Raw genomic sequence first — 57,671 nt, forward strand, 5'->3', positions numbered from 1 at the left:
CTCGCGCTCTTTCACGCCTGCGGCGTTGACGTGTTTGGCGACGATGGCGCGAACATCATCAGGCAGCCGCTCCCATGCGCGCCGGTTCGCCAGGAACCAGAACCCGTCCCACATATGGTTCGTCAAGGAGCAGTATTTCTGGACTTCGTTAAGCTTCGCCGTGGAGATGATGGCGAGGGGATTTTCCTGACCGTCCACTACCTTCGTCTGGAGCGCCGTATAGACCTCATTGAAGTTGATCGATGTCGGAGCCGAGTCGAAGGCCTTGTACATGGACGTCCAGAGCGGAGAGACCGGCACCCGGATCTTGAAGCCCTTCAGGTCGTCAGGCGCACTGATCGGCTTCGTCGAGGACGTCGTCTGCCGGAAGCCATTATCCCAGATCTTGTCCATCGCCACGAGGTTCGCCTTGGCGATCTGCTGACGGACATAAGCGCCGAGTTCACCATCCATCGCTTTCCAGACCGTCGCATAGTCCGGAAAGGCAAAGCCGATTCCATTGATGGATGCGGCCGGTACGAGCGTGGATAGGATCAGGCCCGAAAGCGTGAAGAACTCCACGCCGCCCGAGCGCACTTGGCTAAGCGTATCCGTATCCGATCCCAACTGGCTGCTCGGGAAGATCTGGAGATCGAACCGACCATTCGTCTCGGCCTTGATCGCGGCGGCCATCTCGCGCGCCCGCGCATTCATCGGGTGTGAGTCAGGCAGGTTGTTCGCATATTTGTAGGTAAACTCAGCCTGCTGGGCCCGCACTATAAATGGCGCTCCGACAACGGCACCGGCAAAAGCGGTCGAACCGACAGTGAGCAGCCGGCGGCGAGACAAGATCATTTAACCCTCCTGGTTAGAGACCCTCGGGATCCCCATGCTTCCTCAAGAATCAGGTCCATATGTCGGACCTCTGTTATTGCTGGCACGCCACATGCCAGGCGTTTTCGTTGGCTCCTAAGCTCGACTTTGGCCAATCAAGCGGCGTGACAGAGTGCGTAAACCAAGCATTGCTGAAGGGCCCGTGAGGGTTTCGGCGTTTTGTGCCGGTGCCGGGATGTAAACAAACCTGTCTCGCGCCAAATCTGCCGTCGTACGGTTGCGAGCGCATCCGCAAAAGTCGGATGCGACTTGCGGTACCAGCTGTCGATGAGCACAGCTGTTCGGGTGCGCTGGTTGAGTTGGGCAGCCAGCAGGGTCACGATGGAGAACAGCCCGAACAGGCAAGGGGTGGTGCGGGCCACGGCACGATCCGACCATTGCCGTTGCGTCTCAACACCCAGATGGGCGCGGGCCTCCTGGAACGTGACCTCGACCTGCCAGCGCAGGATGAACCAGCGGATGATCTGCAAGGGAGCCTGCCTGGGATTGGTGCACAGCAAGGCCTGCGGCGAGAAGCGTCCAAGGGGATCGCGCAGCAACACCCAGCGGATTGGTACCACCGGCATGCCGCCGTGGCGCCACACGGCCGTTGCCGAGCAGAACTCGATCAGCCGATCCCCTTCGCCATACCAGCCCGGCACCGTAACGCGTTGCCAGCGCGTACTTGTCCGCGTCAGCACATCAGAAAGGGTTGGCAGGCGAGCTCCTTTGGTGCGGGGACGGCCGCATGTCCCTGGTTGACGCGGTGGAGCCGGCTCATAGAGGGCAGCATCCAGCCGAAGCCGGGTGATGCAGATCACATTCTGACGGGACAGGGCTGCGAGCAGTTCCAGGGCGGCAAAGCCCATGTCAGCCACCAGGATCAACTCGCGCGCGGGCAGCCAACGCCGCACCTGCAGCACCAGCTGGCGGGCCCAGTCGGTCAGCTTCTTATGCCGGTGTCCGCGCTCACGGCAGTAGCGCTCCGAGGGCGCCAAGGCGGTGAGGAACGGCAAGGCCCAGGTCCGGGCGGCCCACGGGATGGGCGCCAGGAGCATGAGACTGATCCAGCGCAGGCCTGATGCCTTGACGAAGTGAGCATCGGAGGAGCGCACCGGATCGCGATAAATGCCCTTGGCTTTGATGCGCCGGCCGCGCCGACGCTCGATGGTGTCATCAAGGCCGAGGATGATCGGACCAGTTGGTGCGAAGGCGTGGATGAGCAAACAAAGCAGCAGACGGGCGGCCTCACGTCCGCTCCAGCGAGCCCGGCTCAATACGCGATGGTAGTTGACGAAGTGAGCCTCGCGACTGAGGCCGGTGATGCGTAAGATGCTGGTCACAGTGCGCTTGCCGGGTGCCAGAATGGCCCCGACGAGCAGGACCTCGGCATGGCGCCAAGTTCGGTAGCGAAAGAGCGGGGCAAAGGCTAAAATGATCGCGGCGAAGCGGGCGGGCAGGTCTGGCATGGCCGTGTCTCTTGGCGGGGACACACCAACTTACCGCATCGTTCGCTTCGCCGCCTCTGCACTCCCAAACCACCTGCCAGAAATGGCCAAAGTCGAGCTAAGGAGGCACTCTGATACTCTTCATTGTCAATTGAAAATTGTTCTTTGGAAGAATTCCTCAATTTTCCGCCATTGAAGGTCCATATGTTGGAATACCAGAAGACGATTTCGGCCAGGATTGCCGTCCAGGGTATCGACGGAGCGGCCTCCAACGGAGCACAGTCAATCGAGAGAGCAGCAACACTGCTGTTACTCGTCGGGCGGGCAGGACCTTCAGGTGCTCGGTTGTCCGACCTGGTTGAGCAATGCGGTATTCCGAAGCCGACCGTCAGGCGCATGCTTCTCGCGCTCGTACGGGCGGGCCTGCTCGACCAAGACCTGGAGACGAGACGCTATTATCTAGGCCCGGAAATTCATGTTCTTGGAACGCTGGCGAGCGCGCGTTTTGGTATTCATTCGATCTCCCTCCGCTCCCTTGTACGACTAAGCCAGCAGACCGGCGATACCGCCTTTCTTTCCGTGCCCCGGGATGTCTATTCCATCTGTGTGCATCGCGAGGAAGGACCTTATCCAATCCGGATTCATGCCCTTCATGCCGGAGACCGGCATCCACTCGGCGTTGGAGCGGGAGGCTTGGCTTTGCTCGCCGCCTTGCCTGACGGGGATGTGGAAGAAGTATTGGCGGCCAATGCAGACGTTCTCGCCGACAAGTATCCGCCGTTCTCGCCTTCGGCACTTCGAGGTCTCGTTCAGGACACGCGGGCAAGAGGCTATGCTCTCAACCCTGGCATGCTTCTCTCGGACTCGTGGGCCATCGGTGTTCCGATCCGTGGATCGGACGGCAGACCGGTCGGTGCCCTCTCCATCGCAGCGACGGAAAGTCGTTTGAGTCCCGAGCGTCAACTCGAGATCGCCCCTCTCCTCAAAAAGGAGGCTTGTTGGATCGAGACACGCTTGAACGAGACTGATATCGGCGAGAAACCGGCGCGAGTTCGGCGAAACCATCCATGACGGCATCCCTCGGTCTTGCCGGCACAGGATCTTCGGAAATCCTGTAAGGTCTCGTAGGACTCATCCGAGCCTCAGTCGAGCGCCGGCTCCCTGTCAGGCCCTTTCTATGATTTCACGGATCCGGACGGCCAAATCTTCGATGGCGAAGGGCTTCGTGATCATCTCCATGCCGGGTGCCAGGAAACCGGATGCGATTGCTGCCTGCTCGGCGTAGCCGGTGATGAAGAGCACTTTCAGATGAGGGCGCACAAGACGTGCGTGATCGGCGAGTTGGCGACCGTTGAGCCCTGGCAGCCCCACATCGCTGACAAGCAGATCGATCCGTTGCTTCGACTCTAGAACTTTGAGACCGGACGGACCATCCACTGCCTCCAGGGCTTGATAACCGAGATCCGCCAAAACCTCGAGGATGAGAGACCGAACGACCGGCTCGTCCTCGACCACCAGAACCGTCTCGCCCGCCTCAGCCCGATGGATCTCGCCTAAGCCTGAAGCGGCAACTTCCCCTTCCAGTTCACCTGTGTAGTGCGGCAGGTAAATCTTCACGGTGGTGCCTCTGCCAAGCTCACTGTAGATCCTGACATGCCCTTCGGATTGTTTGGCAAAGCCATAGACCATGGACAAGCCGAGGCCTGTCCCCTCGCCAATCGGCTTGGTCGTGAAGAACGGATCGAAAGCTTGAGCCAGAACATCGGCAGGCATGCCGGTCCCCGTGTCGGACACGCAGATCGTCACATACTGGCCGGGAGAAACATCTTGCGGGGAGGCCGTATAGATACGATCCAGGTTAGAGACCGACGTCTCGATGGTGAGTGCGCCTCCCTCAGGCATGGCATCCCGGGCGTTGATCGCGAGATTGAGAATGGCGCTTTCCAGCTGGTTCGGATCGCAAAGCGTCAATGGAAGGTCATCGGATGCAACGATCCTGAGTTGGATCGCTTCGGACATGGTTCTCCGAAGTAGATCTTCCATGGACAGGACAAGTCGATTGGCATCGACCGGCCTCGGGTCGAGAGGCTGCCGTCGCGCGAAGGCGAGAAGGCGGTGCGTCAGTGCGGCGGCACGATTAGCCGATGTGATCGCGGATTTGATGTAGCGATCAATCCTGTCGAGGCGCCCTTGCGCCATACGTGACTGAAGGAGATCGAGCGAACCGACGATTCCTGTCAGCAGATTGTTGAAGTCGTGTGCAATACCGCCTGTCAGCTGGCCGACTGCCTCCATCTTTTGGCTTTGCCGAAGCTGCTCCTCGAGTTGTTTGCGCTGCGTCACATCGCGCCCGACACTGTAGAACACGTCCTCCGCCGGAGCGAAGGTCCAGTTGATCCACCGATGGGACCCATCCTTAGCCTGGACGCGGACGTCGATGTCGTTGATCGCCTTCCCACCTTGCAGGGTCTGAAGAAGGGTGTTGCTTAACGCCCGATCCTCTTCGTGGATCCAGGCATCGATCCGGGTTCCGACGATCTCATCCTCTCGGTAGCCCAGCAGTTCCGACCAGGCCGGATTGACGGCACTGAGATAACCATCGGTGTCGCAAACACTGAACAAATCGCTTGATAGGCTCCAGAGCCGGTCGCGCTCGCGGGTACGCTCCTCGACACGACCTTCCAGCTTCTCGTTGAGGTCTCGAAGTCTCGCTTCAGACTGCTTGGCCGCCGTGATGTCATAGATCACGCCGATAAACCGCAATCCTGCCGTTTCCGTGTCGCGCACATACTCGCCTCTCCGGGCAAGCCAGCGAAGTTCTTTGTCATCGGCGCGCCGGATCCGGAACTCGACATAGGAGGCAGCTTCACCGGAGCTCTGTTCCACGATGGCGCGATCGCCCGGCTCGATGAGAGAGTTGACAGTCCGAACCGGGAGAACATTGCTTGGATGAAGCCCGAGCAAACGGCAGAACTCGTCCGAAACGTTGACGGTGGCATAGCCATCGAGATATTCGAATGTTCCGATCCCGCCGGCGCTCTGCGCGATCCGAAGACGCTCCTCGACGTGCTTCTGTTCGGTAATGTCGATGACGACGCCCGTAAATCGTACCGGCCGATCATCTTCATCAAAATGACAGCGTCCCCGCGCAAGAGCCCACCGGGCCGAGCCGTCGGCGGCGAGAAGACGGTATTCCTTCGAGAAGATCTCCGCTCCGTTGAGAATGCCGCCAACGGCAAGACGGATCCTCCGACGATCATCCGGATGAATGGCTTTGAAGAAATCCCCAGTGGGCAGCCCCTTGGCTGCCTCTGCGGGATCAAGTTCATGAAGTGCTGCGAACCGTGCATCCGCGGCAAAGCGTCGGCTGGGAATGTCCCAATCCCAGGAGCCGCCAGTTCCGGCAACAGTCAGTGTGAGGCGAAGCCGCTCGTTCGTCTGGCCCAGTTCTCTTTGGCTCGCCTCAAACGCGGCCTGCATCGTCCTTGACTGATGTGCCTGAGTGATATCGACCTGTGTTGAGAGGAAGAATTGCGGCTCTCCGCTTCCATCGCAGATGGGTGTGATGAAGAGATGGTTCCAAAACTGTGAACCATCCTTGCGACGATTGAGCAGTTCGGCTGAGATCGCCCGACCAGCTGTGATCGCTTCCCGTATCTGCGCGACAGCGCCCTGGTCCGTGTCAGGAGTCTGCAAGAAGCGGCAGTTTCTGCCAATCGCCTCCTCGGGAGAATAGCCTGTGACTCTGGAGAAGGCTTCGTTCACGTAAACGATCGGGTTGTCAGAGGTTCGCGGATCCGTTGCAACCATAGGCAACCCCGACTTCTCGAAAGCCGAAAAGATCGGACCCGCAATGCGCCGCAGTTCACTGACGGCGATATCGATCGTCCGCTTCGCTTCGCCCTGTGACAAGACTTGGGCCGTCATATCTGGTAAGACTTGGTTAAGGGAGGCCTGAATATCATCGTTCAAGCCTCGTCGCCAATAACCCGCTCGATGAAGCCCGCGATCAGTTCTTTCAACGCGGCAAGCGACGGCAGATCCATCAGCATGGCGATATAGCCCCGAATATTACGATTCCGGATCGAGAAATTGATGTAGAGAAAGAGAACCAGCCCCTCGTCCGGCTGCTCGTGCGGGAGAGTGAAGAGTCTCGCGCCATCTCCGCGGATCACTTCCGGCAAGGAGATGTTGAGGGAGCGTTTCAGCATGTTCGCCATGGTTGCGAGGCAGCCGTTCAGGATGATGTTTCCCGTTTCGGCAAGAGCCTCGTGCTCCATATCGGCAATCTGGTCGAACGGCACATCGCTCCCAATGATCGCCCTGACGAGATCGAGACTCGTTGCTTCGGGAAAGATCAACAGAGCCCGACCCGAGAACGCACCCTCGAATTGCTGCTGAACGGCAACGAGTTCGTCGGTCTCACGCTCCCCGATCAGCCGAGCCGCATTATGAGGAGCCATGAGCTCGATGGAGGGAACCGACAGAAGGACTTCCTCGCCGATCATCTTGCGCAGGCTCGAGGCAGCACGACTGACGCCGATGTTGACGAGCTCTGTCAGAGCATCATGTTCGAGATCGGTCAGAGCAATGTCATCGTTCATCATGCTCACGCGCCGCCTGAACGCAGGCGGAGCGCCGCTCCGGAGACGAATCCTCTAAGGCCATCCTCAGTCAGGGGCTTGCTGACGAAGGTGGCATTCACCTCTCTTGCCCGGGCAATCACCTCGTCCTGGATATTGGCGGTGATCACCGCGATGGGCATGGTCGGGTGAATGGCCCGCAACTCGGCCGCCAATTCCAGACCGTCCTTATCCGGCATATTGAAGTCGATCATCGCCACATCGATCTTCCTCTCGCGCAGGATCTCAAGGGCATCCTGCGCATTACCGGCCTCGATACGTTCCCATTCTGGCTGCAAAGCAGCCAAGGTCTTGCCCGCGACAATACGCGCCAGTTTGCTATCGTCGACGATCAGAACAGTTGTAGCCACTCAGATGCTCCGCCAGGGGGATTAAGACTGCCGGGACCAGCCGGTTTCGCTTGAGAGAAAAAGGATATTTGTTCTTTTAGAGTATCCGGGAATAATGACAACCGCTCAGCTCTCCGGCTACCCTGCGTCGGAGGATTTTGCCACTCTCAGAATGGGTATCAGCCAGTCCTGGACGAAGGCATCCTTTTCTCCTTCCCTGATAGGAGGCCTCAGGGCCATGAGAATCTGAAAAACCGCCGCATGGAGGTGCTCGGCGTCCGTCAAGTCCACAACGCGGCTGCTGTCCGCCTGAAGCCATCCGAGCAGCGGCTCGGCATCTTCCACCCGACACTGCCCTTCTAGCAGGATGATATTGCCATCCAGTCGCGCACTCATCCGATCAGCTCCGGAATATCGAGAATCATGAGGACGCTGCCGTCTCCGAGAAGGGTTGTCCCCATCACGCCGGGCATACCGGCTAGGATGCCGGCCATGGGCCGCATCAGAACGTCCATGCGCTCGGCAAATCCGTCGACTGCAACCCCGACCCGTTCATCCCCCGCCGACATGATCAGAACTTTCGCCCCCCTTCCTGGATCCGAGACGCGGGAGATCCCCAGGAGATCGACGAGCCTGACCAGGGGGAGCGTCCGGTCGCGCAGCACAAAGGCCTCGCCTTCCTGAATGGGGAGGATGCGTGAGGCCGCCACGAAGGCCGTTTCCAGGACACCGTCGATGGGGATGCCGTAGGTCTCGCCACCCACCCGGACTGCCATCACCTTCGTCATGACGATGGTGAGCGGCAGGGAAAAGCGAATTGTCGTTCCGCGTCCCAGCAGGCTCTGCACACCGACTTGGCCGCCTAGCCTTTCGATTGCCGAGCGCACGGCATCCATGCCAACCCCTCGACCCGACAGATCGGTGATCTCCGACGCGGTAGAGAAGCCCGGAGCAAAGATCAGCTCTATGGCCTCGGCATCGCTCATGCGCTCGATCCGATCCCCTGGAGCGACGCCACGCTCCTGGGCAGCCCGCCGGATGGACGCAGGATCGATGCCCCTCCCATCATCGCTCACTTCGACGATGATCCGATCACCATCCCGGCGAGCTCGCAGGACAATCCTCGTTCCGGTCGACTTTCCTGCCTCCAGGCGAATATTCTCTGGTTCTGCGCCATGGGCGACGGCATTGCGCAACACATGGAGCAGAGGCTCGAACAGGCCTTCCACGACGGACTTGTCCGCCTCGACATCCTCACCCTCCATGGAAAAATCGATGAGCTTGCCCAATTGCCCCGCAGTATCGCGGACAGCGCGCGGAAAGCGCCGAAAAATATCGCGCATGGGCATCATGCGAACATCCATGACGGCTCTGTGCATGTCCGCGACGAGTCGGTCTATGGCTGCCTGACTCGCCTGGATGCCTTGGACAAGGTCCTTTCGATCCGTCCCTTCGCCGCTCAAGGCTGCCAGATGCGCCAACGAATTCTTGGCAACGACCATTTCGCCGACAAGATCCGCCAAACGATCAATCCGTGCCGCATCGATACGCAGCATCCGCGAGGCGGCCGCACCGACTGCACTCGTCTCACGGCTCGGAGAGCCGTCAGATCCGACTTCATGAGTACCGGCCGTATCCCGCCACGCTACTTCATGAATCGTCACCTGATCCGGAACAAAGCGGAAAACCGTCTTCACCGCGTCGAACTCGGCGCAGGACAGAGCCTCGATCCGAAGATTGCAGGAGAAAGGATCGATCTCGGCGGCAGGAGGCCACGGCTCCCTGTTTGTCGTCCGAACAGCGACAAGATCCGGAACCGAGCGCAGGAGCGCGAGAGGATCGTCGCCGGCGAAAAAGCAGTCGGCTCGCGGTGTGTACCGGATAGCAACGAGACCGACACTATGCGCCTTCAAATCTGCTCGATCGGATCCTGCCGCCAACAGATCATCGATCCAGCCGACGTCCGCCTCCGGGATCATAGGAGCAGCTTGTGCCGCTCCTTCATCGAGCTGTGAGCGCAGAGCCCGTGCGAGGCGATATCCTTCCTCACCGGCATCGGGCGGCAGTTGCCCGGTTTGTTCGATCGCGCCAACCCAGCGCTCCGCCTGGCCGATGCATTCGAGGAGGATGTCGATCACATCACTATCGATCCTTGCTTCTGCGCCTTTGAGAGCGCCGAGGAGATCCTCGGCGGCGTGAAGCGCCAGTCCCATAGGCGCGAAATCGAACAGGCCGACGGACCCCTTGAGCGTGTGGACGGCTCGGAAGGCACCGTCCAGGTGGGCGGCGATAGCGGGTTCGCGCTCCAGAGCCAGAAGGTCATCGGTTGCCTGCTGAACCAATTCTCGCGCCTCGACAGTGAAATGCCGGAGAAGATCGTCCATCACGCACCCTCCCCCGGCCTTTGATAGACGATTGCGTCCTCGAAGCGGCGGAGACTGAACTGCTTCGAAATGCGGTTCATCGACTCGGTATGGCCGAGACAGATATAGCCGCCTGGATTCAAGGCATCGTAGAGATTGTTCGCGGCGAGGAGACGGGAGGCGTCGTCGAAATAGATCAAAACATTGCGGCAGAAGACGATGTCGAACCGGCCTTGGGCGGCAACGGAGGCCCTGTCCACCAGATTAACGGATGTGAATTTCACCGATTCCCGCAGATCCTGAATAAGCCTGCGTTGACCCTCATGAGGAGGCTCGAAATAACCCTCGATCATGCCCGGCGGCAGGCGCGACAGGGCGCGCTCCCCATAAATGCCTGCTTCCGCCTCGACCAGAACCCGCGTGTCGATATCCGACCCGACAATCTCGATGTGATAGGCATCGACCATAGGCCAATTCTCAAGGAGCCAGATGGCGATGGAATATGGCTCCTCCCCTGTCGAACATGGCACCGACCAGATCCGCACGAGATCGCCGGGTTTCCTATTTCGCACGATGTCGGGCAACAGCGAACGACCCAGGCAATGCAGCTGATGCTCCTCACGGTAGAAATAGGTCTCATTGACCGTGAAGATGTTGATCAGGTGCTCGACCTCGCTCTCGCTAGCTTGAACATGCGAGAAATAAGCTCGAAAGGTGCGCATTCCGGTGGCGGACATGCGGTCGGCGACGCGCCTTTCGATGTAATAGCGCTTGCTTTCACCGAAGATCATCCCGGTGCGGCTGTAGAGAAACTCGCACAGGCGGCGGATTTCGTCCGGATTGAGCGGCGTCGCAGATCCTTGCTCCGCTCCGGCAACCCTTTTCGGCGATTGCGGCTTGCTCATGAGCGCCCCAGCATATCGATGATCCGGTCGGCGATCAGCTCTAATGGAGCAACGATTTCCGCCCCGCCCCTTCGAACGAGTTCGCCAGGCATGCCCCAAACGACGGCACTCTCCTCGGCCTCGGCGATTGTGCGACCGCCCTGCCCCCGAAGCCGCGTCATGGCTTCAGCTCCATCGCTGCCCATCCCCGTCATTAGCACCCCAAGCAACCTGGTAGGCGCAAAGTGCTGCATGGCGCTGTCCACCAGCCGGTCGACGCTCGGATGCCAGCGATGCTCCGGAAGGGACGGAGCTGCCAGCACGATAGGGCCATCCGGACGGGTGCCGACGATGACGTCCGCATCGCCTTTCCCGATATAGACGTTTCCGGCTTCGAGAGGCATCGGACGGGTGACTTCGATGACTGTCAAAGCGCACAGCTTGTCGAGCCGGCGGGCGAGCGGACCGGTGAAAGATCCTGGCATATGCTGCGCCACCACCACAGGCCACGGAAAGTCGGACGGGAGCCGCGAAAGCAATGCATCCAAGGCGGGCGGACCTCCCGTAGAGGTGCCGACGAGAACAACGCCATACGCCGGAGAGACTGCGCTCCTGGTCGCACGCACTGCCAGCACCGGGCGGAGAGACCTTCGAGGTGCCGCCATCGGTTTCCGGTTCAAGCCACTCTTCAATCGCACCCGTTCAGCCAATCTCAGACTGCCCGGCAGGCGCGCTCGCGATGCGGCACGGACTTTTTCGACAAGCAGGGGGGCAAGGGTCTCGATCTCCAGCGAGACAGCCCGTTCCGGCTTCGCGATGAAGTCGACGGCACCCAGCTCCAGAGCCTCAAGCGTGACGTCTGCCCCTTCCGCGGTCAGAGACGACACCATCACGACAGGGCATGGGTGTTCCAGCATGATGCGATCGAGACAGGACAGGCCGTCCATCTGCGGCATGTAGACATCGAGCGTGATGACATGCGGCTGAAATCCGGCAAGTTGCTCAAGGGCTTCCACGCCATTGCGGGCGAAGGCAATCTCGAAATCTCCCTCCGCGGCAAAGACATTGCCGAGAAGACGTCGCATCAGGGGAGAGTCATCGACAATCAGCAGCCGGATCACGGAGCAGGCCGATCCGGATGACCATCGCCCATGGCCGCAAGCAGGTCCTTCTCCGCTCTGTCCAGGAGTTCGCGTGGATTGAGCAGGAGGATCATTCGTCCCTCGACGTCGATATTGGCGATGCGATCGATGATTTGGCTCCCATCCGCTGCCAGATCGGGCGTCGGGCGAAGCTGGCTTCGGGGGATCTTGAGGACCTCCGATACGGTATCGACGACGAAACCGGCCTGCATATGGTCGATCGTGACGACAACAATACGCTCCCGTCTCCGCTCACCGTGTCCTTCGAATTTGAAGCGCCGCCGCTGATCGATCACCGGAACGACATGGCCGCGCAGGTTCATGACACCTTCGATGAAGGCTGGAGCCTTGGGCAGACGCGACAGGGTTTCGGGAACACGCACCACTTCGTCCACGGATGCGACGGGCAAGCCGTATTCCTCACCCCCCAGCTGAAACACGATGAACTGCTCGTCGCCATCCGAAGAACTGTCGGGGCTGCTCATCTCTGGACTCTTCTCCTTTTGCGGCGCGATGTGTTCAGCCAAGGCCCGATCGCGAAACAGACTGTCCGTCGACAGAACCGACACCAATCGCCGCCCTCCCTCAAGTCGGTAGATGCCTTGAATTTTGGCCTCTGCTGCGCCACGGGTCAGGATTGCAGGCACAGGTTCGATCTCATCGGAGGGAACGCGAAGGATCTCCTTCATGCCATCCGTCACCAAACCTATCAATGCCTCGCCGATCCGCGCGACCACAACACGGGATTTGGCGTCTTCATGTCCGCCCGCGCGCAGACCAAGGAGTCCACGGAGCGAGACCAGCGGGAGCAGGCGCTCGCGCAGAGCCATGACTCCCCGCATGGCGGCCTCAGCCTGAGGAGCGGCTGCAACACCCGGGGGAAGCGTCACGACCTCATGAACAGAGTCCAGGGGCAGGGCGAAATCCTGGCCTGCGACCGCGAAGCAGACGAGGGCCACTTCGTCACGGGATATCGCCGTGCCGGCTTGGGGCTCCGAGATTTCCGACACACGCCGGTGCTGCACACGGCGGCTGAAGTTGCCAAAATCCCGAGACAGCAGCGCATCGAGATCAATCAAACGCGCGGATGCGCCATCCACTTCCGAGGCATCGGCGCTCCCCAACGATGCTACCCTGTCGATCAGAAGGCCGATTGGAGCGCCGCGATCGATAACGACAACACGGGCATTCGCTGTAGGGCGCTCCTTGCCTCCGAAAAGGCAGTGGAGCGATATCACTGGCATCACGGCGCCCCGCAGATTAGCGACCCCGACGAGGCTCGAAGGGCCGAGCGGCACGCGAGTCACGGCCGGCGGGCGGATCACCTCGGCAACGTCGGAGGCGGGTAAGGCAAAGCGTTCGTCACCCACCATTATCGTCAGGAACGACTGAGTGATAGCCGAAGGGGCCGTTTCGGCCATGATCTTACGACTCCGCGATGTGGAGTTCGTCTGCCAGGGAGGCGATCTCCTCAATGGCGGCGGCAAGATCCTCAGCGCCACGCGCCTGCTGTCGAGCCGCGGCGGCGGCCTGAGTGGCGGCACTTCCCGCCTGCTCGGCCACAGCCGCGACCTGCTGCGTACCCAGCCGAACCTCGCGGACCGCCGTTAGGATCGTTTCCGATCCCGCCAGGATGGCAGCGCTGCCCTGCCGGATCGCGTCGACATCGGCCTCCACCGCATTCAGCCTTTCGGCCATCATGGTGTTCTTGGCGATCTCCGCCTCCGCCATCGCGGCGCTCTGTTCCAGGTCGCGCCGGACGACGGTAATCTGCTCACGAATCTGGCGTACAAAGTCTTTGATGCGATCGGCATTCTCGGAGGCATCCCGCGCAAGGGCGCGGATGTCCCCGGAGACGATCGCGAAGCCACGACCGGCTTCACCAGTGCGCGCAGCCTCGATGGAGCCGCTCACGGCCAGCATGTTGGTCTGAACAGCGACGAGTGCGATACTATCGATGATCTTCTCAATGCGCCGGCTGGACTCGTCCAGACCTCCCATCAATCCTACGACGGCCTGGGATTCCTTCAAACGCTGTTCGACGCCTGTGGCGAGCCGCATTATCGCGGTGCGATTGTCCTGGAATGCCGAGGCAAGAGACTCGATCCGCTCGACCGCCGCGCCGGCAACATCCCGCGAGGTGCCGGCGGCGCGGTCGATCTGCCCCATTGCGGCATTCGCCTGCTGGGTTGCTGCAGCCTGGATCTGAGCCCCCCGGCTGATCTGATCGACGGCGGTCATGATCTCGCCGGCAGCTCCCGATAATTCCTGAATGGCCGCCGAGAGCTCCTCCGCCGCCGATCCGACCTGTTCGGCGCTGGCAGATCCTGCACTGTTCGTCTGGAGATCGTCAGCCAGGACGGCAAGCGCCTGCGCGGTCTGCTGGCTTTGGTCGAGAGCGACACTCTGCTGCTGCACGGCCCGCTGAGCCTCGGCCGCCGCTGCAGCCTGCTCCTCGGCGGCGCTGGCCACCTGCTCAGCCCCGCGCTGCGCTTCGCGGATGGCCGCCTCGGCCTCGACGGCGGCAACGAGAATTGACTGACTGCCATTGGCCAGAAGGATCATGTCGGAGCGGATCCTGTCGAGAGCCGCGACGGTGGCGCGGCCGACCTGAGCCTCGCCGGACGCCGTTTCGGCTGCGGCCCTGATCCTCTCGGCGATGGAGCGGACCTCCGTGACGATGCCTTCGGCAAGAGTTTGGATATCCTGAGCGCTTCTTTCCGATGTGCTCGCCAAGGCTCGCACCTCATCGGCCACGACGGCAAAGCCGCGGCCGTTGTCTCCGGCTCGGGCCGCCTCAATGGCTGCATTCAGAGCCAAAAGGTTTGTTTGGTCGGAAATATCGCCAACCGTGCGGGTAATCTCGCCAATCGCGGCAGCCTGCTTCTCAAGGAGCGAAATGATCTCAACCATGGCGTTCTGGCGCGCCGCGTTCGCTCCGACGGCGGCGACAGAAGCGTCGATTTGAGCCCCGGTCTCGATCAACAGGGTTTGGAGACCGGCGGTCTTGGCGCGAGTGGTCTCCGCATGCTGTCGGGCCTCGGAGAACGAGGTGCCGAGGCTCACGATGGCAGCCAGGGATTGCTGCGAAGCGCCTGCTGCCTCCTCGGCCCCAGTGGCAATCTGCTCCATAGAGCGACGCAATTCCTCCGCCGCAGATGAGGCCTCAGTCACCCCGCTGGCCAATTCCTCCGAGGCAGCGCCGATGCGCTCAGCAGCCTTCTGCTGCCGGGCCCTGACCCGCTCGAGAGCCCGTCGTGGTGAGTTTCCTGCTTTTGGAGATGTCGACGACGCCGCTTGAGTTGCGGAATCACTATTAACCTGACGGAGATTGCCCTTACCGGGCAGTTCGGTCGTCTTAACCAGTGCCATCGATGGCCTTTGAAGTTTGCGGACAGCATGTGAGGGCTCGATCCGACGTGCTGGCACTTTGGTCAGCCCAGTCCGATCGAGGCGAGGTGGAGCCAGGACTTTTATAGGTTTCTGTCGCTCGGTAGCAAGATACGCACGTGGCTATTTCGACAATAAAAACAATGTTGTGCAACAATTGTACACCAGAGACCCTGACGCGAAGGGGATGCCGCTCATGTCCTACTCCACCGCGTACCGGCCATCCAACCTCCGACGTTCTTCGGATGAAGAAACCGCGTTCTCGGAAGTGAGAGACGGACAACATGCAGCAGTCCGGCCCAGGAGAAGTTCATCTCTCTTCCGTCAACCGGCCTTCGCTAGGAGATTTTTCAAAACTACTTGCGCCTCCAAGACAACGAGCCCAGGTCGAAAGTCCTTTAAGGGGCCGTTTGACAGTTTAGAAAAGCTTTGATCAGATGGTCAAATCAAGAGCCTGCTCCTTGAGAAGCAGGCCGAGGTGAACGGATCGATGGCCTGAAACCCGCCTGGAGCGGGCAGGAGGACCTATGACTTCAGCATCCGATATCAGTGCTGGAAGGCTTGCGGCTGGCGCATATGAAGAAGCCTTTTGCGACCTTCATGCACCGCTGGACCAACACGAGGCCCGTGTCGCGGCAGAGCGGTGTCTCTTTTGCTATGATGCGCCTTGTGTGAACGCCTGCCCGACCGGCATTGATATCCCCCTCTTCATTCGGCAGATCGCCACCGGAAACGTGCAAGGAGCGGGCAAGACGATCCTGGACTCGAATATCTTCGGCGGCATGTGCGCCCGGGTTTGCCCCACGGAAACGCTCTGCGAAGAGGCCTGTGTCCGAAACGACGCGGAAGGCAAGCCGGTCATCATCGGCGAATTGCAGCGCCACGCGACCGATGCCGTGATGGCATCCGGCCGGCAGCTCTACAGGCAGGGCCCGCGAACAGGTAAGCGCGTCGCCGTCGTCGGCGCGGGCCCTGCCGGACTTTCCTGTGCCCACAGGCTCGCGACCCTCGGCTACGACGTGGTCGTCTTTGACGGCCGGCCGAAGCCAGGCGGCCTCAACGAACATGGCATCGCCTCTTACAAAACCCCCAACAACTTTGCCCAGGCCGAGGTCGAATGGATCCTCGATGTTGGCGGCATCGAACTGCGCTGCGGACAGATGCTGGGGCGGGACTTCATGCTTGCCGATCTTCGCCGCGATTTCGATGCCGTCTTCTTAGGCCTTGGTCTTCAGGCCGTGAACGCTCTTGGAAGCGACGATGATGATCTGGGCGGCGTCGAGGATGCCGTCGCCTTCATCGAGGCGCTCCGCCAGTCGCCGGACCTCTCCACTTTGCCTATCGGTCGGCGCATCGTGGTGATCGGCGGCGGCATGACGGCCATCGATGCGGCCGTGCAGGCGAAGAAGCTCGGTGCCGAGGAGGTGACCATCGTCTATCGCCGTGGCGCCGAACAGATGGGCGCAAGCCGCTTTGAGCAGGAGCTCGCGCTGACGCACGGCGTCGTGATCCGCCATTGGGCACGCCCGGCTACCATTTACGGCGAGAACGGCGTGCTTCGCTCCGTCGGCTTCGCGGCAACGGAGGACAGGGACGGGCGGCTCGTCGACACAGGCGAGACCTTCGAAATTCCGGCAAATCAGCTCTTCAAGGCCATCGGCCAGCTCTTCATTCCGCAGGTCCTCGAAGGCTCGCACGACGTGCTTGACCTCGAAGCCGGGCGGATTGCTGTCGATTTCGAGCGGCGCACCTCTCTTCCCGACGTGTGGGCAGGTGGAGATTGCGCCGCAGGCGACCGCGATTTGACGGTGGTTGCCGTCGAGGATGGGAAGCAGGCCGCGTTGTCAATCAATCGGGCGCTTCAGGGCTTCGTGCCCATGGCTGCAGAGTGAGGAGGTAGATCCATGGCAGATCTCAGCGTCAATTTCTGCGGCATCAAATCGCCCAACCCGTTCTGGCTCGCCTCCGCCCCTCCAACCGACAAGGCCTACAACATCGAGCGTGCGTTCCGCGCCGGGTGGGGTGGCGCCGTGTGGAAGACGCTGGGTGAGGAAGGTCCGCCGGTGGTCAATGTGTCGGGGCCGCGCTATGGCGTCGTGCACGGAACGGACCGGCGCGTCACGGCCTTCAATAACATCGAGCTTATCACCGACAGGCCCTTGGAGATCAACCTTCAGGAAATAACGGACATGAAGCGCCGCTGGCCGGATCGCGCCATCGTCGTGTCCCTCATGGTGCCCTGCGAGGAAGAAGCCTGGAAGCGTATCCTTCCACGGGTCGAGGCGACCGGGGCCGATGGGATCGAGCTCAATTTCGGCTGCCCGCATGGCATGTCCGAGCGCGGCATGGGCGCCGCCGTCGGCCAGGTGCCCGAATATATCGAGATGGTCACGCGCTGGTGTAAAACCCATTCACGCATGCCGGTTATCGTGAAGTTGACCCCGAATATCACCGATGTCCGCAAGCCTGCGGAGGCCGCAAAGCGCGGCGGCGCGGATGCCGTCTCTCTCATCAACACGATCAACTCCATCGTCAGCGTCGATCTCGACCGCATGATCCCTAACCCTCATACGGACGGGAAAGCCACCCATGGCGGCATGTGCGGTCCGGCGGTCAAGCCCATCGCCCTGAACATGGTGGCCGAGATCGCCCGCTCTCCCGCGACCCGCGGATTGCCTATCTCCGGCATCGGCGGCATCGAAACCTGGCGTGATGCGGCGGAGTTCATCGCCTTGGGTTGCGGCACCGTTCAGGTCTGCACAGCGGCTATGGTTTACGGCTTCAAGATCGTTCAGGAGATGATCACCGGGCTCGAATCTTTCATGGATGAGCGCGGGTACACGAGCGTCTCGGACTTCGTCGGTGCAGCGGTGCCGAATGTTACAGATTGGCAATATCTGAACCTCAACTATGCCGTGAAAGCAAGGATCGATCAGGATCTCTGCATCAAGTGCGGTCGCTGTCACGTAGCCTGCGAAGACACGTCCCACCAGGCAATCACCCATCTCGTCAATGGCATGCGGCATTTCGAGGTGATCGACGAGGAATGCGTGGGTTGCAATCTCTGCGCCAGTGTCTGTCCGATCGAGAACTGCATCACCATGGAACCGCTGGTGAACGAGGTAGATCGGCGAACCGGCCGACTGGTGGACGGCTCCTATCTCAATTGGACCCAGCACCCCAACAATCCTCAGGCGGCGATGAAGAAGCCTCTTGAGCCGCTCGAACCCGCGGAATGACCGTGACGACGGCGCCGGATCTCTGGCGCCGTTTCCTTACCGAACCTGACACGGAGGACCTTGCCTGTATGGCTACCTCAAACGTCCTGGCGCCCCTCCCCGCACGGCAGAACGCCGTCAAGAAGAATGCTCGTCAGCATGTTGCGGGCGGTCTCATAGAAGTCCTCATCCTCGATTCCCTTGCCCGTCAGCGAACGGATCTGGGTACTGAAATCGGCGTAATGTTGCGTCGTGGCCCAAATAGCGAAGATGAGATGCTTGGGATCGACCGGCCTGATCCGCCCCTCCCGGATCCAGGACTCGATAATGCGGGACTTGACCTCGACGAGATAGTGCAGGTTGCCGGTCAAAGCCACGTTCAAATGCGGCGCACCTTGCAGCATCTCCATGGCGAAGAGGCGCGAAGCCGTCGGATGGCTGCGGGAATAGTCGAGCTTGCGCGTGATATAGGCGCTCAGCGCCACTCTGGGGTCGCTCAGGGAATCGAGTTCCTGCAAAGGTTCCAACCACATGTCCAGGGTTCGCCGAAGCACGGCGGTGTAGAGAGCCTCCTTGGTTCGGAAGTAATAAAGCAAGTTGGGCTTCGACAATCCTGCGACCGTCGCGATCTGGTCAATCCGCGCCCCTTGAAAGCCATAAGCCGCAAAAACCTCAAGTGCCGCGTCGAGAATGCGCTGCGTGTTCGTCTCGCCGGCTCGAGTCTTGCGCGTGGATGGGCGAGTGCTCATCCCAATCTCGTCAGCCAAAGCTCAACCCTTTCATGCAGCTCCTGCAAAAGACCTTATGTCGCGACGGTTCGTTCCGGCAAGACCATCGCCAAAACTATGAACCTGGGCGCCATGGCGTCTGCCTCCTGGAGGATCATGTGATGAATGTCGTTCCTTTAAAGCGCCCGATTCCCAACGATCTCGCCGCATTTTGGATGCCATTTACGGCCAATCGCCAATTCAAGAAGGCGCCGAGGCTTCTCGCGGGCGCCCAGGACATGCACTATTACACCGACGATGGCCGCCCCATTCTCGATGGAACGGCGGGCCTCTGGTGTGTGAATGCAGGACATGGGCGGCCGAAGATCGTCGAGGCCGTCCAGCGGCAGGTAGCCGAACTCGATTATGCGCCCGCATTCCAGATGAGCCACCCGAAGGCGTTCGAGTTTGCCTCGCGGCTCGTGCAGATCTCTCCGGAAGGGCTCGATCACGTTTTTTTCACCAATTCCGGATCGGAATCGGTCGAGACAGCGCTCAAGATCGCCCTCGCCTATCAGCGAGTAAAGGGCCAGGGCTCCCGTACCCGTCTGATCGGCCGCGAGCGTGGCTATCATGGCGTGAATTTCGGTGGCATCTCGGTCGGTGGCATCGTTTCCAACCGCAAGATGTTCGGCACCCTGCTCTCAGGCGTCGACCACCTCCGGCATACTCACGACTCAGTTCAAAATGCATTCACCGAGGGCGAGCCGGAGCACGGCGTCGACTTGGCCGAGGACCTAGAGCGCATCGTTGCTCTCCATGACGCTTCCACCATTGCCGCCGTCATCGTGGAACCGGTCGCTGGCTCGACAGGAGTGCTCATCCCGCCGAAAGGCTATCTCAAGCGCCTGCGCGAGATCTGTGACAAGCACGGCATTCTGCTCATCTTCGACGAGGTCATCACGGGTTTCGGCCGTATGGGAACTCCGTTCGCGGCAGATTACTTCGAGATCACTCCCGACATCATGGTCACCGCGAAGGGCATCACCAACGGCGTCGTTCCCATGGGCGGCGTGTTCGTGAAGTCGGAAATTCACGATGCCTTTATGACCGGCCCGGAGCATCTGATCGAGTTCTTCCACGGTTATACTTATTCGGCCCATCCTCTGGCCTGCGCGGCCGGTCTCGCCACCCTCGATACCTATGCGGATGAAGGTCTTCTCACTCGCGCGGCTGAACTGGCGCCATATTGGGAGCAGGCCCTTCATTCCCTCAAAGACACGAAGCATGTCATCGACATCCGCAACATCGGCCTAGTTGGCGCCATCGAGCTGGAGCCCATTGCGGGAGAACCCACGAAGCGGGCCTTTTCCGTCTTCCTGGAATGCTTCGAGCGCGGCGTTTTGATCCGCACGACCGGCGACATCATTGCTCTGTCGCCACCGCTTATCATTTCGAAGGAGCAGATCGACGAACTCATCGGTACGATCGGCGACGTGCTGAAAGCGGCGGCGTGATGCTCAGGAACTGGGCACGGCGCAGCGGCAGGTGGATCAGATATCCTGGATTGCCCGGAACGGCACAGTTCTTGCTTATGGTCTAACAACGATGCGCCTGGAGAAAAACAAGCAGTGCTAAAGCGCGCAACACACGAGATCATGGAACGTGGCGGGGGCCCGTCACCCATTGCCTGGGATGGAAAATCTGTCACGGAGCAGGGTCGGGCGACAGTTGTCGACATCCGTGGCCTTTCCCTCACCTATGAGGCCGCAGATGGTCCAGTCTATGCCCTCTCCAATGTGGATCTGCAGATCGCCGAAGGCGAGTTCGTTTCCTTCATTGGCCCGTCAGGCTGCGGCAAGACCACGCTCCTGCGGGTCATCGCGGATCTAGAGCAACCGAGCGCAGGCCATATCCATGTGAATGGCGTAAGCCCGAGTGAAGCCCGCTTGCGTCGCGACTATGGGTTCGTTTTCCAGGCCCCTGCGCTCTATCCCTGGCGCACCATTCGCAAGAACGTGGAGCTGCCGCTTGAGATCTTCGGACTGTCCAGGGCAGAGCGTCGCGAACGCTCGAGACATCAGATCGAGCTCGTCAATCTCAAGGGATTCGAGAACAAGTTTCCCTGGCAGCTTTCCGGCGGGATGCAGCAGAGGGCTTCCATTGCGCGAGCTCTGTCCTTCGACCCGAAGCTCCTGCTCATGGACGAACCATTCGGGGCCCTTGACGAAATCGTCCGCGACCGCCTGAACGAGCAGCTTCTTCAGCTCTGGGGAAAGACTCGAAAGACCGTCCTCTTCGTCACCCATTCCATCCCGGAAGCGGTGTTCCTCTCCACGAAGATCGTTGTCATGTCTCCGCGTCCTGGGCGCATCATCGACATCATTGATGCCAGCGTCCTGGGGGGCGACCGCAAGCTGGAAGTCCGCGAGACACCCGAATTCCTCAAGATCGCACACAGAGTCCGCGAGGGTTTGCGGGCCGGGCATTCCTATGACGACTGAGGCGCTGACTTTACCTGTACGCCAGGCAAGACAGAAGTCCTCCCGCCTGTGGAAGGGCAACACGGGGCCCGTCCTCGTGGTCGTGCTCGCCGTCGTCGTGCTCTGGTACGTGGCCGCCGTTGCGATGAACTGGCAGGGCGTAACTGACGCCTTCGAACGCGCCGGCGAACAACGCAGCACTGGTGAAATCCTTCTTGCCACCTTGGAGCAGGAAAGACCCATGCTGCCGGCGCCTCATCAAATCTTGATCGAGTTGAAGAAGACGGTCATCGACATGCCGGTCACTTCCCGACGCAACCTGCTCTTCCATGGCTGGGTGACCCTCTCGTCGACGCTCCTCGGATTTGCCTTGGGATCGCTTCTCGGTGTCGTGCTCGCGGTGCTCATCGTTCATGTGAAGACGCTCGAGCGCAGCCTCATGCCCTGGATCATCTCCTCACAAACCATCCCAATCCTCGCCATTGCGCCGATCATCATCGTGGTATTGGGCTCGATCGGCATTACTGGCCTTTTCCCGAAGGCCATCATTTCTGCTTATCTCTGCTTTTTCCCTATCACTATCAGCATGGTGAAGGGCCTGACCTCCCCCGATATCATGCAGCGCGATCTTATGCGCACGTATTCGGCGTCACGCACGCAGACATTCTGGAAGCTCCGCCTTCCCGCCTCGCTGCCTTACCTGTTCGCCGGACTCAAAGTGGCCATCGCCATCAGCCTGGTAGGGGCCATCGTCGGCGAACTACCGACAGGAGCCCAGGCCGGTCTCGGCGCACGGCTCCTGGCCGGTTCCTATTACGGCCAGACGATCCAGATCTGGGCTGCGCTCTTCGGTGCTGCGGTTCTCGCCTCCTCTCTGGTCGCCATCGTCGGCCTGGGCGAGCGCATCGTGAACAGCCGCATGGGAGTTCGTGCCGCATGAGCGCTGCCCGTCGTGCCATGATCCTGACACCGCTGGCCGCATTGGGCTGCCTCTATGCCCTGATTTTGGTTCACCGTCCTGCCGTGGCCGGGCAGGCTGGGCCCGCCTTCTGGGTCTTTGTCGCCGTCCTTTGGGTTGCCGCAGGCCTTGCTCTCGGCGGCCTCTCTCATCTTCGCCTGAGGAACCCGGGAGCGCGGCGACTAGTCGGGCTCTCAGTTCCTGTGCTTTTTGGCGCCTTCCTGTTCTTCTTGTGGGAAGTCATCGTGGTCGGGGCCGGTGTCCCGTCCGTTCTCATGCCCGCTCCTTCGTCGATTGCGAGCCGTTTTGCCGCTTCATTGCCTGTGTTGCGGGGTGACTTCGTCCAGACTTTCATGAAGTCAGTTCTATCCGGATACATGATCGGCTGCCTCTCGGGATTTGTCGTTGCGATCATTGCGGATCGAGATCCCCTTTCTCCGCAGGGGTCTTCTGCCGCTCGGCAATTTCGTATCCGCGCTTCCCGTGATCGGAATCGCGCCGATCATGGTGATGTGGTTCGGCTTTGACTGGCCCTCCAAGGCGGCGGTCGTCGTGGTGATGACGTTCTTCCCCATGCTGATCAACACCGTCGCGGGTCTTGCTGCTGCGGGCCGGCTCGAGCGTGATCTCATGCATTCCTATGCAGCCGGATACTGGACGGGTCTGATCAAGCTTCGGCTTCCCGTCGCCCTGCCTTTCATCTTCAATGCACTGAAGATCAATTCGACGCTGGCCCTCATCGGCGCCATCGTTGCCGAGTTCTTCGGCACGCCGATCGTCGGCATGGGTTTTCGCATCTCCATCGAGGTCGCCCGTATGGCCCTCGATATGGTGTGGGCCGAAATCGCGCTCGCGGCGATTGCGGGCTCGGCCTTCTATGGCATCATCGCTCTCGTCGAGCGCGCAGCAACCTTTTGGCATCCGTCGTACCGCACATAAGGGGATCGTGGACGGCGTTTAGGAGGAGTGAAGAATGATCAGGACCACATTACTGGCGGGGGCAATCGCTCTCGGCTTTTCGAGTGCTGCTTTCGCACAGGCCGACAAGGTGACGATCCAGCTGAAATGGGTGACGCAGGCCCAGTTCGCCGGGTACTATGTCGCCAAAGACAAGGGGTTCTACAAGGAGGCCGGCCTCGACGTGACGATCAAGCCGGGTGGCCCGGATATCGCACCGCCACAGGTCATCGCAGGCGGTGGAGCGGATGTGATCGTGGACTGGATGCCCTCTGCGCTCGCGGCTCGGGAGAAGGGTGTTCCGCTCGTCAACATTGCCCAGCCGTTCAAGAAGTCCGGCATGATGCTCACCTGCCGTGCGGAAACTGGCATCAAGACCCCACAGGACCTCAAGGGCCGTACTCTCGGCGTGTGGTTCTCCGGCAATGAATATCCCTTCCTCGCCTGGATGGCGAAGCTTGGCTACAAGACTGACGGCTCGGCCGGCGGCGTGAAGGTGCTGAAGCAGGGCTTCAACGTCGATCCGCTTATCCAGAAGCAGGCGGACTGCATCTCGACCATGACCTACAACGAGTATTGGCAGGTCATCGACGCTGGATTCAAGCCCGAGCAGCTCGTGGTCTTCAAGTATGAGGATCAGGGCGTGGCGACGCTTGAGGACGGCCTCTATGTCGTGCAGGACAAGCTGAAGGATCCGGCCTTCGTCGCCAAGATGGCGAAGTTCGTCGCGGCCTCTCAGAAAGGCTGGGATTACATGCGTCAGAACCCGGATGAGGCAGCCACGATCGTTCTCGACAATGACGCTTCGGGCGCGCAGACCGAGAAGCACCAGAAGCGCATGGCGGGTGAGATCGCCAAGCTCCTCGACACCGCCAAGGGCAAGCTTGATCCAGCCGACTTCGACCGTACGGTCGCGACCCTGCTGTCCTCCGGCGGCGATGCGCCCGTCATCACCAAGAAGCCCGAGGGCGCCTGGTCTCACGTCGTCGTCGACGCAAAAATGTAAGCCGTTCCCGAAACTCCCCTCTCGGGACTGGGAGGGGAGCTTTCAATCAACCACAGGTCAAGAACAATCAAGGGAGATCATCATGGCCCTTCTCATCCGCGGCGGCACCGTCGTGAATGCCGATTTGAGCCGGCGCGCCGATGTATTGGTGGACGGAGGGCGGATCGTCGCCGTCAGCGAGAATCTCGAGGCGCCCGCCGGAGCCGAAATCGTCGATGCCGATGGCGCCTATGTCATGCCGGGCGGGATCGATCCGCATACCCATATGGAATTTCTGTTCATGGGCACCGTATCGGCCGATGATTTCGAGTGGGGAACCAAGGCCGCCCTCTCGGGCGGTACCACGATGATCGTCGATTTCTGCATACCGGGCGCGGGGCAATCGTTGGTCGATGCCTATCGCGACTGGCGTCAAAAATCCGAGAAAGCCGCCGGCGACTACTCCTACCATCTTGCCATCACCTCGTGGTCCGACGACGTCGAGCGCGAGATGGGCGAGATCGTCAACACCCACGGAGTGAACACGTTCAAGCACTTCATGGCCTATAAGGGCGCGCTGATGGTGGATGACGACATCCTCTTCCGCTCCTTCAAGCGCTGCGCCGAACTCGGCGCTACGGCCCTCGTCCATGCCGAAAACGGCGACGTGGTCGCGCAGATGCAGAACATGTACATCTCGCAGGGCAAGACCGGTCCCGAGTTTCACGCTTATTCCCGACCGCCCGAGGTGGAGGGCGAGGCCGCCAACCGCGCCATCATGATCGCCGATATGGCAGGATGCCCGCTCTATATCGTCCACACTTCGAGCAAGCCAGCCCATGAGGCAATCATGCGGGCTCGCGCCGAAGGCAAGCGGGTTTTCGGCGAGCCATTGATCCAGCACCTCGTGCTGGATGAAACGGACTACCTCAACAGGAGCTGGGACCATGCCGCTCAGCGAGTCATGTCCCCCCCTTCCGGCCGAAGTCTCACCAGGACAGCCTCTGGGCCGGTCTCCAGTCCGGCTCCCTCCAGGTAGTGGCCACCGATCATTGCTCCTTCACCATGGAGCAGAAGCGCATGGGTCTGGGTGACTTCCGCAGCATTCCGAATGGAACGGGCGGGCTCGAGGATCGCATGCCGGTGCTCTGGAGTGCCGGCGTGAACACCGGGCGGCTCACACCCAACGAGTTCGTTGCTGTGACCTCCGCCAATTCCGCCCGGATCCTCAACATCTATCCGCAGAAGGGCGTCATCATGCCCGGAGCCGATGCGGATATCGTGATCTGGGATCCGAAAGCAACGAAGACGATCACCGCACAGAACCAGGTCAGCCGGATCGAATACAATGTGTTCGAGGGCTTCGAGCTCACCGGTCTGCCTGCGAAGGTCTTTCTCCGCGGCCGGCTCGCGGCCGAGAACGGTCAGGTCCGGGCCGAGCGTGGGCAGGGCCGCTTCGTCTCCCGTCGCCCGCTCCCGGCTTTTGCCGAGGCGCAGCGCCTCTGGAAAACCAAGACTGCACCAAAGGCAGTCGCGCGCTGAGCCTCCAGCTCTAGCGCCCTTCCTCCTTCTCTCCGGTGATCCTCCATCGGGGAGCCCTCACCCGCTCATGGGCAGAGATCATTCTCATCACGAGATCCGAGCATGCAGAACCTGACCATCAATCCGCAGCGTCTCTGGGACAGTCTCATGGATACGGCGCAAATCGGCGGAACCGAGAAAGGCGGCATCTGCCGCCTCACCCTGACCGATCTCGATCGGCATGTCCGCGACTGGTTCCGCAGCCAGTGTGAAGCCCTGGGCTGCACGATCACTATCGACCAAGTCGGCAACATGTTTGCACTCAAGCCGGGCAAGAGAAACGACATCGCCCCCATTGCCATCGGCAGCCATCTCGACACGCAGCCGACCGGCGGCAAGTTCGATGGTGTCCTGGGAGTTCTCGGCGGGCTGGAGGTCATGCGCACCCTCCATGACCTTGGCTACGAGACCAATGCACCGCTGATGCTCGTCAACTGGACTAATGAGGAAGGTTCGCGCTTCGCGCCGGCGATGCTCGGCTCCGGCGTCTATGCCGGGGTTTTTGACAGGGCTTTTGCGGATAGTCGCGAAGATCGTCAGGGTACGACCTTCTCTGAGGCCATCGAGAGCATCGGATATCGTGGCGAGGCTGTCCCCGGGTCCGTCAAGTTCGGCGCCATGTTCGAGCTCCACATCGAGCAGGGTCCGATCCTGGAAGCGGAGCAGAAGGTGATCGGCATCGTAACCGGCGTGCAGGGCATGCGGTGGTACGAGATCGAGTTCACCGGCCGCGAGGCTCATACCGGATCGACTCCGATGAGCCTTCGCACGAATGCTCTGCTCGGAGCCGCGCGCGTCATCGAGCGCGTGGACCAGATCGCGCTTGAACATGCTCCCTCTGCTGTCGGTACGGTTGGTCTTGTGGAGGTCAAGCCAAACTCCCGCAATGTCATCCCAGGACACGTTTTCTTCACGGTCGACTTCCGTCATCCGGACGACACGGTTCTCGATGAGATGGAGCGCAAGCTCCTGGAATCCGTCCCGGCTATCGCCCGGGAGATCGGCCTCGAATCCGAAGTGAAGAAGGTATGGGACTCGCCTGCAGTCCGCTTCGATCCCGATTGTATTGCCGCCGTGCGGACCGGAATCGACAAAATGGGGCTGCCCGCACGGGAGATGGTCTCAGGGGCGGGACACGATGCGGCTTATATCGCAAGGATCGCCCCAACGACGATGATCTTCGTCCCCTGTGCCGGAGGCCTGAGCCACAATGAGGCGGAAAGCACGACTTTCGAGGAGTGTTCCGCAGGCGCTCAGGTCCTGCTGAACGCCGTCTTGGAGTATGATCAGCGCTTCAGCAACTGAACTCTTCGGGATAGGCCCAATACAAGAATATCTGGCGCTCCTGATATCCATATAGAGGCAGCCTGAACTCGGTGAGAAAGCGATCGTCGGTAGCTTCGCCTTTCCATAGCCAAGTTTTCCATAAGACGTGAAGCCCGGCCTACAGGCCAGCTGGCTTTTTCCCGTTCAGCGGACAACCGAGACACCAGCGGCAGTTCTGTTCCCACAAGATCATGCTTGTTGTCACTTGGCCCTGACGAGTTCGAACTGACCAAACAAAAAAACCCTCCATGCTGCGCTCGAGCATGGCTTGCGAATGCCGCAGTCTGATTGCCCGCGGCTTTCGCGCACTTACAACCTGTCTTGGACCGCTCGGCGCCAAGCAAAGTATGAGGGAAAGCGGCCGGCGGGGCCGCAACAATCGGATGTGCAAACAGAGATTTGAGTTGAGCTTTGACCTGACGCAACTCCGCACACCAACCCAAAGGGCTACTCGTTCGCCCCACCCGCCATGGCAGCATCCCCTGCAAAATCAGCAGATAATTCGAGCACCAGCGCAGCGTGAGACTGTAGTGTCGGCTATAAAATACAACAATTCATCAAGTTGATTTGTGCAGCTCTACGGCCCTGCGGCGGCTCCCACGAGCAACGGTGTATATGCATCTATGTCTATCTTCATCTTTCGATGTAGAGGCCCCATACATCAAAATAACCAACAGGCGCTACTTGCTTCCACACTATCTTGAATGTTTGATCGATAAACTCCGTATGAATGGCATTGCCGTTCATCGGAGTGAATTGCTCTTGCGCGGACTAGCGCCCCCAAGCGATCGGGATCCACGTATGACTCTGGCTACTGACCTGAGGTCCGAGATCATGATGCCGGTTCTCGAGAATGACGGCTTGGAGGTCCTGGCCTTCACGCTCGATGCTGAACCAGACCTTGTGCGTGAGATCGGCGCTTGTCTGACCGAGGACGAACGTCGGCGCGTCGATGGCTTGGCATGGGAACGCGACCGCCGTCGGTTCGTGGCTACGCGGGGTCGGTTACGTCATCTTCTCGCTTCTAGGCTGGGGATTCCGCCGTCCGACGTGGAGCTGGAGTACGGCCCCCAGGGCAAGCCCCGCCTCTCACGTCGTATGCCTGTTCGAGAGTTGCGTTTCGGTGTCTCCCGATCTGAAGATCTGGCCGTCATCGCCCTCTCGAATACGCGCGAGGTCGGGGTGGACATCGAGGCGGTGCGGCCTGTGGCCGAAGCGGACGATATCGCGGCGCTTTGCTTTTCCAATCCCGAGTACGTGTCCTATCGCGCCCTCCCGCCGGAGGACCAGCTCGAGGGGTTCCTCCAGCGCTGGACCCGGCTGGAAGCCATCTCCAAAGCCTTGGGGTGTGGTTTAGGGCATTCGGTGCCTTCGGATGACGGAGATTGGGCCGTCCATACGTTCGTGCCGAAACCGGGATATGTCGGGACCGCGGTCGTTCAGAAGTGATTGGAGGGTCCCTATGACCACGGATGCGATGACGATCCCGGACCTCCTCTCCGACCTTGCGGGGAAGGACATCAAGGTCTGGTTGGAGGGTAGCCAGCTGCGGTGCAGCGCGCCTGCGGGCGCGCTGACGCCGGAGTTCCGCGACCAGCTGCGGGACCGAAAGAGCGAAATCATCGGGTTCCTGAACATGGCCACGGCGGCCGCCCGGCAACAGCCCGCCATCGTGCCACTCCAGTCCCTCGGGACGCGCACGCCCATCTACGCCGTGCCCGGACACGCCGGAGCCGTCTTCTCGTTCTCCGCCTTCTCAAAGCGCCTGGGCGACGATCAACCGTTCTTCGCGCTTGAGCCGCCGGGCCTCGACGGGCGGACCGAGCCCATGGAGCGTGTTGAAGACATCGCTGAGTACTTCGCTGACCAGATCCTCGAATTCCAACCTGACGGCCCCTACGTGATCGCCGGCTACTGCTCCGGCGCGTCGACCGCTTTCGAACTGGCGAAACTTCTGGGTCAACGCGGGGCAGATGTCCGCTGCATGGCCCTTTTCGGCCCCCTTCACCCCAGCACATATCAGGCGTTGCACCGGCAGATTCTCTTCGAAGCCAAGCGTCGGATGGGCGCAGTCACTCACCATCTGCAGAAGGCTGCGAAGCAGCCGTCGTTCGCGGCACGCCTTCAGTATCTGGGCGAGCGTCTCCAGTATCTACGCGGCCGCATCCGGGACCGCGGCAATCGCTTCCGACCGCTCCTGACCCACGTTCACGCAAGCAACGAAACGGCCAAGGCGGATCCGGTCCTGGCGCGGAGATTCCGGCTCTCAGCCACGGCCATCACGGCCGTGCGGCGGTATAATCCCACTCCTTACGTGGGCCGCGTGTGCATTTTTCTGCCGAACAAGGCTTGGCTGCGATCGGGGGCGGCGCCGCTCCGATGGCTTCAGGCGGTGCCCCAGGCCGAGGTCTATTACGGACCAGAGAGCTGCTACGGGCCCCTTATGCTCTCGGAGCCGGACGCCCCGGCTATCGCTGAGCTGTATCGTCAGTCGGTTCGAAGAGGCGAGGAAATTTCATGAATCATATCTTGCTGTCCGCGACGGAGAGCGTCGCTCTTCCCCTCCTGAACGAGCGCGATCATCAGGCGCTGGTCGTTGAGTTCAACGCCACGGCCGCGCCCTATCCATCGGACAGGACCATTATCGATCTCTTCTGCGCGCAGGTGGAACGTAGCCCCAATACCGAGGCGATCCGCTTCGGTGACAAGAGCCTGACCTATAGGCAGCTGAATGAGCGTTCCAACCAGATGGCCGCTCATCTCACCTCGACCGGCGTGGGGCCGGGACAGATCGTCGTCGTGTTCATGGAGCACTCCATCGAGGTCGTCGTCGCGATCCTAGGCATCTTGAAGTCCGGAGCGGCCTACGTTCCGGTGGATGCGGCCACGCCGAAGGGTCGCCTCGCCACGATCCTGACGGATATTGCCGCTGGGACGGACGGACGTGCCCCGGTCGCGATCACGCAGGCGCGCCTGCAATCTGCTGTTTCGCCCAACCTCGCCGACGTGCTCGTGCTCGATGCCGACTTCCAGTCGATTTCGACCCAACCCGAGACGGACCAGCCGTCCGCGGCCGCGCCGGACAGCGTCGCCTACATCATCTTCACGTCCGGGTCGACCGGCGTGCCCAAGGGTGTCATGATCGAGCATCGGGTCTCGTGAACTACATCTGGTGGGCTGCCCGGGTGTACAGCGCCGGCGAACTCCTCGCCTGGCCTCTGTTCTCCTCGTTGGCCTTCGACCTGACCGTCACGACGCTCTTCACGCCCCTCATCACCGGCGGCCGCATCGTGGTGTACCGCGGCGATCCCGGCGCGCAGAGCATGGTCGTGCTCAAAATCATCGACGATGATGCTGTCGATATCGTGAAACTGACACCGGCCCATCTCGCGATGATCCGCGACCGTGATCTCCGTGCCACGCGGTTGCGCAAATTCATCGTAGGCGGCGAGGACTTCAAGACCGAGTTGGCCCGGGACATCACGAAAGCCATTTCCCATCCGGTCGAGATCTACAACGAGTACGGCCCTACCGAAGCCACCGTGGGCTGCATGATTCACCGGTTCGACATTGACCGCGATCAGTCCCCTTCCGTACCGATTGGGGCTCCGGCGGCCAACGCCGGGATATACGTCCTCAACGAGCGGCATCAGCCCGTCCCACCCGGAACTATAGGTGAGATGTTCATTGCCGGAGTTGGCCTCGCGAAAGGCTATTTCAATCGCCCTGACCTGACCGCCGAACGGTTCCTCACGACCGCCGATCCGCGGGATGTGGCTTCAAAGCTGCGACTGTACAAGACAGGCGACCTCGCCCGCTGGAACTCGGAAGGGCGGCTCGACTTCCTCGGCCGCGCCGACCACCAGGTGAAGGTCGGTGGCGCCCGCGTGGAACTGGGTGAGATCGAAGCCCGCCTTCTGAAACACCCGGCCATCCACGAGTGCGCAGTTGCCGTCATCCAAGCATTGGCGGCAAAACCCGTAACAAAACCACGCTATTGCGAACGTTGCGGTCTCGCGTCCGAGCTGCCCGACACGACGTATGACGCTGCCGGTGTATGCAATCTCTGCCGAGCGTTCGACACGTATGTCGACAAAGCGCAGACCTATTTCAAATCACCGGAAGATCTCCAGGTTCTCATCGCGGAGATGCAGGCGAACCGGAAGGGTCCCTATGACTGCATCGTGCTGCTGAGCGGCGGCAAGGACAGCAGCTACATGCTGTGCAAGCTCGTCGCGATGGGAGTGAAACCGCTCACGTTCACCCTGGACAACGGTTTTATCTCGGAAGGGGCCAAAGCAAACATCAGGCGGCTCGTAAACTCGCTCGGCGTGGATCACCATTGGGGAAGCACGCCGCACATGAACGAGATCTTCGTCGACAGCCTGAAACGGTTCGCGAATGTCTGCAACGGCTGCTTCAAGACGATCTACACCCTGGCTACGAACTTCGCCCGCGAGAATAGGATCGGGTACATCGTGACCGGGTTGTCACGGGGCCAGTTCTTCGAGACACGGCTGACCGAGGAAGTCTTCAAGCGGGACGACTACGACCCGGCCCGCCTAGATGCGCTCGTCACTGAGGCGCGCAAGGAGTACCACCGCCGCGAGGACGCGGTCTCGCGCTACCTGGACGTGGACGTGTTCCGGAACGATTCTATATTCGAGGAAGTAAAATTCATCGACTTCTATCGCTACTGGAGCGTTCCTCTGGAGGACATGCTCGAATTCCTGAAGACGCAGGCAGGATGGGACCGACCTGCGGACACCGGGCGTTCCACGAACTGCCTGATCAACGATGTCGGCATTTACATCCACAAGAAACAGCGGGGACACCACAACTACGCCCTGCCCTACAGCTGGGACGTCCGGCTGGGCCAGAAAACGCGCGATGAGGCGATCGACGAGCTGAACGACGAGATAGACGTGCACCGCGTCAAGGAGATCATGGCCGAGATCGGCTACGTCGAACCGGTCGCGGCCGAAGATGGCATCGCACGCCTCGTGGCCTACTATGTCTCGTCGAAGGATGTGACCGTGGCGGACCTGCGCGCCCACCTTGCTGAAGAGCTGACGGAGTCCATGATGCCGACGCACTTTGTCCGCCTGGAGCGGATGCCGCTCACGACCAACGGCAAGATAGACCGCGCTGCGCTTCCCGAGCCGACGGCAGAGAATATCCAGCCCGCGCAGGAGTTCGTCGCCCCCTCAACGGCAACGGAGAAGATGCTGGCCGCGTTATGGTGCGATCTCCTGAAGGTTGAGTCGATCGGCCGCGACGACAATTTCTTCGGCCTGGGGGGTCATTCGCTCCTGGTGATGCGGGCAGTGTCGCGCATGCGGGAGACCTTCGGCGTCGACGTGCAGCTCCGCAACCTCTTCGAGCGCCCGACGGTGGCCGGACTGGCGGAGGTGATCGACGGAATGCTCTGGGTGGCAGAGTCGAGAGCCCCTTCGACATCTGAGGGACCAAGGGAGGAAATCGAGATCTAGCCCGCAGGGATCTTTGAACGACCTCGTGAAACCACTTCGGCCGACGTCTTTGTACATGACCAGACAGCAGAGCGAGTAAGGAGTATGGACAGAGTTGGAGGAGTGACACGAGGCTCGGGGCTGCCCTGGGCGGCGGGGGACTACGAGCTCCTGCGCGACCAGGTGCGCCGCTTCGTCGATAAGGAGATCAAGCCGCATGCAGACCGCTGGGAGGAGGAAGGCTTCATCCTCCTCGTCCTGTCCTGCGCCGAATGGGCGAACTCGGCTTCTTCGGCATCCGCTATCCAGCCGAGTACGGGGGCTCCGGAATGGACGCGGTCGCGTCAACGGTCTTCGCCGAAGAGCTCGGGCGCTCGACCTATGGCGGCGTCGCCATCGCGACGCTGGTGCACACCGACATGGCCTCCGTCCACGTCTTCCATGACGGGAACAAGGCGCAACGGACGCGCTGGATGCCAGGCATCGTCAGCGGCGAGGTGATTACCGCGGTTGCCATCACTGAGCCGGATGCCGGCTCAGATGTGAAGGCCATCCGCACCCGCGCCCGCCGGGACGGCGATTATTACATCCTCGACGGCGAGAAGCTCTACATCACGAACGGCGTCTACGCGGACCTCTACTGTGTCGCCGCCAAGACGGATCCGTCGGCCGGGAGCCACGGGATCACGATGTTCCTCGTCGAGAAGGGCACGCCGGGCCTCAAGGTAGCCCGCGCGCTCGACAAGCATGGCTGGCGTTCCTCCGACACGGCGGAGCTTGTCTTCGACGGCTGCCGCATCCCGGCCGAGAATATGCTCGGCATGGAGGGCCAAGGCTTCTACTCGATCATGGGCAACTTCCAGAACGAGCGCCTCGTCCTCGCTGCCATGGCAATCGGAGCGGCCCAGGCGGCAATCGATATGACGCTCGCCTGGGTGCGAACCCGCCGGGCATTCGGGGGAGTCCTGTGGGACATGCAGGCGATCCGCGAGCGCCTCGCCATGCTCGCGACGAAGGTGGAGGCGGGCCGCCAGTTCCTCTATGCCACCGCGTGGCGCATGGCAGCGGGCGAGGACTGCATCCGCGAAGTCTCGATGGTGAAGGCGTTCTGTGGCGAACTCGTCAACGAGGTCATGTATACGTGCGTGCAGTTCCATGGCGCCATGGGCTTCATGCGCGAGAGCCCAATCGAGCGCATGGCCCGAGACGCCCGCGTCCTGTCAATCGGCGGTGGCGCAACGGAAGTGATGCTGGACGTAATCGCGTCGATGTCCTGATTGGCATCGAGATAGCGATCGGAGCGCCGCCGGCTATTCTCTAGGTCCATAGCGCTTCACCGGGCCCAGTTGCCAGGCCGAAGCGAAGAGTCCGCATCTGCTGCGACGGGCCCGAAACGCAACTTCGCGGTAGCTAAGACCGAATAACGCTTCAGCTCAAAAGCCTGGAATATGTTTGGCAGAACTGTCTCATGATCGTCGGCATCTTCGTTTGAGCCGCACTTGGGTAACGCATAAAAGCCGCACGGCAGAAACGGCGATAACTCCTCAGCCGATCCGGCGCGCGCGGGCGTCTTCACATCTCACGGAAATTTCAAGCGGCAACTTGATCCGCCGGCGGACATGCAATAGCTCAGACGTTAGAGCCGAAGCGTGAGCTGATAGCCTGGATGGATATGGGTACGACGGCCGCGACCTCGCCATTTCGGAGCTGATAGGTTCGATCCACCGGTATCATTTCGGGTCCTGTGTGGACCACCCAGATGGCAGCTTCTAATTACCGAAAGGGGCCGCGGCAATCGTCACGCTGACAGTCAGGAACTTGTGACGTGAGCGGATTAAGAATTCAATCCACCTCAAATCAAAAGCATGCCTTCCTCGGGTGGAGTGCAAGGATCTAATGACGTAGTTTTGATGGCGCCTTTTCTCGAGTTGCCAATGCAGCGACAGCAATCGTGATCGCAATTGTCGCGTCGGCAAAACGGAGTAACAGAACGTCATGAGCGGCAGACATCTGGATGATGAGTATCATTGTAAACCCAAAGATGATGCCGCGATACTTTGAGTTTCTTCCGGCAATGATAGGCCAGGCCAAGAACGCAAGAAACACTAGGAAAGGAATGAGTCCGCTCTCTCCCAAAATCGTCAAAAAGGTATTGTGGACGCCTAACCACCTGCCTGTTTCAATTCCATTTGAAATTTTCCTGATTCCACCTTCCATGGCGTGGAACTCACCCAAGCCGGCACCCCACGGAAAAACGCCCTTGATCTTCTCAAATCCGAATTCAAGAAGCACAGTACGCCCCGTTGTCGTTCGTGCGCTGACCTCTCCTCCTGCCAAATTGAGCACGTCTGCCAAGCGCTCCCGCTGATCCCATGAAAGCCGAAACAGATCATGTTCATAGACGAACCAGAGTGCGATGCCCCCCGTAGCAACCGCTATTGAAAACAGCAGCGTAATTCCCAGCGATCGCCTCGTCAGCAGGAAGGCCGCAGTCAACACCAATCCTCCAAGCATAGCCGCCTTGGAGAACGTCATCACCAGAGCAATAACGGCAATACCGCATTGAACCATTTTCCAGAAAAGACTCCGCGCAGGAAGAACGACCACCATAACAAGACAATACAAAGCGGCCGTGGCGGCTTGGTTCGGATTCTCGAATAGGCCGGATGCACGATCTTCTTCTAATTGTCCCATGTAGATCGCGTCTGCGGGGTTCACCGCCTGGAACTGTTGCAGGGTGCTTGAGAAAATTGTGCCAACACATGCAATGAGTGTGAGATACTTAAAAATGACCAAAACAGATGAAACTTGCGCATCATCAAGAGAAACAATCCAGAAATACATCGCGGAAACTAATAAGAATGTAGCAAAATAGAGTCTCATATAATATACATCGATATTTATTGTGGCCATCTTAGGCATTGAGCCCATCATAAGATATGACAGGATAGTCAATGTGAACAAAGCGTAAACCAATGATAAATGACGCAACTTGGCATATTGAAGAGTCAGAATAACCGTCAATGCAAGAACGAAGGGAGACAACATCTCAGCTTCGCCGAGAAACATTGCGGCAACGGCGTTCAAATTCAATCCAGTAAACAATAACAATCCCAATCCAACGGGATTGAGGAATCGACTCGATGCGGAATGCGACCCAATCGTCTGTGTATTGGCCAGCACTTAATCGTCTCCCGCTTGATCACGGCTCATTCTGGGCAACAACAGTTTGCCACCTGATGAAACGTCTTCCGAGTGCATCAATCAATCGCAATTGACTGCTTGAAGAAGTTCCCGACGCTGAGAACGTTGAAAGTTGAGCGCATCCAGCGCCCTTTCATACTCTGCAACTATATGGTGCGCATCAAAGCTCTTGACAGCTTCAGGCCCAACTCTACACCGCCCTTTGTTTGCAAACTCATCGATTTCATAAGCCAGAGCTGACGCGCTAAAATCCGCCGCGAGGCGGCATTCTGGAATGTCCTCCAACGTGCTGCTCAAACCCGCAACTGGCGTCGCTACAACCGGAGTACCGCAGGACAGCGCTTCGAGCACCACATTAGGAAAGCCTTCAAAGCGAGACGACAGAAGAAATCCATCAGCTTTCGCAAAATAAGGATATGGATTCTGGATATATCCGAGCAGCTTCACCCGGTGCTGCAGTTTTCGTTCCTCAACCAATCGTTCTAACGACTGACGCAAGGTGCCGTCCCCGAGAATGGTGAGAGTGATGTTCTTATTCCTGGAACGACTTATTGCCTCGATTGCAACATCAAAGCCCTTTTGGTCCTCAAGTCGCCCCGCTGCCACGAAATTGAAGTGGCGGGGATCAAAGCCCGTGTTCTCAATTTGCCGAGATCGTTTCTGAATGAGATCGAAATCCAAGGGATTGTGTATGACGACCGCTCGCCCAGCTTTCCAATTGAGGGCAACTCGGAAGTCCTCCTCCATGGCACGGGACTGAAACACCAGAAGGTCGGCGCTGCAGACTGCTGCCTTGTTGAGCAGCTGCCAAATGACGGGTCGCCTTCGTGTCTTGAGTTCAGCGCTGAAAAGAATTGCGGGGCGGGCGATAAAGGCGGTGCCATTTGGCCAAAAAGGACGAGTACTTCCGAGCGCAACATTCAAGTAATCGATTGTTGAAAAGACCATGTCGGGCTTCAACTTCCATAGAAGTCGCGCAACCTTGACCAACCCAAACCGTAGACGAGAAGCTCCTAGATCATAGATTTTTATATCGGATGGAAGATCATTGATAAGAGCCGCAGCCTTATGATTAACGAGCACCAAGGACAGTTCGAACCGGTCCCGCGACAGGTTTCTCAGCAATGTCAGAATGACACGCTCAGCTCCTCCGGCGACAAGGTTAGGAAGAAAAAACAGAACATTGATCTTCTTATCTACCATAGCGTGCCTGCCATGCACGAAACATCAGCACGCGCCACAAGTGGTCTGCGTAGTTCCAAGTTCCAGATTGGTGGTCCTGCCACATTCTTTCAACGATCTTCTCGTCGAGAAATTCATCTTGGAGATCTTTTGAGAAAAGTAGGTCTGCCGCCCACGCCTTCAACGGTCCTCTCAGCCAATCTCCAATAGGTACGCCAAAGCCCATCTTGGGCCGATCGACGAGAGAATGCGGAACATAGGCGTTCAAGATCTGGCGCAACGGCCACTTGGTCAACCCATGTCTAACTTTATAGGAAGAAGGCAGGGTGAAGGCAAACTCGACGACCCTGTGGTCCAACAAGGGCAATCGGGTTTCAAGGCTGACCGCCATAGCAGCCCTATCCACCTTCGTAAGAATGTCAGTTGGAAGATACGTCACTGTGTCCATTGCAGACACGAGCGAGAGTATGTCACGCGCGCCGGAAACCGGAAAATCCAAAGCTTCGATATTATAGGCCGAAGATTCCTTCAGCATTGAGCTCCAGTAGTCCGGCCGGAAGGAGAATGCCATGTACCGATGAGCAGGATTGTCCAAAGCGAACATCTCGGCTATCGCTCCAAGGCGGTTTGCAGCAGCTTTGGAAGAGCGACCGACAGGAAGAGCCCGCAGTCGCATCATTGCTGAGGGTGAGTTAAATGCAAACAGTAGCGCACCAAGAAGGGGTTTTCCGGGAATGCGTTCAATGGCAGCGGCAGTGCGTTGTCGTTTGTAGCCCAAGAACAGTTCGTCGCCTCCATCACCGCTTAATGCAACCGTTACGTTCTGGCGGGTGAGTCGCGCTAAAACCGCTGTTGGAATCTGGGAGCTATCGCCAAATGGCTCATCCCATATTTCAGCAATATGAGGGACGACTGCGAGCGCATCAGACGACGTAACAGTCATATCCTGATGGTTCGTGCCAAGGCATTGTGCAACAGCTTTAGCATGATGAGCTTCATTGAAGCTATCCTGCTCGAAACCGATCGTATAGGTTTGAACTGTACGGTTCGACACCGATTGCATGAGAGCGACAATGGTGCTGGAATCGATGCCACCAGAAAGAAACGCTCCCACTGGAACATCAGCAATCATTTGCATGCGAACAGCCTCGACAAGGAGATGTCTAAGCTCATCCACCGCATCATCGACCGTGCCGCGAAATGAATCGCGATCGAGTGCCGTCTGGAGAGACCAATAGTACTCGGTCTTGATATCACTGAATGCAGATTCTCCCCTCACCTGCAGCGTAAGCAGCTGACCTGGCTCCAGTTTGAAAATGCCGTCGTAAATTGAATAGGGAGCCGGAATCGCTCTTTGATAGAAGTAATGCCATAGGGCAGTCGAGTTGATGGACGGCGAAAAATTGGGAATTGTCTGGAATGCCTTCAGCTCGGACGCGAAAACAAACATTCCATTCGTGTGCCCGTAATACAGAGGCTTCTCTCCGAGGCGGTCCCTAGCCAATATCAGAGTGCGATCCCGTGTGTCCCAGAGGGCGAATGCGAACATCCCGACACATCGGTCGATCGCACCGCGGACACCCCATTTCTCGATAGCGGCGAGCAAAGTCTCCGTATCGGATCCACCTTTCCAACCTCTCGAACGGCCAAGAGAGTCGTCGCGCCGGCGAAGGGTTTGATCCGCCGGGCAAGTCTCTTCCAGTTCTTTTCGAATGACTATATGATTATATATTTCCCCGTTAAATACGAGCACGTAGCGCCCGCTGTCGGAGATCATCGGCTGATGACCAGCTGGTGACAGATCGACGACGCTGAGGCGTCGATGCCCGAATGCAATTCCAGCAGAGGTATCTATCCAGTGCCCCCCATCGTCGGGCCCTCTCGCAACTAACGCTGCAGTCATCCGCTCCAGAATTCGACTCGGCTCGCCAGGGCAACCTCGAGGCGTGAAAAGAAACCCAACGATGCCACACATGATTTTCCCTTGGAAAGGCGCTCCACTTGATGCAATTCGTGACCATCTCGCGACCTGATTTAGGTGGAGAACCCACATCTTGTCCGAAGCGAAGCCAAGATATCATCAAAGCACAAGTGAGCAGCGGCTCATTCTAGCTAGAAACCAACATATCGAGGTAACTCCTTGGCGCTAAGCACTTCAGGCAGATTTCTAACATTACGCGTCGAACGGGCTGATTTCTCACGTATTGGAGAGAATCCAGAAGTTTGGCATTCTTAAGCGTTGAACAGAAGATATTCTTGAGCCGAAACATCAACCGGACAGTTTTACATACGGCACTCACATCGAGGCGCGACGTGTCCTCCAGAAGTGCCAAATGCTTCATCCAAAAGCATCGGGCAAAGGATCATTGGATGTAGGTCCGGTGCATTTGGTGTAGTCTCCACTGATCGCGACTGGACCACAGCCGGAATAGCATGAATGATGGGTCGCAAGCACCTATCGAGGTTATAGCGACATTTTCGTTTTCGATGGTACCAGATGAGATTTACAAGAGAGCCTTACAAACTCGTTGATTGGGAACGCCTCGACACATTTGCCGATCGGACTTTCTCACAGAGAAAGGCTTGGCTGGATTTTGTGTGCCAAACCCAAGGCGGAGAACCCGTCGTCGCGAGACTTGAGGACGCCGGTTCAACGCTTGGCTTTTTCACGGGTGTCCTCATCAAAAGGATGGGCTTTAGCATCATGGGCAGCCCGTTTCCGGGCTGGACGACCCCCTATATGGGATTCAACCTTTCTCCCGGAGTGTCACGAACCGCAGCCGTTTCGGCACTAATACCCTTCATTTTCCGCGATTTGAACTGTCATCATTTTGAGATAGCCGATCCGTTCCTGGCAGGGGACGATATGGTCAAGCTTGGTTTCCATGTTCGAACAGGCCAGACGTTTCGCTCAGACCTGACCCTCTCTGAAGAGGAATTGTTCTCCCGCATGGACAGCGCATGCCGCCGCTGCGTTCGAAAGGCAGCCAAGAGCGATGTCATAGTGGAAGAGGCAGATCCAGATAGTTTTCCAGCCGAGTATTATCAGCAGCTCGTTGATGTTTTTGCTAAACAGAACCTGACGCCCACTTATCGGCAAGAGCGCGTCGAGGCCCTGATCAAACGATATTACCCGACCGGCGACCTCCTGCTCCTTCGCGCACGAAATGCCGATGGACGATGCATCGCAACGGGCATCTACCCCGGATTTAACAAAATATCTTTCTTCTGGGGGAACGCCAGCTTTCGAGAGTACCAACATCTCCGTCCCAACGAGACCCTGCACTGGCATGCAATGAAATACTGGAAGAGGCGCGGCACACAATGGCACTACTGGGGGAACGGTGGTGAATACAAACGAAAGTACGGAGGTGAAGAAGTCCCGTTCATGGAGTTTCGTCTCTCTCGTGGAGCAGCAACCGCCATTGCCCGAGACACGGCCAAAGCCCTTTATTTTTACGGGCGCAACATGAAAAGACAGGTCTTAGCGTTGAGGAGGTCCTTCCTTGCGACATAGGCCCCAGGAAATAATTTTAATGTAACTGACCAGGTACCGCCCTGAACACTTATCAGGCGCGCAACGAATCAGATCAAATATGCCACCCCTACAGGCAGGGCGAGACGGACCGTCCACATATCGAATGTGACGCCTCGGCGCTTCAGTGGGATAGAACTCGATCATTCATTATCACCCGGGGCGATTTGTACAATATCGGCTGAAATTCGAGACAACAGCCAAACTCAGTCCGTCAATCATTTTCCGCTTGATCGATTTTGCGGGAAAGAGAGCTTAGGTGTCTAATCCAAATCCCCTATGTCGACAGTTCTTCCAGCTATTCGTAGCTGCCGCACAGCGCCTAAATCCCGCCGCAACATTCCAAGAATCGCGTCGAGATTCTAAGATTTGCGACCCTGAATACACCGTACGCATCGGCTTCATCTCTAGGATTAACTCATAATATGAACGGTGGTCTGCTTTGCTCGATCATTCAGCAATGCTATCTTTTCATGGGCTTTTAGAGAATAGGCGCGCCGAGGCCGCATTGACGTTTGCTCATGGACTTAGGTCGTCCAAGCACGTCAAGCCTGTGGTCAGGGTTTGCGACAAACGCTTTAGCACACGAAGCAGCTCATTCTGCCGAAAGCAAAAACGTTGGCTTCAAATAGAGGGAGGCATGAATGAAAGCAGTCATCCAATCGGGAGGAAGAGGCACGCGCCTGAGACCATATACATCTGTCCTGCCTAAACCATTAATGCCCATCGGCGCTAAGCCAGTTATAGAACTTCTCCTGAAATGGCTCAGGCGAAACGGCATAGAAGATATCTATATCACGACAGGGTATTTAGGACATCTCATTCGCAGCGTCTGCGGTGACGGCAAGCAGTGGGGCATGAATATCACTTATACGCAGGAAACGGAGCCGCTCGGCACAATTGGTCCGTTGACGCTCCTGCGTGACAAACTGGACTGCACTTTTCTCGTTCTGAATGGCGATGTGCTTACTGACCTGAGTCTCAACGCTTTTAGTTCATTCCACCGAAGCCATACTCACCCGCTGACGATCGCCACAACAACAAGAACCACGAAAATGGACTTCGGCGTTGTTGATGATGTCGATGGTATGGTTACGCGCTTTCGGGAAAAGCCGACACTTTCAAACTGTGTCAGCATGGGTGCTTACTGCATGGAGCCAGAAGTACTCCGTTATATTCCCTCAGGCATGCCATTCGGGTTCGATGATCTCGTATTCTGCATGATGGAGAGAGGCGTTCCCGTCCATATCTATAAGCATCAGGGTCTCTGGCTCGACATCGGTCGTGTAGAAGACTTCCATAAAGCGCAAGAGATCGATTGGGATGAGCAAGTTCCATCACTTGCGGCGATCGAAGCCTGAATTCGAAGCGTAACGTCACGCGTAACGAGATGCTTTCCGGAGAAAATCATGCTTGCAGCGGCGTCCGCTCCTGAGGTTGAAGATAGTGTGGCATCATCAACGTCAATCACAGACATTTCCTTTATTCCTGTGGCAGATCCAGTGCTTGGCCATGAGGAAAAGACTGCTTTATGCGAGGTCATCGACAGCGGCTGGATAACAATGGGCGAGCGAGTCCAGCGCTTCGAAGAGGATCTTGCAAGAATACATGATGTAGAAGAGACAGTTGCAGTCAGCTCCTGCACCGCCGGTTTGCATCTCATTCTCCATGCACTGGGCATCGGACCTGGCGACGAAGTACTGGTACCGTCTCTGACTTTTGTGGCTACGATCAACTGCATCCTGTATGTCGGCGCCGCTCCTGTACTCGTCGATATTGACACCATCGACAACCCGTTGATGTCTCTTGATGATGCAGCAAGAAAGTGCACGGAGAAAACCAAAGCAATTATTCTCGTTCACTACGCCGGCTATCTTGCTGATCGTTCAGCTTGGCAAAAGTTCGCGGATCAGAGAGGTCTGCTCATCATAGAAGACGCTGCTCACGCAACAGGTCTTAAAGACGTCGGAACATATGGGGTCGCTGCGGCTCTTAGTTTCTATGGCAACAAAAATATGACGACTGCTGAAGGAGGTGCAGTCATCGTCTCCGACCAGAACCTGCGCGAGAAGATACGGAAAATGCGCGGCCATGGTCTGACGAGCGGCACATTTCAGCGCCATTCTGGTTCAAGTCCCGGCTATGACATGACTATGCTCGGCTTCAACTACCGAATGGATGAGCTGAGGGCTGCTATAGGCATTGTGCAACTGCGGCATCTCGAAGCCTGGAACCACAAGAGAAGACATCTGACCCAATTATATAGATCGCTGCTCGAAGAGCATGCCCCAGAGGTTGTTGTTCCCTTCACTGCAGGCGACGTATCATCCTATCACATTATGCCCGTGGTCATACCAGACGGTGCCGATCGATCACACGTGATAAAATCGATGAGAGACGCGGGCATACAAACAACGATCCACTACCCTCCAGCGCACCTGTTTTCATTCTATCGAGAACACTTACCATCTAAGCAGCTTCCGAGAACGGAAGAATATGGCAGGCGAGAATTGACTCTGCCGCTCTTTCCCCGTCTCGATGCTGTGCATATAGAACGAATTACACATGCACTTGCGAAGTCAATTCGCTGCTAGGGAGTGCAGGCAAATGCCGGATTCGCAAGTTAAAAGCGGTTTTTCTATCTTACTGCGCCTAATCTCAGAGGTAACACGACGTATATTCGATGTCGTCTTCGCATCATTATCTCTCCTCGTTCTCTCCCCTGCCCTCTTGCTCATCGTTCTCGCCATTTGGCTTGAAAGTGGACGTCCAATCTTTTTCAAACAGGTACGCCTCGGAAGGTATGGACAGCCCTTTTACATGTACAAGTTTCGCAAGTTTCACAAGGACTGCGGCACAAGCGGGCCTCCTCTAACTCTACAAGAGGATCCGCGATTGACAGCTGTCGGAAAATTCTTGGCATCGTCAAAGTTGGATGAATTGCCGCAACTCTGGAATACACTCAGAGGCGACATGTCGGTGATTGGGCCTCGTCCGGAGTCTCTCGCTTTCGCAGACTGCTTCACCGGCAACTTCACGGAAGTGCTGAACCATAAGCCTGGCATTCTTGGGCCAAGTCAGGTGGCTTTCCGGAACGAATGCGCCCTCTATCCGCGAGACTCTGATCCGAGCGAGTTCTACCGCCTGGAGATTTTTCCGGCCAAAGCTCTCATCGATCTACAGTATTATTCCCGCCGAAGCCTTTTCCACGACCTTCTATGGCTTGCTTACGGGGTTCTTGCTGTTCTGAGGATTGGTCCAAGGCTACCGCGGGCACAAGTATCTAACGTGAATGGTGAGAGCCCGCACGTTCTGCTGCCCAGGCCGAAAGTTCCCATGGCAATCCATAGTGCGGCCACGACACGGGGTACTGAAGCGTGAGATACGAAGACACTAAGGTTCTCATTACCGGCGCTGATGGCTTCATCGGTTCACATTTGACCGAAGCACTTGTTGCTCGGTCAGCCCGCGTGACGGCCTTGAGCCTCTACAATTCATTCGACAGCTGCGGGTGGTTGGATGACATCCCAGACGAGGCTCGATCTCGATTGAGTCTGGTACGTGGCGATCTGCGTGATTCAGCCTTCGTGCGCCGTATTGTGCGCGATCATGAGATCGTCTTCCATCTTGGAGCTCTGATAGCTATTCCTCAATCTTATACGACCCCTCACTCATACGTTGAAACCAATGTTGTTGGAACACTCAACGTTCTTGAGGCAGCGCGAGAGTTTGGTGTCAGGCGCGTCATACATACATCGACCAGCGAGGTATATGGTACGGCCATCACAATGCCGATCAATGAATCGCATCCTCTGCAGGGTCAGTCGCCCTATTCGGCTTCAAAAATCGGGGCCGATATGATGGCGGAGGCGTTTGCTCGCTCCTTCGATTTACCCGTAGTCACTCTCAGACCGTTCAATACGTTTGGTCCTCGTCAAAGCGAGCGCGCCATCATCCCGACTATCATCCGTCAAGCCCTCGATCGAAACTGCTCGGACATACGGGTGGGTGATATATCTCCCGTTCGTGATCTAACCTTCGTTGAGGACACTGTTGCTGCATTTCTCGCTATCGGATCATCGTCTAACGTTGAATTCGGCAAAGCCTATAATGCAGGAAGCGGAAAGGCTGTTACAGTCTCCGACCTGATCAACATGATTTTGGAGGCGACCAATTGCAGCAAACCCATTGTTCAAGATCCTCAACGCCTTCGACCGACGAACTCTGAGGTGCGCGCTCTTCTCTCCGATAGCAGTCGCATTTCGCGAGAGACTGGCTGGCAGCCGAGCGTTGCTCTGTACGATGGCCTTGAACGAACGATCGATTGGTGGCGCGACCGCATAAATCGCGGCTTGGTACGTCGAGATGCAGCTTTCAGTACATAGAACGTAATTAGATCTGGATTGGCGTTCCGTCCTATCCGGCATTCCAAGGTCCGACACTGGACAATTGTCGTTCCTGGGATCACATCGGTCGTATGAGTAGTGCAGTTCCGCATGGTGATCGCTGCGGACGAGGATTGAGCAATTCACATGTGGCGCGGCAACTCTCATAATGCGGAACTATCACTTCCGGTCCAATCGGCTCTAGAAGAAAGCCCGTACGGCTCAAACGCTGCAAGCAGGACGCTGCGCGACGTTGTACTTCGATCGTCAACACGCTTCCGTGATATAAGAAATCATCCATTCATTCGCAGCGCAAGCGTGGCTATTGGAGGCGCCGCCGCAGCTCAGTTTATCACCATTGCCTTCTCGCCGCTTATCACTCGCTTGTACGGCCCTGAAGCGTTCGGCGCAGTGGGCGTCTTCACAGCAACTGTACTCATCATCGCTTCCTTTGCAGACCTCATGTATGGGTCTGCTATCGTGCTGCCCCCGTCGGAAGCGGAAGCTCGGTCTCTCCTCAAGCTTTCTGCCGTCGTTTGCACCGTCATATCTCTCATCTCTCTTCTCGGATTCGGGATCTTTCGTCACGAGATTGCGACGGCGATCGGATTCAGCGCCTCACCTGAACTGCTCTTTTTCGCGCCTCTCCTGATCCTGCTCTCCGGCCTCTGTCAGCCGCTTCATCACTGGCTTTACCGAGAGGGAAAGTTCAATGAAATCTCACGTATCAACATTGTAGAAGCGCTTGCGAACAATACGTCAAAGGTTGCGATCGGACTTGTCTCCGCGACTGCCCCGGTACTCCTGGTCCTAGGCGTCATGGCCAAGTTACTGCAAACCGTTTTGTTATGGTTAAGAGCCCGTCCCTCCCTGCTGCGACGGGAAACTGTGGCTCCTTCATCGGAAGAGGCTACAGCGTCTGTAACATTGCGATCAGTGGCTAATCGCTACCGGGATTTCCCGCTCTTTCGTGCTCCCCAGAAGTGGCTTAGAGATCTGTCCTACACCATTCCGTCGCTCATGTTCGCGTCCCTCGTCGGACCGGTTGCTGTCGGATTCTATCTTCTTTCTACACGTGTTATTCACCTTCCCAACACTGTGATAGCGGAAGCTGCGGGGCCCGTATTTCTCGCCCGCATTGCCAAGGCAAGTCATCAGTCACAAGGCCTACGCCCAATTCTCCTCAGAGGCAGCATAGCCCTTGCGGCAATAGGGATCTTTCCTTTTGGCGTAGTTGCCTTCACAGGCCCCTTGTTGTTCGGAGTTGTCTTCGGCGCTGACTGGGAGATCGCCGGCGAGTATGCTCGATGGCTATCGTTGTCTTCCTATCTCGCGTTTATAGCTGTGCCAACGCTGAGCGCTGTTCCCTTGATGGGGCTTCAAGGCCAACTTTTAGCCTATGAGATCGGTACAACTGCAGTAAAAGCAGGAGCATTGGCAGTTGGCGCGCTGTATCTCCATAGCGATGTCGCCGCGATCGCTTTGTTCTCGGTCACGGGCGCTTGCGCAACGCTGGCTCAGATCGTCCTGTGCCTCGCGTTATGCAACAGTCGCGTTCGAGGCAGGTAATATCAGGTTCTTCCTATGCAGGCATCAGGCATAGGATCACGCGACAGCAGTCTATATGGCGCAGAAGTTGGCTCCTCTTACATAGGAGCACCCCAATCGGGCCAAAGACAGTAGCGCTCAATTGAGGTTACAATCACATGGCACATTGCCCGATTGCATCGATCATTCTGGTGCGACTTATGCCGTCTTTTTTAGCTCTCACTATGGCAACGCGCATCCGAGCTACATCTGACTCAGGTGCGGCGGGACCGAACGTGACGCCTGCTTTAGAAAAGAGAACAGCCGATGAACTATATAGATGGACGCCTTATCGATAGCTACCCGGAAGAAAGGCAACCCGCCCTGTCGGATCGCCCTTTCGTTAGCGTCATAATGCCGGTCCGGAACGAGTCTCGTTTCATCGAGGAAAGCCTTGGCGCCGTACTTGCACAGGATTATCCTAACGATCGGCTGGAAGTACTGATCGCAGATGGAATGTCGACAGATGATACGCGAGAGATCATCTCTCTTGTAGCAGCGTCTTATCCTGCTATCCCGGTTAAGATTATCGACAATCCGGCCCGGATCGCGTCTACAGGCCTTAATGCCGCTCTCAAACAGGCCCGCGGCGACGTGATCGTTCGTGTTGATGGCCACACTTTCCTTGAACATGATCACGTCCATCAATGTGTTGCGGCGCTTCAAAGATCCGGTGCCGATCATGTCGGCGGTCGAATGGAGACTGTCAGTGAAGGACGGTTTGGCGAGGCGGTGTCTTTAGCCACCGGTACGAGTTTCGGTGTTGGACACGGTCGCTTTCACTACTCCGATCGCGAAGAATGGAGCGACACTGTTTCAATGGGCGCGTGGCCCCGGCAAGTATTTGAGCGCATCGGTCTCTTCGATGAAGAACAGGTTCGAAACCAGGATGACGAATTCAACTATCGTCTTCTCGAGAACGGGGGCAAGATCCTGTTGAGCCCGAACATCCGGTCAAGGTATTATAACCGTAGCACGCCGCGTTCGCTCTGGAGACAGTACTATCAGTATGGCTACTGGAAGATCAGAGTCATGCAGAAACATCCATTACAAATGCGCCCCCGGCAATTCGCGCCTCCCCTCTTTGCGGCAGCGCTCGTAGTAGGCGTTCTCCTGGCCCCTTTCTTCAATCTTGCGATTTGGGGCGCCGGGATAGTTATCGGCAGCTATGCATTGGCGAACATTGCCGCCTCGGCTCTAACGGCTCGCCGAGCGGGTTGGGAGCTCATGCCGCGCCTCTCGTTAGCCTTTGCTGCCCTTCATCTTTCGTATGGCTTCGGCTTCTTGGTAGGCTTGGTGCGGTTTTGGAACCGCTGGCATGATCGGGGAGAGTGGATTGTTCTCAGGCAGGATTAGTTATTTGTCGGGATACAGATTAGAATGTCTAAAAAGTAATGTTTGATATGATTCGGAATGCGTTGACAGGATCGGAGGGAACAGTCGTCATGCCGCGCGTGCTGACGTATCACGATGTGGTCGAGGCAGACTTCGATACGAGCGGTTTCCCGGGCGGTGGTCCTGCGCATTACAAACTTCCCAAGGACGAGTTTACCCGCCATCTCGGTGCTATCGCGGCCACCTCGGTATCTCCGATACTGTTGCCGGAGTTCCGCGCCTCGGACGCGAATGAAACCGAAGCCTTGCTGATCACGTTCGATGACGGTGGCGTAAGCGCAGCCGACGTGATTGCCGATGCTCTTGAGCAGCAAGGTTGGCGCGGTCATTTCTTTATCGTGACCGACTATATCGGCCGACACGGCTTCATGACCGCCGCACAGGTCCGCGATCTGGCCCACCGGGGGCATATCATCGGCACACATTCCTGCAGTCATCCCGCTCGAATGTCTGCATGTCCGCCACAGAAGCTCTTGGATGAATGGCAGCGAAGCCGGGAGATATTGTCGGATATCCTCGAGACGCCCGTGACAGCAGGATCGGTTCCGGGCGGATACTACTCACATAATGTCGCGGTTGCGGCCGCTGCGTCGGGATTGACAGACCTCTTCACATCCGAGCCGTCCACTCATGTCACGACAGTGAATGGGTTACACGTGTATGGCCGATTTTCGGTCCATCGGCACACCCCGATCTCAAGAGTAGCTGCGATCGCATCGGGACGCCGTTTCGCTTTATTACGAGAAGCTGTTGTTTGGAATCTAAAGAAGGTCCTCAAGGTCACCGGCGGAAGGACTTATTTAAAACTTCGCAAGTTAATTCTCAACAATCATCATCGATGTTTATAGCATAGACTCTGATCTCATCCGATTCATCACGAGTGATCAGGCTGTTCCTTCAACTGACGCTTTGCTAAATCCGGCCTCTCCCCAAGGATGCTCGAGATTAGGAATGCCAAAGCGCTTGCGGCTCCAACTCCCGATATGCTTGCAGTCGCATCGACAATACTTGCAAATCGTCCGGGCGAGATAAGCTGGCCCAGTTCAAGAAAACCTGCGTACACCATGAGCGATGCAGTAATAAGAACTCTCTTCCGAGGGTATCCGAGCATGAAGAACATGGCGGTACCGAAATAGGCAGCAAAATGCTCAAGCAGAGTAGGCGCCCCGGTTCTTACTTGAAGATCGCCAGGGATCAATGACAAGTAGGCAAGCAATATCGTGCAGAACCATGCGCACACACGCAGGCTGCGCTGTTTAAGATCAATCAGCACCGAAGACTCCTCTCGGCTGCCGGATAATATCACTTTCGGCAGTCGCTATTGTGGGGTTAACAACCGGGGGAATCCTGTCCCCCGATATCGCGCGTACGCCTTACCTGGCGGACAAGTGAACTTGCCAAAAAGCTGACCTCCAGTCAGGAGAATGGCTTCTGCACCGTGGCCGAATTCGATCAGTCTGTTGCCTTGAACACTTCCCGCGGCAGCATGACCTCTACGACGTCTCCAGGCATCAGCTCCGTATCAAACTCCGCATTGAAGCCATCCCAGGTATTTCCATTTTTCCTGAAAACCTCAAGGTTCGGTTTGTCGGCCGAGTTCTCCTGAAGACGAGATTTCATTGAGCCAACATACAGGAGCTTGTCTCCTGCGGCTTGAATTCTGGTCCGGATCTCCCCGAGCCTGTTCTCAGCCTCTTCCAGCTCGCGGACCAGCCGCAAACGACGCTGATCGTCGGCCCTCTGCAACTGTCGCTTCTGTTCCTCCTCGCCTCTCCTGGCAATGGTGAGGTTCGCCTCCGTTTGGAGCAGCCTTTCTGACACGAAGGTAAGTGCCCTCTGCTCCTCGGATATTCGCGCTATGGAGGTCAGACCCTTTTCTAAATTTGACTTCAGTCGTGCAACTTCAGCAGCTTGCTGCTGGTAGGTTTGCAACAGTTCTTCCCGCAGCCGTCCCAGAGTGGCAATCTGCGACTGAGTCTGCTCGATGGACCTTCCAAGAGATGCAACTTCCTTCTTGTAGTCATCCAGGGCAATATCGCGCTGTTCCATCTGAGCCCGCTGCGTTTTCGTAGGGTCCTGCCTTCCAGAACCGGCGTCGCTCTGCCCTTTGCTCGGCGTTCCATTCAGTTCTCCCGATATTCGGGAGACGATCGCCTGCTGCCGAAGATAATCCGACTGTAGAAGACGACCCTCCGCCTGCAGATCGACTTCCTGCAGCCTTGGATCTCCTCCGGACCGGAAGCGCATGACATCCAGCCCGCCCGCGAGGGCTATCGCCTGCCGGATCGTTATCCTGGTCCGGTATGGGAGCTCGCCAGGTTTTGCGACGTCTCCGTTCATATAGATGGGCCGGTGCTCCGCAATCGTGACGGTTATTTCCTCGGGATAGATGTAGACGGCCCGTTCGCTCCCATCGGGAGCCCTGCTGCGGACCGTCTTGTTGGTCAGCTCATTTCTCAACTTGCCCTGAAGATCACTCAGCGAGAAACCCGCAACGTTCATCAGCCCGACCAGAGGAACAGGTATTTGACCTTCCATGTTGACGGTCGCTCTCTGACGAAGTTCCGGCAAACCCACGACCGATATCTCAAGGACATCGCCGGGTGCCACGACATAGGACGCCCACGCATCAGACGCTTCAACGACCAAGAAAGCTGGAAAGATTGCAATCAATCGGGCAAACGACAGCAGGCTGGAGCGAACTGATGGAAAAAGAAGCGGCATTAGGTTGGCTCCGATAAATCTGTATTCACCACTCGGGTTCGGGGGGAGCCCTCGTCTCGTTGAGGATTACTCGGCCGGACCATCGGACAACATCGCCCCGCCCAAACACTGAATATCACAGCGTTATGTGTCACCATAGCTGTTCGGCGCCTTGGCAAATTGACAACTGCTTCGACACGCTCGGCACCGTTCCCGGGGCGGGAGAGCAAAGTGTATAGAAGATAAAACCCTCGGCCCATACTATACTGGCGCGGTAATACTAAGTTGATAAAGAGGCAAAGTTTCTTGAAGCCTAGAGCTAAATTCCGGTGCGACCCTCCGGACGGGTTGGAGTAAGTTCGATTGATCGGCCAAGATGTGCCCGACCTCGGATCCCCGGTGCTTTGTAGTCCAATACAAATTGCTTGACTCAGTTTCGATCGCGTTCGACCAATGTTACCTTGGCACGAGCATTGCGTATGATCTCCTTTCTATGTGCGGCAAGGCGCACGAAGGCAGATGGGAACAGGATCATAGCCCCTGAAGGACGGCAGATCGTGTTGAGACCAATAGGTTTGAACGCATGGAAACCCCAAGGGATCGGTCAAAGCTATGATGCGAATCGATAGACGACGACTTGGAGCGATCTTAACTTTCGCTACAGTGTTTGTCTGCCTTCTCGGCCTTATCCTCATCCGATATCAGTCGCGTGCTTTGGCAGCCATGGCGACGTCCAACCTCTCTTTTCCGTTTCTACAATGGACGGCTTCCATTCTCGAGCACGAACTCATTCAGTATCGAGGTAGAGTCTACCGAATTGCCGCCTCCAGCCCGCACAATTTCCGAATGCTGGACGATAACACCTTCCGCTTCGAAGTGCGCCAAGGCGATCGGTACAGGTCGCCTTCCTGGACGGATGCGGTTGGCGTCGAGCGCTCGGAGATGGGCGAGACGTCCAACCACGCCCTGTCGGGCAGCGGCAGCCACTTCCATGCCACCTACAAGATGATGATCGAGCCGGGCGCCAAGAACACCGCCCAGTGGCTCGTCACCGGCCAGCTCTTCACCGGCGGCACCCCGCCCTTCGAGATCAAGTTCATGGGCAACGACAAGATGGCCGTGGTGATCAAGAACGGCACCTCGGGCTCGCCCACCGAGAAGACCGTCTACCTCGACAGCTCCGACATCCAGCGCGGCAAGTGGTACGACATGGAGATCGACGTCCAGCTCGATGCCAACGGCAGCAACGGCCACGCCTATGTCTGGCGCGACGGCACCAAGATCGCCAACTACACCGGCAAGATCGGCTACACCAACGCCACCGAGTCGCATTGGGAGATGGGCGTCTACCGCAAGGCGCCGTCCGGCGGCGAGAGCTTCGCCGTCAACTACAAGGACCTCGACCTCACCTACGGAACCGCTGGCCACAGCGATAAAAGCCCCGTCAATCCTTCCGCTAGCAGTGAACAATCGTCCCGTTGAGACACTCTGGCCGTCCGTACCCTGCCGAACTCAAAGCGCGCCAAATGGCCAGCGAGCCGATTGACTGACAACCGCCCTTACTACCTCCGATGTCCCATTTTTCAGGGCCCGATCACGCCAAGGGGGAATTTTATTCTTAGAGCAGACCCGGCATACTTGGATGACTGGACGTTGCCTCACGAATTTTGACAGCAGAAGAAGGCCCAGGAACTTGGCCGGATTTGTCCAAGAACGTGTCAAAGCCTCCCCTGTGAGCAATCATTTGCAACTCAACAGCCGCTCCGTCAAAGAGGTCTCGACAACATGAAGCTTCTCTATGTGACAAGGGAGGCGCCTTATGGCGACAATGAGGGCTTTATCCTTCCTGAAATCGACAGTCATATACAGGCAGGATGGGATGTTTTTGTATGTCCGCTCGATGGCCACAGACTGGTACATCGCATTGAACAGACCGTTCTTGACCGCACGTTGAACAAACTCCTGATAAGTCCGAGCATATGCGCCGGCGCAGTTGCCCAGTTTGTCAAAACACCCCACCTGGCACTTGGCACTCTATGGAAAGTGCTGACGCGCAGCCGTATTAGGCTGCTGCCGCGCAACCTCGCAGTTTGGCCCAAAGGCCTGTGGCTGGGACGCCAGGTCCGACTTCTGGATATCCAGCACATTCATGTTCATTGGATAGCTGTTCCGGCAACAATGGGATTCATTGCCGCTTCTGTCGCCGAGGTGCCGTTCAGCATCACGGCGCATAGATATGACATTGCCCAGGGAAACATGATCCCGACTAAATTCGAAACAGCATCGTTTATTCGTGCGATCGATGAAGGCGGGGCAAGCGAACTGGCGGAGCAAGCCGAGCACAATGAGCATCGCCCCATCATCTTGCGAATGGGAGTGGACATCCCGGAACAGCCTGCACCGCTCCCGCCGGAAGGCGCATTCCGGGGTATCGTTGGCGCCCGTCTCGCCGAGAAGAAAGGCTACGGTTATCTTTTGGAAGCTGTAGCTCTTGCGAAACAAAGGGGTGTTGCAGTCCATATCGATGCATTTGGAGACGGACCGCTCGAGACTGAACTTCGACGCCAAGCCAATCAAAGCGGAATCGGCGATCTGATCACGTGGCACGGGTCAGTCGGACATGAGACCCTCCTGGAGAGAATTCGGTCAGGGAATTACCATTTCGGAGTTCTTCCGAGCGTCACGGCCAAAGACGGAGACAAGGAAGGCATTCCGGTATTCCTCATGGAGGCCATGGCGGCAGGCCTTCCTGTCGTCTCGACCCCGAACGGCGGCATCAGAGAGCTTGTCGTGCCTGGGACAGGACTCCTCGTGGATGAACGAAACAGCGAAGCCATCGCCTCGGCCATGATCCAGCTCGCGCAGAATCCATCTGAGCGGCAGGCCATGGGAGAGGCGGCTCGAAAGAGGATCATCACGGAATTTTCAATAGAAGCGCGCATGAACGAGTTGCGTTCGCTTATCTCTGAAGCGATTTCAGCTGGCGCCGGCTATCGAAAGCTAGCTCCGGAAGTTACCAGAAATGCCGAAGCATCAGTGGTTGATACCAAGTTTTGACGGCGACGCTCTCTCTGAGAAAGATCCGTCGCCCATCTGCTTGCGTACAGAGGTTGGCGAGTTCCCCGTCCAGCGCTGGAATGCATGAGCGAACGAACTCACTTCAGAATAGCCCAGCAGCCAAGCGATTTGCGAAATGGATAGACTGCTGTTCTGCAGGTATCGATTAGCCATGTCAGAACGAAGTTCTTCCAGGATTGTACTGAAAGTCTGACCTTCGTCGGCGAGCCGCCGAGACAACGTACGAACACTCATTCCTAGGTCGCTCGCAATATTGTTGATGGTCATTGTCCCCTGCGGCAACCGGGGAGTGATTGCATTTTCAACACGTGTGCGAAGTGACTGACGCCTGACTTGTCGCCCTGAAATTGCATCTTCGTAATAGTCGACAAGGAACTTATTCAGGTACGGATCAGCAAAAATGAGTGGAAGCCTCGCTTCCTGTGCTTCGAAGGAAATGCAGTCCTTAGCCGCTCCGAAATCCAAAGCGCATCCAAAGTAGCGCTCCATTTCAGCCACATCACCTTCGTGCTGGTGGAGGAAACCGACATATAAGGGAATGAGTTCGCGCCCCGTGAAGAGACGGCTCAAACGAAGACCGGCTGTCATCCAGAACTCTATTTGGTGACGATCCAGGAGTCTTCGGATACCGACATACTCGAATTCGATCGTAAAGGCACTTTGCCCCCGGTGAAGCTGAACTCCTTCATTGATGATGGAACAATACCGGGATGCACGATCGAATGCATCGCCAAGCGTCTCGGACGAAGCCATGACGTGGAAGATAGGCCCTGCCTCTCTCAGGTCGGAATCTCTGGCCAGGTGGAAGCCGAGCAGATCGTCTCCGAGAGTCTCCGCGGCAAGCTGCAGGAATTCGATCTGACTACGAACGGACACTCGGGCATCAGGTTCGCTCAGGATATTTTCCGCGATGCCGGATTTTCTGAACAGGGATATTACGTCGGTTCCTGCTTGGACGACGCGCTCGGCGGCAAGCCTCGTTAGCACTCCGGACGCGGTTGGGAGTTGAGCTATATCCTTTCGTGCCGCATGAATTATCGGACCCTCTGGCATTGGTCGGTCCTATAGCAGTAGGAAATATTCGCTCTTTTGATCGATACTGACAAGATAGTTCGTCGCACTACTGGACGGGAGCAACAAAACAATCAGGCCTACTACACTCTTTTTCTTGGTGTCAGTTGGGTGAACGAAGAGGCTCGATCAGGTGCGAATGCGGGAAAAACTTTTCGCTCGAGGAGCGATCAAGAGCCGGTTCGAGATGAATGCTTTTCTTCCGTTGCGGCATCGGTGAAGAAAAAGCCAATGGTGCGATGCTCCGCCTAGAACACGTGCAATAGGAATTGACGCCAGCCTCAAACTTCAATTCCGGGAGTTCCGCTCACAGGTGCAACGACTTGCCCGATCATGTTGCGCTGAAGACCGGGTGCTCTGACGATGCGAATGCCAGAAGAGATCCGCCTCATCTCGTATCCGTGGTCAAATGAGAGACGACGAACAGCCTCTCGCTCCCCGAATCTCGTAAGTCGACCTCAGGCGATTCTCTGCTCGCCGATTCAGGGCTGGCGGCTCGTATGCCTTACTGTCGGCGGCGGTCCTCCACATCATTCCCAAAGTGATGCCAAGCTTTGGACATAGTCTCGGTTCGATCCGGAAGACTGGCACGAATTGCCAAAGAACTGTCATCATATCACAAGACGGGCCAATCCCGCTCTGTGTATTCGGATTACATGCACTTGAACAATTATGAATAGTGCATACCCGCCTCATGTCTTCCTATGTCTTCCCAGACATTCCAGTAAATATCTCAGTCACCTGTAAAAAATACTGCCTGCATCACTGAGGCGGGCCAAATAATTATACATCAAAAAAACCTATCTATTCAGATAGGTAACGTAGGGGTTTAACCAATGTCTTATTCAGCCACATCGTGGAAGCCGGACATCTATGAGAGCGACGCGTTCTCTTTGGATGGATATAACTGGCGTGTCGCCGGCGACGAAGCCCATAGCTTCAAGTCCGACGGCAGCAATTACCGCTTCGAAGTGCGTCAGGGCGACCGTTTCAGCGCCTCCTATTGGACGGATGCGGTTGGTGTCGAGCGCTCGGAGATGGGCGAGACGTCCAACCACGCCCTGTCGGGCAGCGGCAGCCACTTCCATGCCACCTACAAGATGATGATCGAGCCGGGCGCCAAGAACACCGCCCAGTGGCTCGTCACCGGCCAGCTCTTCACCGGCGGCACCCCGCCCTTCGAGATCAAGTTCATGGGCAACGACAAGATGGCCGTGGTGATCAAGAACGGCACCTCGGGCTCGCCCACCGAGAAGACCGTCTACCTCGACAGCTCCGACATCCAGCGCGGCAAGTGGTACGACATGGAGATCGACGTCCAGCTCGATGCCAACGGCAGCAACGGCCACGCCTATGTCTGGCGCGACGGCACCAAGATCGCCAACTACACCGGCAAGATCGGCTACACCAATGCCACCGAGTCGCATTGGGAGATGGGCGTCTACCGCAAGGCGCCGTCCGGCGGCGAGAGCTTCGCCGTCAACTACAAGGACCTCGACCTCACCTACGGAACCGCTGGCCACAGCGACACCGCTCACTCGGGCTCGACGCCAACTCCTGCTCCGACGCCGACGCCGACGCCGACCCCTACGCCTACGCCTACGCCTACGCCCACGCCGACTCCGACGCCTGGGGCGATCAATGGCACCGACGCCGCGAACACGCTGAACGGCACCTCGGCCAGCGAGACGATCAACGGGTATGGCGGCAACGACACCCTGAACGGCAAGGGCGCCAACGACGTTCTGACCGGCGGCGCGGGCCATGACGTCTTCGTGTTCGACACCTCGCCGAAGAGCAACGTCGACAAGATCACCGACTTCCTCCCCGGCACGGACAAGATCCACGTGGAGAACGCGGTATTCGCCGGCGGCGACGTCAGCTGGGGCTCGCTCGCGTCATCCATGTTCAAGATTGGCGCAAAGGCGACCGACTCGTCCGACCGCTTCATCTACAACAAGGACACCGGAAGCCTGTACTTCGACAAGGACGGGACTGGCTCCAAGGCTCAGGTCGAGTTCGCGAAGCTTGACACGAACCTCAAGCTGACGGCAGCCGACTTCTACATCCTCTAATCGTTCTAAGACGAAGCGGCCCTCGTGTTGACGAGGGCCGCTTTCTTATTCCGCTCATCGGCGGCGATCCAGGGAACAGCCGCGCCTTAAAGGCCAGGCCTCGCGGCGACATTCAGCGCGGTGGCAAGGTTCCCGCTTCTCGTGCGGTTGATATCGAGCACTGCATCACGGATCTTGCTGGGCCGTGCCCATGTCGAACGAGCGATCAACAACACTCCATCGACGTGCTGAGCAATGATAAGCGCATCGGCGGCGGTTTCGATCGACGGAGCGTCGATAATGACCAAGTCAAACCTTTCCTCGAGTTCCTTGATGACCCGACCCAACTGAGGCGACTGCAGGGGTTGGTCAGGACTGGAGTCCCCGAGTCCTCCACTCGGGATGAGGAAGCATGAGGACTGAGAATCCATCTGAACCACAGACATCGTCACAACCGGTGTCGGCGAGAGCAGCATCTCGCTTATACCCTCATCGTTGTTGATCCCCATCTTGGAATGCAGGCTCGGGTTGCGGAGATCGCAGTCCAGAAGAACAACTTTGAGCCCTGCTCGCGCAGCGTCCCTCGCCAGCGACAGGGCAATGGTCGTCCGCCCCTCGCGCCGTTGTGTTGACGTCACAAGCAGCGACTTGAACCCCGCCCCTCGATTGAAGGTCAGCTGCAGGGATATGCGCAGCCGCCGGATCGCTTCGGAATAGTCCGACAGGGGACGCGCGTAGAT

General features: G+C 57.9%; 42 protein-coding genes and 3 pseudogenes (2 of these 45 cut by a window edge). 27 read left to right on the forward strand and 18 right to left on the reverse strand.

The genetic code is table 11. The features are described 5' to 3' along the window. Both ACD578_RS09605 and ACD578_RS09610 read right to left on the reverse strand, forming a co-directional pair. Nucleotides 1-834, reverse strand: the 5' portion of a protein-coding gene (locus tag ACD578_RS09605; protein ID WP_404292577.1) for a TRAP transporter substrate-binding protein. Its footprint begins 186 nt before the window's first position; only the first 834 of its 1,020 coding nucleotides appear in the window; it begins with the start codon at nucleotides 832-834; its stop codon lies off the left edge, out of view. 134 nt (nucleotides 835-968) lie between these two features. Then, nucleotides 969-2,321 (reverse strand): transposase, encoded by a 1,353-nt coding sequence (locus ACD578_RS09610; RefSeq protein ID WP_404292579.1) that lies wholly within the window; start codon nucleotides 2,319-2,321, stop codon nucleotides 969-971. A gap of 183 nt (nucleotides 2,322-2,504) precedes the next feature. Between ACD578_RS09610 and ACD578_RS09615 the strand changes: the two genes are divergently transcribed. After that, entirely contained in the window at nucleotides 2,505-3,371 is an 867-nt protein-coding gene (locus tag ACD578_RS09615) for an IclR family transcriptional regulator (protein ID WP_404292581.1), read from the forward strand. 93 nt (nucleotides 3,372-3,464) lie between these two features. Here ACD578_RS09615 and ACD578_RS09620 read toward each other — a convergent pair whose 3' ends face one another. The 8 genes from ACD578_RS09620 to ACD578_RS09655 form a co-directional block, all read right to left on the reverse strand. Continuing rightward, the gene (locus ACD578_RS09620; protein WP_404293771.1) at nucleotides 3,465-6,155 is read right to left on the reverse strand and encodes a PAS domain S-box protein; all 2,691 of its coding nucleotides are present in this window, start codon (nucleotides 6,153-6,155) and stop codon (nucleotides 3,465-3,467) included. 113 nt (nucleotides 6,156-6,268) lie between these two features. Continuing rightward, nucleotides 6,269-6,907 (reverse strand): chemotaxis protein CheX, encoded by a 639-nt coding sequence (locus ACD578_RS09625; protein ID WP_404292583.1) that lies wholly within the window; start codon nucleotides 6,905-6,907, stop codon nucleotides 6,269-6,271. Nucleotides 6,908-6,909: 2 nt separating this feature from the next. After that, nucleotides 6,910-7,293, reverse strand: coding sequence for a response regulator transcription factor (locus ACD578_RS09630; RefSeq protein WP_404292584.1), 384 nt, complete (start codon nucleotides 7,291-7,293; stop codon nucleotides 6,910-6,912). A 371-nt stretch (nucleotides 7,294-7,664) separates the two neighbouring features. Beyond that, nucleotides 7,665-9,656: a chemotaxis protein CheA gene (locus tag ACD578_RS09635; protein WP_404292586.1), complete on the reverse strand. Its 1,992-nt coding sequence runs from the start codon at nucleotides 9,654-9,656 to the stop codon at nucleotides 7,665-7,667. Continuing rightward, the gene (locus ACD578_RS09640; protein WP_404292588.1) at nucleotides 9,656-10,540 is read right to left on the reverse strand and encodes a CheR family methyltransferase; all 885 of its coding nucleotides are present in this window, start codon (nucleotides 10,538-10,540) and stop codon (nucleotides 9,656-9,658) included. Before ACD578_RS09640 ends, ACD578_RS09635 begins: the two co-directional genes overlap by 1 nt. After that, nucleotides 10,537-11,640, reverse strand: coding sequence for a chemotaxis-specific protein-glutamate methyltransferase CheB (cheB, locus tag ACD578_RS09645; RefSeq protein ID WP_404292589.1), 1,104 nt, complete (start codon nucleotides 11,638-11,640; stop codon nucleotides 10,537-10,539). The genes ACD578_RS09640 and cheB overlap by 4 nt, the downstream gene beginning before the upstream one ends. Then, nucleotides 11,637-13,082 carry a chemotaxis protein CheW gene (locus tag ACD578_RS09650; RefSeq protein ID WP_404292591.1) on the reverse strand — a complete coding sequence of 482 codons (1,446 nt, stop codon included), beginning with the start codon at nucleotides 13,080-13,082 and terminating at the stop codon, nucleotides 11,637-11,639. Before ACD578_RS09650 ends, cheB begins: the two co-directional genes overlap by 4 nt. 4 nt (nucleotides 13,083-13,086) lie before the next feature. Then, entirely contained in the window at nucleotides 13,087-14,835 is a 1,749-nt protein-coding gene (locus ACD578_RS09655) for a methyl-accepting chemotaxis protein (RefSeq protein ID WP_404292593.1), read from the reverse strand. A 743-nt stretch (nucleotides 14,836-15,578) separates the two neighbouring features. Here ACD578_RS09655 and ACD578_RS09660 point away from each other — a divergent pair. After that, entirely contained in the window at nucleotides 15,579-16,943 is a 1,365-nt protein-coding gene (locus ACD578_RS09660; protein WP_404292595.1) for an NAD(P)-dependent oxidoreductase, read from the forward strand. 12 nt (nucleotides 16,944-16,955) lie between these two features. After that, nucleotides 16,956-18,290 (forward strand): NAD-dependent dihydropyrimidine dehydrogenase subunit PreA, encoded by a 1,335-nt coding sequence (preA, locus tag ACD578_RS09665; protein WP_404292596.1) that lies wholly within the window; start codon nucleotides 16,956-16,958, stop codon nucleotides 18,288-18,290. A 77-nt stretch (nucleotides 18,291-18,367) separates the two neighbouring features. Here preA and rutR read toward each other — a convergent pair whose 3' ends face one another. After that, nucleotides 18,368-19,018 carry an HTH-type transcriptional regulator RutR gene (gene rutR / locus ACD578_RS09670; RefSeq protein ID WP_404292598.1) on the reverse strand — a complete coding sequence of 217 codons (651 nt, stop codon included), beginning with the start codon at nucleotides 19,016-19,018 and terminating at the stop codon, nucleotides 18,368-18,370. Between the two features lie 140 nt (nucleotides 19,019-19,158). Between rutR and ACD578_RS09675 the strand changes: the two genes are divergently transcribed. From ACD578_RS09675 to ACD578_RS09735, 13 genes and pseudogenes are all read left to right on the forward strand, one after another. Next, complete coding sequence (locus tag ACD578_RS09675; RefSeq protein ID WP_404292600.1) at nucleotides 19,159-20,493, forward strand: aspartate aminotransferase family protein; 1,335 nt, start codon at nucleotides 19,159-19,161, stop codon at nucleotides 20,491-20,493. A 141-nt stretch (nucleotides 20,494-20,634) separates the two neighbouring features. Further along, nucleotides 20,635-21,480, forward strand: a complete 846-nt coding sequence (locus ACD578_RS09680) for an ABC transporter ATP-binding protein (RefSeq protein WP_404292602.1) — start codon at nucleotides 20,635-20,637, stop codon at nucleotides 21,478-21,480. Continuing rightward, the gene (locus ACD578_RS09685) at nucleotides 21,470-22,399 is read left to right on the forward strand and encodes an ABC transporter permease (RefSeq protein ID WP_404292604.1); all 930 of its coding nucleotides are present in this window, start codon (nucleotides 21,470-21,472) and stop codon (nucleotides 22,397-22,399) included. Before ACD578_RS09680 ends, ACD578_RS09685 begins: the two co-directional genes overlap by 11 nt. Then, a pseudogene (locus ACD578_RS09690) lies at nucleotides 22,396-23,356 on the forward strand (ABC transporter permease). The gene ACD578_RS09685 and the pseudogene ACD578_RS09690 overlap by 4 nt, the downstream one beginning before the upstream one ends. A gap of 34 nt (nucleotides 23,357-23,390) precedes the next feature. Beyond that, complete coding sequence (locus ACD578_RS09695; RefSeq protein WP_404292606.1) at nucleotides 23,391-24,380, forward strand: ABC transporter substrate-binding protein; 990 nt, start codon at nucleotides 23,391-23,393, stop codon at nucleotides 24,378-24,380. 82 nt (nucleotides 24,381-24,462) lie between these two features. Then, nucleotides 24,463-25,901: pseudogene (gene hydA / locus ACD578_RS09700) on the forward strand (dihydropyrimidinase). A gap of 102 nt (nucleotides 25,902-26,003) precedes the next feature. After that, a complete protein-coding gene (locus ACD578_RS09705) occupies nucleotides 26,004-27,245 on the forward strand; it encodes a Zn-dependent hydrolase (protein ID WP_404292608.1) in 1,242 nt (413 codons plus the stop codon). A gap of 855 nt (nucleotides 27,246-28,100) precedes the next feature. Next, nucleotides 28,101-28,715, forward strand: coding sequence for a 4'-phosphopantetheinyl transferase family protein (locus tag ACD578_RS09710; protein WP_404292610.1), 615 nt, complete (start codon nucleotides 28,101-28,103; stop codon nucleotides 28,713-28,715). Nucleotides 28,716-28,728: 13 nt separating this feature from the next. After that, on the forward strand, nucleotides 28,729-29,787 hold the full coding sequence (locus ACD578_RS09715) for a thioesterase domain-containing protein (protein WP_404292612.1): 1,059 nt from the start codon (nucleotides 28,729-28,731) through the stop codon (nucleotides 29,785-29,787). Beyond that, on the forward strand, nucleotides 29,784-30,428 hold the full coding sequence (locus ACD578_RS09720) for an AMP-binding protein (protein WP_404292614.1): 645 nt from the start codon (nucleotides 29,784-29,786) through the stop codon (nucleotides 30,426-30,428). Before ACD578_RS09715 ends, ACD578_RS09720 begins: the two co-directional genes overlap by 4 nt. Further along, nucleotides 30,425-32,758 carry an AMP-binding protein gene (locus tag ACD578_RS09725; protein ID WP_404292616.1) on the forward strand — a complete coding sequence of 778 codons (2,334 nt, stop codon included), beginning with the start codon at nucleotides 30,425-30,427 and terminating at the stop codon, nucleotides 32,756-32,758. Before ACD578_RS09720 ends, ACD578_RS09725 begins: the two co-directional genes overlap by 4 nt. A gap of 84 nt (nucleotides 32,759-32,842) precedes the next feature. Next, nucleotides 32,843-32,944 (forward strand): annotated as a pseudogene (locus ACD578_RS09730) (hypothetical protein); the annotation flags it as partial. Nucleotides 32,945-33,009: 65 nt separating this feature from the next. Then, nucleotides 33,010-34,014 (forward strand): acyl-CoA dehydrogenase family protein, encoded by a 1,005-nt coding sequence (locus ACD578_RS09735; RefSeq protein WP_404292618.1) that lies wholly within the window; start codon nucleotides 33,010-33,012, stop codon nucleotides 34,012-34,014. A gap of 616 nt (nucleotides 34,015-34,630) precedes the next feature. On the opposite strand, the gene ACD578_RS09740 is transcribed toward ACD578_RS09735, so the two are convergent. The 3 genes from ACD578_RS09740 to asnB form a co-directional block, all read right to left on the reverse strand. Beyond that, complete coding sequence (locus ACD578_RS09740) at nucleotides 34,631-35,920, reverse strand: O-antigen ligase family protein (RefSeq protein WP_404292620.1); 1,290 nt, start codon at nucleotides 35,918-35,920, stop codon at nucleotides 34,631-34,633. An 81-nt stretch (nucleotides 35,921-36,001) separates the two neighbouring features. Continuing rightward, on the reverse strand, nucleotides 36,002-37,144 hold the full coding sequence (locus tag ACD578_RS09745) for a glycosyltransferase (protein WP_404292622.1): 1,143 nt from the start codon (nucleotides 37,142-37,144) through the stop codon (nucleotides 36,002-36,004). Continuing rightward, a complete protein-coding gene (asnB, locus tag ACD578_RS09750) occupies nucleotides 37,134-39,098 on the reverse strand; it encodes an asparagine synthase (glutamine-hydrolyzing) (protein ID WP_404292624.1) in 1,965 nt (654 codons plus the stop codon). Before asnB ends, ACD578_RS09745 begins: the two co-directional genes overlap by 11 nt. A gap of 522 nt (nucleotides 39,099-39,620) precedes the next feature. On the opposite strand from asnB, the gene ACD578_RS09755 reads away from it, so the two are divergent. The 8 genes from ACD578_RS09755 to ACD578_RS09790 all read left to right on the forward strand — a co-directional run bounded on the left by ACD578_RS09755 (nucleotide 39,621) and on the right by ACD578_RS09790 (nucleotide 48,873). Beyond that, nucleotides 39,621-40,640, forward strand: coding sequence for a GNAT family N-acetyltransferase (locus ACD578_RS09755; RefSeq protein ID WP_404292626.1), 1,020 nt, complete (start codon nucleotides 39,621-39,623; stop codon nucleotides 40,638-40,640). 662 nt (nucleotides 40,641-41,302) lie between these two features. Then, nucleotides 41,303-42,019, forward strand: coding sequence for an NDP-sugar synthase (locus tag ACD578_RS09760; RefSeq protein ID WP_404292628.1), 717 nt, complete (start codon nucleotides 41,303-41,305; stop codon nucleotides 42,017-42,019). A gap of 48 nt (nucleotides 42,020-42,067) precedes the next feature. Continuing rightward, nucleotides 42,068-43,252, forward strand: coding sequence for a DegT/DnrJ/EryC1/StrS family aminotransferase (locus ACD578_RS09765; RefSeq protein WP_404292630.1), 1,185 nt, complete (start codon nucleotides 42,068-42,070; stop codon nucleotides 43,250-43,252). A 13-nt stretch (nucleotides 43,253-43,265) separates the two neighbouring features. Further along, nucleotides 43,266-44,039 carry a sugar transferase gene (locus ACD578_RS09770; protein ID WP_404292632.1) on the forward strand — a complete coding sequence of 258 codons (774 nt, stop codon included), beginning with the start codon at nucleotides 43,266-43,268 and terminating at the stop codon, nucleotides 44,037-44,039. Then, nucleotides 44,036-45,043 (forward strand): SDR family NAD(P)-dependent oxidoreductase, encoded by a 1,008-nt coding sequence (locus ACD578_RS09775; RefSeq protein WP_404292634.1) that lies wholly within the window; start codon nucleotides 44,036-44,038, stop codon nucleotides 45,041-45,043. The genes ACD578_RS09770 and ACD578_RS09775 overlap by 4 nt, the downstream gene beginning before the upstream one ends. 147 nt (nucleotides 45,044-45,190) lie before the next feature. Further along, nucleotides 45,191-46,612, forward strand: coding sequence for a lipopolysaccharide biosynthesis protein (locus ACD578_RS09780; RefSeq protein WP_404292636.1), 1,422 nt, complete (start codon nucleotides 45,191-45,193; stop codon nucleotides 46,610-46,612). A 285-nt stretch (nucleotides 46,613-46,897) separates the two neighbouring features. Then, a complete protein-coding gene (locus ACD578_RS09785) occupies nucleotides 46,898-47,986 on the forward strand; it encodes a glycosyltransferase family 2 protein (RefSeq protein WP_404292638.1) in 1,089 nt (362 codons plus the stop codon). Between the two features lie 89 nt (nucleotides 47,987-48,075). Next, the gene (locus ACD578_RS09790; RefSeq protein ID WP_404292640.1) at nucleotides 48,076-48,873 is read left to right on the forward strand and encodes a polysaccharide deacetylase family protein; all 798 of its coding nucleotides are present in this window, start codon (nucleotides 48,076-48,078) and stop codon (nucleotides 48,871-48,873) included. Nucleotides 48,874-48,899: 26 nt separating this feature from the next. On the opposite strand, the gene ACD578_RS09795 is transcribed toward ACD578_RS09790, so the two are convergent. Next, on the reverse strand, nucleotides 48,900-49,298 hold the full coding sequence (locus ACD578_RS09795) for a hypothetical protein (protein WP_404292641.1): 399 nt from the start codon (nucleotides 49,296-49,298) through the stop codon (nucleotides 48,900-48,902). A gap of 179 nt (nucleotides 49,299-49,477) precedes the next feature. Beyond that, nucleotides 49,478-50,749 (reverse strand): polysaccharide biosynthesis/export family protein, encoded by a 1,272-nt coding sequence (locus tag ACD578_RS09800; protein ID WP_404292643.1) that lies wholly within the window; start codon nucleotides 50,747-50,749, stop codon nucleotides 49,478-49,480. Between the two features lie 825 nt (nucleotides 50,750-51,574). Between ACD578_RS09800 and ACD578_RS09805 the strand changes: the two genes are divergently transcribed. Continuing rightward, a complete protein-coding gene (locus tag ACD578_RS09805) occupies nucleotides 51,575-52,210 on the forward strand; it encodes a heparin lyase I family protein (RefSeq protein WP_404292645.1) in 636 nt (211 codons plus the stop codon). 303 nt (nucleotides 52,211-52,513) lie between these two features. Beyond that, the gene (locus tag ACD578_RS09810) at nucleotides 52,514-53,785 is read left to right on the forward strand and encodes a glycosyltransferase (protein ID WP_404292647.1); all 1,272 of its coding nucleotides are present in this window, start codon (nucleotides 52,514-52,516) and stop codon (nucleotides 53,783-53,785) included. Here ACD578_RS09810 and ACD578_RS09815 read toward each other — a convergent pair. Beyond that, nucleotides 53,762-54,859, reverse strand: coding sequence for an AraC family transcriptional regulator (locus ACD578_RS09815; protein ID WP_404292649.1), 1,098 nt, complete (start codon nucleotides 54,857-54,859; stop codon nucleotides 53,762-53,764). The two genes, ACD578_RS09810 and ACD578_RS09815, sit on opposite strands and share 24 nt — an antisense overlap. Nucleotides 54,860-55,713: 854 nt before the next feature. Here ACD578_RS09815 and ACD578_RS09820 point away from each other — a divergent pair. Next, complete coding sequence (locus ACD578_RS09820; RefSeq protein WP_404292651.1) at nucleotides 55,714-56,952, forward strand: heparin lyase I family protein; 1,239 nt, start codon at nucleotides 55,714-55,716, stop codon at nucleotides 56,950-56,952. 86 nt (nucleotides 56,953-57,038) lie between these two features. On the opposite strand, the gene ACD578_RS09825 is transcribed toward ACD578_RS09820, so the two are convergent. Further along, nucleotides 57,039-57,671, reverse strand: the final stretch of a protein-coding gene (locus tag ACD578_RS09825; protein WP_404292652.1) for a GumC family protein. 1,734 nt of this gene lie beyond the right edge of the window; only the last 633 of its 2,367 coding nucleotides appear in the window; the start codon falls outside the window, past its right edge; its stop codon occupies nucleotides 57,039-57,041.

The organism is Microvirga sp. RSM25 (assembly GCF_044784385.1).
GTDB classification, from domain to species: Bacteria; Pseudomonadota; Alphaproteobacteria; order Rhizobiales; family Beijerinckiaceae; genus Microvirga; species Microvirga tunisiensis.

Coding starts and splice junctions, on each gene's coding strand:
- ACD578_RS09810 (WP_404292647.1), top strand. CDS start 52,514: ATGAAGCTTCTCTATGTGACAAGGGAGGCGCCTTATGGCGACAATGAG.
- ACD578_RS09715 (WP_404292612.1), top strand. CDS start 28,729: ATGACCACGGATGCGATGACGATCCCGGACCTCCTCTCCGACCTTGCG.
- asnB (WP_404292624.1), bottom strand. CDS start 39,098: ATGTGTGGCATCGTTGGGTTTCTTTTCACGCCTCGAGGTTGCCCTGGC.
- ACD578_RS09695 (WP_404292606.1), top strand. CDS start 23,391: ATGATCAGGACCACATTACTGGCGGGGGCAATCGCTCTCGGCTTTTCG.
- ACD578_RS09635 (WP_404292586.1), bottom strand. CDS start 9,656: ATGGACGATCTTCTCCGGCATTTCACTGTCGAGGCGCGAGAATTGGTT.
- ACD578_RS09660 (WP_404292595.1), top strand. CDS start 15,579: ATGACTTCAGCATCCGATATCAGTGCTGGAAGGCTTGCGGCTGGCGCA.
- ACD578_RS09760 (WP_404292628.1), top strand. CDS start 41,303: ATGAAAGCAGTCATCCAATCGGGAGGAAGAGGCACGCGCCTGAGACCA.
- ACD578_RS09785 (WP_404292638.1), top strand. CDS start 46,898: ATGAACTATATAGATGGACGCCTTATCGATAGCTACCCGGAAGAAAGG.
- ACD578_RS09805 (WP_404292645.1), top strand. CDS start 51,575: ATGCTGGACGATAACACCTTCCGCTTCGAAGTGCGCCAAGGCGATCGG.
- ACD578_RS09755 (WP_404292626.1), top strand. CDS start 39,621: ATGAGATTTACAAGAGAGCCTTACAAACTCGTTGATTGGGAACGCCTC.
- ACD578_RS09640 (WP_404292588.1), bottom strand. CDS start 10,540: ATGAGCAAGCCGCAATCGCCGAAAAGGGTTGCCGGAGCGGAGCAAGGA.
- ACD578_RS09815 (WP_404292649.1), bottom strand. CDS start 54,859: ATGCCAGAGGGTCCGATAATTCATGCGGCACGAAAGGATATAGCTCAA.
- ACD578_RS09625 (WP_404292583.1), bottom strand. CDS start 6,907: ATGATGAACGATGACATTGCTCTGACCGATCTCGAACATGATGCTCTG.
- ACD578_RS09820 (WP_404292651.1), top strand. CDS start 55,714: ATGTCTTATTCAGCCACATCGTGGAAGCCGGACATCTATGAGAGCGAC.
- ACD578_RS09770 (WP_404292632.1), top strand. CDS start 43,266: ATGCCGGATTCGCAAGTTAAAAGCGGTTTTTCTATCTTACTGCGCCTA.
- ACD578_RS09685 (WP_404292604.1), top strand. CDS start 21,470: ATGACGACTGAGGCGCTGACTTTACCTGTACGCCAGGCAAGACAGAAG.
- ACD578_RS09705 (WP_404292608.1), top strand. CDS start 26,004: ATGCAGAACCTGACCATCAATCCGCAGCGTCTCTGGGACAGTCTCATG.
- ACD578_RS09650 (WP_404292591.1), bottom strand. CDS start 13,082: ATGGCCGAAACGGCCCCTTCGGCTATCACTCAGTCGTTCCTGACGATA.
- ACD578_RS09790 (WP_404292640.1), top strand. CDS start 48,076: ATGCCGCGCGTGCTGACGTATCACGATGTGGTCGAGGCAGACTTCGAT.
- ACD578_RS09780 (WP_404292636.1), top strand. CDS start 45,191: ATGTGGCGCGGCAACTCTCATAATGCGGAACTATCACTTCCGGTCCAA.
- ACD578_RS09745 (WP_404292622.1), bottom strand. CDS start 37,144: ATGGTAGATAAGAAGATCAATGTTCTGTTTTTTCTTCCTAACCTTGTC.
- preA (WP_404292596.1), top strand. CDS start 16,956: ATGGCAGATCTCAGCGTCAATTTCTGCGGCATCAAATCGCCCAACCCG.
- ACD578_RS09710 (WP_404292610.1), top strand. CDS start 28,101: ATGATGCCGGTTCTCGAGAATGACGGCTTGGAGGTCCTGGCCTTCACG.
- ACD578_RS09615 (WP_404292581.1), top strand. CDS start 2,505: ATGTTGGAATACCAGAAGACGATTTCGGCCAGGATTGCCGTCCAGGGT.
- ACD578_RS09765 (WP_404292630.1), top strand. CDS start 42,068: ATGCTTGCAGCGGCGTCCGCTCCTGAGGTTGAAGATAGTGTGGCATCA.
- ACD578_RS09610 (WP_404292579.1), bottom strand. CDS start 2,321: ATGCCAGACCTGCCCGCCCGCTTCGCCGCGATCATTTTAGCCTTTGCC.
- ACD578_RS09720 (WP_404292614.1), top strand. CDS start 29,784: ATGAATCATATCTTGCTGTCCGCGACGGAGAGCGTCGCTCTTCCCCTC.
- ACD578_RS09800 (WP_404292643.1), bottom strand. CDS start 50,749: ATGCCGCTTCTTTTTCCATCAGTTCGCTCCAGCCTGCTGTCGTTTGCC.
- rutR (WP_404292598.1), bottom strand. CDS start 19,018: ATGAGCACTCGCCCATCCACGCGCAAGACTCGAGCCGGCGAGACGAAC.
- ACD578_RS09675 (WP_404292600.1), top strand. CDS start 19,159: ATGAATGTCGTTCCTTTAAAGCGCCCGATTCCCAACGATCTCGCCGCA.
- ACD578_RS09735 (WP_404292618.1), top strand. CDS start 33,010: ATGGGCGAACTCGGCTTCTTCGGCATCCGCTATCCAGCCGAGTACGGG.
- ACD578_RS09680 (WP_404292602.1), top strand. CDS start 20,635: ATGGAACGTGGCGGGGGCCCGTCACCCATTGCCTGGGATGGAAAATCT.